Origin of the sequence: Candidatus Kinetoplastibacterium sorsogonicusi, from assembly GCF_003072465.1 — a bacterium.
Taxonomy (GTDB): domain Bacteria; phylum Pseudomonadota; class Gammaproteobacteria; order Burkholderiales; family Burkholderiaceae_B; genus Kinetoplastidibacterium; species Kinetoplastidibacterium kentomonadis.
Genome location: NZ_CP025628.1, coordinates 595,001 through 652,671, shown reverse-complemented (window position 1 = coordinate 652,671; position 57,671 = coordinate 595,001). Strand labels below are relative to the sequence as shown.

Sequence of the window (57,671 nt, the reverse complement as noted above, 5' to 3'; positions counted from 1 at the left end):
TATAATTTTATTCATACTAGGTGGAGTTATGGTTTATTACATGAATGGATTTATCATATCTGAATTTAATAAATGTTCTGCTCCATCTAATCCTTTATTGAAAACTGTAAATTTAGTCAAAGGAGCTTGGTTATTTAATTATATAAAGCATCCAGCGTTAATAATTGTTCCGTTTAGCGCAATCATTAGTAGCATATTTGTAATTATTTTCATGTATATAAAAAAATATTGTTTTTCTTTTGTATGTTCATCAATAGCGCTATCAAGTATAATTTTAACTGTAGGCATTTCAATGTTTCCTTTTTTAATGCCTTCTATTATTGATTTAAATAGCTCATTAACAGTATGGGATGCTTCTTCTAGTTACTTAACTTTATTAATTATGCTAATAGTAGTTATTGCTATAATGCCTATTGTAATTGGATATACATCATTTGTATATTATATATTAAGGGGTAAAATTACTAATAAGTCGATAAGTAAAAATCCAAATTCTTATTAATTAATAATTTTAGGTGATATTATGTGGTATTTTTCATGGATTCTAGGTATAACAATGGCTTCTATGTTTAGTATACTTAGTGCTCTTGTTTTTGAATTTAACATAAAAGAATAATGTTTAATACAAAATAATTATGAATTAAAATTTAAAAAAATAATTTATGAATATTAATGATAAAAGTATTATCAAAACTTGGACTAAGATGCTTATAAAAGTATCTAAAAAACATATATTTATATCTGCAATTAGCAATTTACTTGCTTCTATATCTATACTTTTGCAAGCATGGATTATTGCAGATATATTAAACCAATCTATTATTTTTAATATTGATAAAGGTTATTTATTTTATAAATTTTTAATTTTATTAATTATATTTTTTTTAAAATCTTTAATGTTATACATTAGCGATATTTATGGATATTTAGCTACAAAAAAAATAAAAACATATTTAAGATTTTCATTATTTAAAAATATGATGAATAGAAATTCTGCATGGTTTTCTACTCATGAATCTGGAAAATTAGTCAATTCAATCATTGATCAAGTATCAAATTTGGATAATTTTTTTTCTAGATATATTCAAGCTATGATAAATGCTATGGTTATTCCCATAGCATTTATATTTATATTATTTTTTTTAGATTATAAAATAGGTATCATTCTTCTAGTTACTGTACCACTTATTCCAATTTTTATGGTTTTTATTGGATATGGTACAGAAAAGATTAGTCAAAAACAATTAGATTCCTTATCTAAATTATCAGGAATATTTGCAGATAGGCTGCGAGGTCTGTCAACTCTAAAATTATTTGGTAGAGAACATGATGAAGTAGAAAAAATTTTTTTAGCTAGTGAAACTGTTAGAAATAATACTATGAAAGTTTTAAAAGTTGCATTTCTTTCATCAGCAACATTAGAATTTTTTTCTGCAATAGGAATTGCATTGGTAGCAATTTATATTGGATTTTCATATCTTGGAGTACTAGGTTATTATAAAAATGATTTTGATTTAAGATATGGAATTTTTTGTTTATTAATTGTACCTGAAATATATAATCCATTAAGGCAGTTTGCAATTTATTATCATGATAAAGCTATTTATAATGCCTCATTAATAGAATTAAATAAAATATTTGGACATATAAATATTACTAATTTAAATAGAATAATAGAAGATAAAAAAATTCAAATAAATAGCAATAATATTTCTAATTGTAAATTAGAAATTAAAAATTTTAGTATATTAGGAAATAATTCTAATACACTGTTAGAAAATATTAATTTAACTGTATTTAGAGGTCAACATTTAGCTATTTTAGGTAAAAGTGGTATTGGTAAATCTTCTTTTTTAGAATCTATTGCAAAAATTAAATCTTATAATGGAAATATATATATTGATAATGAAGACATAAGTAATATGCAAAATGATTATTTATATAATAAATTATATATGATAGGACAAAAACCTTTTTTATTTTCAGGTAGTTTAATTGATAACATTAAAATAGCAAATATAAATGCTAATAAAAATGAAATAATGAAAGCAGCTGAATTAGCATTCGTTACTTCATTTGCCAAAAATTTACCTAATGGTATGGATACTATTTTAGGGCAAAATGGTAAAGGTATATCTGGAGGTCAAGCGCAAAGATTAGCAATTGCTAGATTATTTATTAGAAATCCAAGCTTAGTATTATTAGATGAACCTACTTCTCATCTAGATGAAGAAACTGAATTTAATATAATAAATTCAATTTTATCTTTTTGTAAAAATAAAACTTTAATATTAGTAACACATTCAGAGAATATAGCAAAAAGATTACCATTAATATATTCTATATCAAATAAGTCAATAAAATCTATATGAAAAATTTAATTTTTTTATTATTTAATTTATATAAAAACAAATTTCTTATCATATTAATAACTTTTTTATGTTCTTTTATTGCATCATTATCAGGAATATTTCTAATTGGTATATCTGGATGGTTTATTACTGAGTCATTTCTAGTTGGTTCTTTGATATATTTAAATTTATTTGTACCTTCTTCATTAGTAAGAGCTTTTTCATTTTCAAAAGTTTTATTTAGGTATTTGGAACGTATTTATGGACATTCAGTAATATTAAAAACATTATCAGATTTGCGAGTATTAATATTTAAATCTTTAATTGAATTTAATCCTAGAGAATTGTCATATTACCGTAATGGAGATTTGATTACTAGAATGACAAATGATGTAGATAATTTGGATTCTGCTTTTTTATTTATTGTAAATCCAATTATAGTAGCTATATGTTCATCAATATTACTTTCTTATGTACTTAATATATTTATAAGCAAAATATCTTTTATATTGATTATAACTTCTTTAGTTTTTTGTATTATTACTCCCATATTTATTTTTAAATATCTATCATTATTTAACGATAATTCACAAGAACATTTAGGCAACCTAAAAAATAATTTATTAGATTCAATTGATGGATATAAAGACATTATATTAATGAATATTACTAATAATGTTTTAGAAAAATTTGATTTTTATAATAAAAAACTAGAAAGCAACAAATTTTTTAGGTTGCATTTAATAACTTTTATAAAATCAATATTAATATTTTTTTCAGGAATTATTTTATCATTGATTTTATGGATTAGTATTAATAAATTGAATATTTCAATCAATGCTTCTGAATTAGTATCTATTACATTTATTGTTTTTGTTTTATTTGAAATATTTATACCTATAATTAATGGTTCTATTAATTTACAATCTTTAATACAATCTTCTAATCGTATAAACAATATTATTAAAAATGATAAATATCTATATGATAAAAATAATAAAATAATAAATAATTTTATTAATATAGATGATAAAATTATTAAATTATCAAATATAGATTTTTCATATAAAGATAATTTATTGAATATAAAAACTCCTATTTTAAAAAAAATTAATTTAACGATAAATTCTGGTGAAATAATTACAATAGGTGGTCCTAGTGGATCAGGTAAATCAACTCTTTTAAATTTAATTTTACAATTAGAAAATCCAGATAATGGTTATATAAAATACCGAAACATCGATATTAATAATATACCCAAAGAAACTTTATATAAAAAAATATCATATTTAAGTCAAGATAATAGTATTTTTTTAGGTACTATTAAAAGTAATCTTTTAATAGGAAATAATTATGCTACTGATGATGATTTATGGTCTATTTTAAAAAAAATGGATTTAGATAATTTTGTTTACACTTTACCTAATAAACTTAATACTTGGATTGGTGAATCAGGAATAAATTTATCTATTGGTCAAGCTAGACGTCTTTGTCTTGCAAGAGTATTAATATCTAACTCTGAACTATTATTATTAGATGAACCAACATATGGTATAGACACAGAAACAGAAAAGCATATTATTTATCATATAAATAATTTTTCTAAAGAAAAAACAATATTAATTGTTACTCATTCCGATTTAATAAAAAATATTTCAGATAAATTTTATATATTAAAAGATGGGAGATTACAATTAACTATTTAATAAAATTGACAATCTATTAAATAGTTAATTGTATTTTATATTCATAAAAATATTTTATAAATTGGATTATAAGTTTCTTCCCAAAATTGATACTTTGAAATATATAAAAAATTTTTTTGAAAATCTTCTTTTTCAGATGGTGGTACTTGTATTCCTATCAATATATTACCGTAATCTGCTCCATTATTTCTATAATGGAATAAACTGATATTCCATTTATCATCCATAGTATTTAAAAAATCTATTAATGCACCAGGTTTCTCAGGAAATTCAAATCTATATAATAATTCATTTTCACTTAATTTAGATTTACCACCTACCATATATCTAATATGTGTTTTTGATAATTCATTATCTGTTAAATTAATAATATTAAAATTTTGTTCTTCAAAATTATGGATAATAGTTTTTATTTCATTACTGGATGATATCTTTATGCCTACAAAAACATGTGCTATATCTTTATTTGAAATTCTATAATTAAATTCAGTAATATCTCTACCTTTAATTAAATGACAAAATTTGCGAAAACTACCTCTTTTTTCAGGTATTGATATTGCAAATAAAGCTTCATTCATTTCACCAACATTTGCACGTTCAGCTACAAATCTTAACCTATCAAAATTAATATTTGCACCACATGCTATAGCAATAAGATTTTTATCCTTAATATTATGTTGTGATATGTATTTTTTTGCTGCTGCTATTGACATAGCACCAGAAGGCTCTAAAATTGAACGTGTATCTTGAAATACATCTTTAATAGCTGAGCAAATTTCATCAGTATTAACTAATATGAAATCATCAACATATTGTTTAATTAATTCAAAAGTATGAGAACCTACAAGTTTGACGGCTGTACCATCTGCAAATAAACCTACTTCATTTAAAGCTAATCTCTTATTTGCTTTTATGCTAGAATACATAGCATGAGAGTCTTGAGTTTGCACACCAATAATTTTTATTTCAGGTCTTAATTGTTTAATATATGTAGCAACTCCTGCGCATAATCCACCACCACCTATAGCTATAAAAATAGCTTCTATATCTCCTGGGTGCTGATATAAAATCTCCATTCCTATTGTACCCTGTCCAGCAATTACGTCTGGGTCATCAAAAGGATGAATAAAAGTTAAATTTTGCTCTTTTTCTATATTTTTTGCATATTCATAAGAATCGCTATAACTTTCACCTATTAAAATTACTTCACCACCAAGTCTTTTAACAGCATCAATTTTGACAGTTGGAGTAGTAGTAGGCATAACTATTACAGATCTACAACCTAATTTGCTAGCTGATAAAGCAACGCCTTGTGCATGATTTCCTGCAGAAGCAGCAATTACTCCATTTTTTAAAATTGATGGATCTAAATTTGCCATTTTGTTATAGGCACCACGTAATTTAAAACTAAATACTTGTTGCATATCTTCTCTTTTTATCATTAAATTATTAGATAATTTATGACTTAATATTTTAGTTTTTTCTAATGGAGATTCAATAGCAACATCATATACTTTTGAAGTTAAAATTTTTTTTAGATAATCATTTGACATAATTTTAATGATCAATATAGTTAGAAATAATAAATTTATAATATATAAAAACATATTACAAATAGTTCATATTATAAGATTAACACAAATTTATTTTATAAATAAATAATTTAAAATAATCATAGTATTATTGTAGTTTTAATTTCATTTTTAATTAAATATTAAAGAACCTAACCTTATTTCAGTTGATCCTTCTTCTATAGCAATTTCAAAGTCATTACTCATACCCATTGATAATTTATTTAAATTTAAATTAGGTATATTTTTGTTTGCTAAATCCTTTAGTTCGCGTAATTGCTTAAAACAAGATCGTATCACTGACTTATTATTAGTATTTTCAGCAATTGTCATTAATCCAATAATTTTTATATTAGGAAAATTATGATAAACTTCATTGATAAAATTTAAAGTATCTTTTGGATCTATACCATATTTGCTGATTTCTTTTGAAGTTTTGACTTGTACTGTAGCATTAATATATTTCCCATATATTAATAAATGTTTATTTAGTTCTTTTGCTAATTTAATACTATCTAATGATTGTATTTCACTGCAATATTTTACTATTTGCTTAACCTTGTTTGTTTGTATATGCCCAATCATGATCCAATTATTTTTGCATATTTTTGATTTTTGTATAATTTCTTGTATATGGTTTTCTCCAAAGCTATTAAAATGTAAATTTTTTAAATGTGAAATTTCTTCTACAGATCTTTTTTTAGTCACAGGTAAAATCTTGATATCAGAAATATTTCTATTTACACGACTGCATGCTTGACTAATTTTTAAATATATATGTTTTAATCTTATAGATAAAAATTCTTGATTATTAATATTTGTCATTATTTTTGATAATAAATATGTATATTTTTAAATGTAAGTTTATATTTATGATAAAAAATTCTATGAAATCAATTATCATTTAAATATAATAAATATATAATACTATATTAATAAATTAAAAAAATGTGTGTTTTATGCCTTTAATGAATATTTTAAATTATCCAGATCCATATTTACGAAATATTGTTTCTCCTGTGACTAATATAAATAGTGATATAAAAAGTATAGCTGATAATATGTTAAAAACTATGTATCAATTTTCTGGTATAGGTTTGGCAGCTAATCAAGTAGGATTAGACTTACGTTTAATAGTATTAGACGTAAATAATCATCCTATGATTTTAATTAATCCTGAGATTATTTGGCATAGTGAAGAATATATAATTTCAAAAGAAGGATGTCTTTCTATTCCTGGCATATATGAAAATGTAAAAAGACATTCTAAGATTAGATGTATTGCTCTAGATCATAATGATAAAAAAGTAGATTTTATAGCTGATGACATATTATCAATATGTATTCAACATGAAATAGATCACTTAAATGGTAAATTGTTTATAGATTATTTATCTAATTTAAAAAAAGATTTTATTAAACGCAAAATTAAAAAAAATACTCTTAAGTAATTAATATATTGTAGAGAAAATTATGAAAATAGTTTTTGCTGGTACTCCATTTTTTGCATCTTATATATTGGAAGGACTGATTAAAAAAGGCTATAAAATATCTTTAACATTAACAAAACCTGATAGTTATTCAGGTCGTGGATTACATCTTAAAGAGAGTGAAGTAAAATCTATTACTAATAAATATAATATAAAATGTTTATCACCAAATCATGAAGAGTTACGTTCTTGTGATAATATTGTTTATGATAGTTTATTAGCTATAAATCCTGATATTATTATAGTAGTAGCTTATGGGTTAATATTACCTCAATGGTTACTTGAATTACCAAAATTTGGTTGTATTAATATACATGCTAGTTTATTACCTAGATGGAGAGGATCTGCACCTATAAATAGAGCTATAGAACATGGAGATAAAAAAACTGGTATTTCAATAATACAGATGGATAATGGTATAGATACTGGCAATATTATTATGCAAGAGTCTATAGATATTTTACCTAAATATAACTCAGGAGATCTATATAATATATTATCAAAAATTGGTTTATCGACTATACATAAGTTTTTGATCAACTTAGAAGAAAATAAAAAAATAGTTTCATATAAACAACCAGAATTTGGAATTACATATGCAAAAAAAATTTCTAAAAAAGAGTTATTAATTGATATTTCTACAGATGCAATGTCAATTTTCAATAAAATAAGAGCGTTTAGTCCATATCCTTGTGCAAAAATTTTGTTACCTTGGTTAAAAGAACCTGTAAAAATAATTGCAGCTGAAATATTAAATAATAATAAAAATTTAAACATAAATAATATTTCTATTAATATGGATGGTATAGATGTATGTACTATGGATGGTATATTAAGAATTACAAAAATTCAAAGACCAGGCAGCAAAGTACAAGATATAAAACAATTTATAAATTATTTATATAATACAAAAAGTGATATTTTTTAAATTTTAATAAAATGATTTATAAAGACAAAACTAATAAAGATCTATATATAGTTATACAATTAACTGCAAAATTATTGCATGATATACTATATAAAAAAAAAACATTAACATTATCGCAAGTTTTAGATAACTCTTTACCAGATATTCGCCCTGTATTACATTCAATTAGTTATTATGTCATGCGAAATTTAGGATGGGCACGTACAATTAGTAAAATTTTAATAAAAAAATTTCCTAATTCAGAATTTGAATCATTATTTTTAGTATCTTTATGTTTAATAAAAAGTATTTTTAAAAATGAAAATTCTAGCAATAAAGATCCAATTTATAACGATTATACAATTGTAGATCAATCTATTTTAGCAGCAAAATCATATTATAAAACTTTTCCATATGCTGGTTTGTTAAATGCTGCTTTAAGAAATTTTTTAAGAAATATGCATAAATTTAACGCATTAGTAAAAAATTCTCTCGAAGCAAAATTTAATTATCCTGAATGGTGGATCAAAAAAATTATGTATTATTATCCAAATAATTGGCAAAAAATACTTTCATCTGCTAACTGTATATCTCCATTACATTTAAGAATTAATAGAAGAAAAACTAACATAAATTTTATTGTAAAATTATTTAATGAAAATAATATTGATATTAAAGTAATAAATGATTTTAGTGTTTTAATAAAAAACTCTATTCCTATATACAATTTGCCAGGATTTAATGAAGGATTATGGATAGTACAAGATATTAAAGCACAAATGGCTGCTAAATTATTAGATATTGATGATGGAATGAATATATTAGATGCATGTGCTGCACCTGGTGGTAAAACTACTCATTTATTAGAAATAGCTAATATACAACTTACTGCATTAGATATTAGCAAAAAAAGATTAATAAAATTGAAAGAAAATTTAGAAAGATTAAATTTATATAATAAAAAGAACGTTCATATTATTTGTGCTGATGCTTGTGATTTATCGAATTGGTGGGATGGTAAATATTACGATATTATATTGTCTGATGTACCATGTTCTGGTTCAGGTGTAGTTAGAAATCATCCAGATATTCGATGGATGAAAAAAATAGATGACATTAATATAATTATTGAAACACAAAGAAATATAATTAATACATTATGGAAAACATTAAAGCCAGGTGGGAAAATGCTATATTCAACATGTTCAATATTTCCAGAAGAAGGAGAGTTACAGATTTTAGAATTTTTAAGAAGCCATTTAGATGCAAAATTATTACCTTCTCCAGGACAAATTTTGCCTATTGAAAATTTAGAAGGTGGCAATGGTTTTTTTTATGCAATTTTATTAAAAAATAAATAAGCTGTGAAAAAATTTTTATATATTTTATTATTTATTTTAATCATATCTGGTTTTGCTGCTTTAAGTTTATTAGCATGGTCTACTTATAATATTGCATTATTTGCACAATATTACGATATATTATTTCTAATTAATTTAATTGTAGCTTTTTTTTTATTTATATGGATATTAGTATTAGTTATAAATTTAATAAATAATATACGTAAAAACGTATTTGGATCTAGATTGACATCTAGGTTTGCATTTTCATTCATAATTATTAGTGTAATGCCTGGATTATTTATTTACATATTATCAATACATTTCATGTCTCGTTCTCTTGAATCTTGGTTCAATGTTAGAGTAAATAATGCATTAAATGCTGGCTTAAATTTAGGCAAAACTGCTTTAGATTACTTATTAGATGATTTATTAGCAAGAGGTAAAGTAATGGCTGATAGGTTAAGTTTAGTTGAAAAAAATAACCTTATATTATCATTAGATGCGTTACGTGAATCGAATCGTATTAAAGAATCTATGATATTTACAAATAATGGTCGTATTATTGCATTTTCTACAGAAAATCATATGATATTAGATTTATTACCTTCCATGCCATCTAATGATATAATGAATCAATTGAGGTTTATTTCATCTTATTCAGCAGTTGAAGAAAAAGATGATGAATTATTTTTAAGAGTAATAGTAGCTATTAACCATGATGATATAGATAATATAGTTGGTAGTAATGTTAATATTGAGCACAAATGGTTACAATTAATACAGCCAGTTTCTGTACAAATTTTATATAACGCTAGACAAGTACAACAAGGTTTCAGAGATTATCAAGATTTATATTTATCACGTGTTGGTTTATCTAGATTATACTTTCTTACATTAACTATATCTATTATATTAACAATATTTTCTGCTATTTTATTTGCATTATTAATATCAAGAAGGTTAGTAAAACCACTACTTACATTAGCAGAGGGTACACAAGCTGTAGGTCTAGGGGATTATCGCCAGTTACCTGAAATAAAATCTAAAGATGAACTAGGAGTTTTGACTAAATCTTTTAATGATATGATAAAACAGTTAGAAGAAGCAAGAATAATGGTCGAAGTTAATAAGCAACAATTAGAACGTTCTAATATATATTTAGAAAGAATCCTTTCTAATTTATCATCAGGCGTTTTAGTAGTTGATAAAAGTTTTTGTATTACTATGGTTAATCAAGGAGCTAGAAATATATTAAAAATTGATATTGATCAAAATATCATTGGTGTTTATTTAGGAGATATAAAAGGTTTTGATAATTTTTGTTATATAATACGTCATGCTTTTAACTCTCACGATGCTGTGGGTTCTGAACATCAATTTTGGCAACAGCAATGCGAAATTACATTATCTCATGCAAATCAAGTTATTACTATTCTTGCAAGAGGTACTCGTTTTTTGATGGATAGCAACATTGGAAATTATTTAGTAGTATTTGATGATATTACTTCAGTAATATCATCAAATAGGTCCGTAGTATGGGAAGAAGTTGCACAAAGATTAGCACATGAAATTAAAAACCCTTTAACTCCTATACAATTATCTGCAGAACGTATGTTAATGTGTTTTTCTCAAAAATTAAATACAATAGATGTAAAAATATTAGAAAGATCCGTTAATACTATAGTAAATCAAGTTACTTCATTAAAAAAAATGGTTGATGATTTTAGAGAATATGCAAAAATTTCATCTAAAGTTATGAAGATTGTAGATATCAATTCTTTAATTAATGAAGTTTTGTCTCTATATGGATGGAATCCAGATGAAATAAATAATAATATAGATTCAAATTTTTCTATTGATTTAGATTTAGATGAAAATATTCCTTATTTAAAAGGAAATGATGTTCAATTACGTCAAGTGCTTCATAATTTATTATCTAATGCTCGTGATGCAATTATAGAAGCAAACAAGCCTGGAAAATTAAAAATTTCCACAAAACTAATTAAATTGTATAATGATAAAAATATGGAGATTAAAAATGTACGTTTTATCTTAGAGGATAATGGTTTAGGATTTGATAAACAAATTATTCAAAGAGTTTTTGAACCATATATAACAACTAAAGCGCATGGTACTGGTCTTGGTTTAGCAATTGTACGCAAAATTATAGAAGAACATGATGGAAATATCGATTTAATTAATTGTAAAGATGGTGGTGCTCGTGTTTCAATTTTATTTACAAAAATTTATGATAAAATCGAGTTGTAATATAAGGTATTTAATAAATAATTAATGTGGCTAAATAATAGGTGAAATTTTTATGGCCAGAATTCTAGTAGTTGATGATGAAATAGGTATTAGAGAGTTGTTGTCTGAAATTTTATATGATGAAGGATATACTGTTGAAAAAGCAGAAAATGCAGCTCAAGCTAGAGAAATACGTTCTAGATTCCGTCCTAATTTAGTATTATTAGATATTTGGATGCCTGATACTGATGGTGTAAGTTTGTTAAAAGAATGGAAATCACAGGGATTATTAGATATGCCTGTAATAATGATGAGTGGACATGCAACAATAGATACAGCTGTAGAAGCTACACGTATTGGAGCAGTGGATTTTTTAGAAAAACCAATTACATTACAAAAGTTATTAAGTACAGTAAGTAATTGTTTAAAAAAACTTCCTATAATGCGTTCTGGATCAAATATCTTGAGATCAATGAATAATAATAATTCTACAATAAATGATAAAGAATTGAATAATATTCAATCAGAATTAAAAATTACAATGAATGGCTCTATAGGTTCTATATCATTAGAACAACCTTTACGTGAAGCTAGAGATGCATTTGAACGTATTTATTTTGAATATCATCTATTACGTGATAAAAATAGTATGACAAAAGTATCAGAAAGAACAGGATTAGAAAGAACACATTTATATAGAAAATTAAAACAGTTAGGAATAGAATCAAGTAGAAAACGTGGATCATAGAGATTCATGTGTATTAATTTATTATAAAAACAATGTATTGTAAATGAATTAACTAATAAAGTTTATTTTATGAGTAACACTATTATTAATTGTTTTAGATTTACATGCATAACCATATATAATATTTATCGTTAATGGGATTAGATTGCTTTGATTTTTTTGATTATTTAATGACTCATATATTAAGCGTAATTTTTCTTTTCCTAATAGACCATTATGTCTATTATACATAGGATTACCTCCGATCCCCTGAACATCTTTTAAAAGGCGTTCAGGATTTTCATAAGTGAATGTTAATGTTTCTTGTGACATGACTATATTAGCAAATCCACTTTTATTTAAAGTATCACCAATTGTATGTATATCATTAAAAATCATATATGAAGTTTTTATATTAGCTTCTTTTATTGCTTTATGTAGTTCTTTAATAGTATTTGTGCCGAAGCATGAAAAATTTATTATTCCTTCTGTTTTTAATATTCTATACCATTCTTCAAATACTTCTTGTATATTATCATGCCAATGTAATGCCATGTTAGACCAAATTAAATCTATATATTCATTTTCTATATTAGTAGAAGCCATATCTGATAATATCAACTTATGTTGAATTTTAGGTATGTTTTTAAAAAAATTAAAAATAAAATATCTTTTATCTATATTATTTATGATTTTATGAGCTCTTTCTATAGATTTTTTACAAAAATCTAATCCTATATATGAGCTTTTTGAAAACATAGTGTTTAATAAACTAAAATTATTTGCTGCATTACATCCAACATCTAAAATATATTTAGGATTAATTTTTACATATTTTAATCGCATTGCTAATCTATTAGCTATTTCTTCATATAAAAATTTAGAATTTGATAAATTTCTTCTTTCAAATTGCAAAATAACATGTTTTTTATTAATATTGCATATATTCATATATTTATGTAAAAATATAAATATATTACATTATTTTATTTAAATTGATAAATCATTTATGAATTAACAATTATTATGTTTCATGTTATTTTAGTTAATCCAGAAATACCACCTAATACTGGTAATGCTATAAGGCTATGTGCTAATACTGGCTCTCATTTGCATATTATTCGTCCTTTTTCCTTTTCACTTGATGATCGTCGTTTAAAAAGAGCTGGTTTGGACTATCATGAATGGCAAGAAATAAAAATTCATAATACCTTACAAGAAGCTATTGATAAGATAAATGTTAATTATGACCGTTGCTTTGTAATGACTACAAAAGGAAATAAATTTTTGTCTAATATTCACTTATATAAAAATGATGTTTTTATTTTTGGTAATGAAACTAAAGGATTATCGACACATTATATGAATTTATTTCCTGAAACAAATAAAATAAGATTACCAATGTTAAAAACACAAAGAAGTTTAAATCTTTCTAATGCTATTGCTATAACTATTTATGAAGCTTGGAGACAAAATAATTATATAAATGGCATATAAATATTATTTATTATGAATCTGTTTTAGAGTCTTTAGATAGTAATTTTTTAACTATAAAAGTAGGATTTATACCTTTAAAAAGTATATCACATACTGCTTCTATTATAGGTACTTCTATATTAAGTTGCTTAGCTCTTGTTAAAACTGCTTGAGCACATTTAACACCTTCAGCATTTAATTGATATGTTGATATTTCTTTTAAGCACTTACCTTTGCCTATTTCTAAACCAATATTTCTATTTCTAGACATGTTACCAGTAGCGGTTAAAACAAGATCTCCTATCCCTGTTAAACCAAAAAAAGTTTTAGGACATGCACCTATTTTAACTCCAAAATTTTGAATTTCTTTTAATCCTCTAGTAATTATTGCTGCTCTTGCATTGAATCCAAGTTGTAAGCCATCAGATATTCCACATGCTATTGCAATAATATTTTTTAATGCACCTCCAACTTCTACACCTATAATGTCACTGCTAGTATATATACGAATATTATCTCTATGTAATATCTTAATAATATCATTTTTTAAATTTTCATGATTACTAGCAATAGTTAAAGCCGTAGGTAATTTTATAGCTACTTCTTGTGCAAATGAAGGTCCAGATAAAACACCATATTTTATAAAATCTACAGGAATAACTTCATCAATTACTTCATGTGGTAATAAACAACTATTTGATTCTAAACCTTTACATGTATATATTATAGAAATATTAAATAGTTGAAATTTAATAATGTAATTATATAATTCGGAAACTATTTTTCTTAAGTTAGAAATTGGAATACATAGTATTATTATAATTTTACTATTAATCAATAATTTTATAATTTTTTGTAAATCAGTAATAATATGAATAGATGATGGTATTCTAATATTATTAAGATATTTTTTATTTTCCTTATCTTTAATAATTATTTGGGCTTGTTTATGGTCACGAACAAAAAGATATGTTGTAAATTTATAGCTTGTAGAAATAGCTAAAGATGTACCCCAACTACCAGATCCTATCACTATTATATTAATATTCATATGTTATTTAATATATTATTTTTTAAAAAAAGTGGATATTAACCAATTATTTATTGTACAAGTGGTAAACCATTTTTTACCCATAAATTTATACCTCCATCAATTATAAATATTTTAATTCCTTGTCTTTGTAATAAAATTGCTAATTTTTTTGAAATATTACCATTTTTACATACAAAAATAATAGGTTTTTTGGTTATAAAAATTTTATTATTCGACGAAATTTTTTCTGCTGGAATATTAATAGATCCAGAAATATGACTAATTTTATATTCATCAGTACTTCTAATATCTATTAGTAAACTATTTTTACGATTTATAAATAATAATGAATCTTGCATATTTAAGATAAAATTATTTTTTTGAAAGTAAGAAATAAATATTAAAATTCCAGTAATAAATATTATAAATAGCAAAGTTATATTATATAAATCTGCAAAAAAATAAATATTATTCATATAATAAATCCTATAGTCATTGTATAATGAGATATTATAAAGTATTTTGATTTATATTGTTATTCAAGTTTCTTTATTAAAAATAATTTCTATAATTTAGGTGAATAAATTATGTATAAATTGGTATTAATGCGGCATGGTCAAAGTTTATGGAATTTAGAAAATCGATTTACTGGTTGGGCTGATATTGATTTAACAGAAGTTGGAAAAAATCAAGCTAAACAAGCTGGTGAAATATTAAAAGATCATAATTATATATTTGACATTGCATATTCATCTTATTTAAAAAGATCTATAAGAACTTTGTGGATAGTATTAGATATTATGAATTGTATGCATATACCTATATATTCTGACTGGCATCTTAATGAAAGACATTATGGTAATTTACAAGGACTCAATAAACATGATATTGCAAATATTTATGGAGAAAAACAAGTAAGTATTTGGCGTAGATCTTATGATATTGCACCTCCTAGTTTATCTATTAATGATAAAAGACATCCTAAATTTGATATTAAATATCAACAATTACCTATACAATTACCATCTACAGAATCTTTAAAAGATACTATAGATAGAGTTATTCCTTTTTGGAATAACTCTATAGTTCCTATGATTCAATCTGGTAAAAAAGTTTTAATTGTAGCCCATGGTAATAGTTTAAGAGCTCTTATAAAATATATAACTAATATGTCTAATGAGAGTATATATAATTTTGATATTCCTACAGGAAAACCTTTGGTTTGTGAATTAAATGATAAAATGGATTATATAAAACATTATTATTTATAATGTTAATATACTATTTTTATTAAAAATAAATATTTAAATAATTTTTGAAATTTTTATATGAATGATGAACAATTATTAAGATACTCTAGAAATATATTAATTGAAGAACTAGGTATAAATGGTCAAGAAAAATTATTATCTTCTAATATTGTTATATTTGGTGTAGGTGGTACAGGATCTGCTGCTGCTTTATATTTAACTTTAGCTGGTATTAAAAAAATTACTATAGTAGATTATGATATTGTGGAATTAAGTAATTTACAAAGACAAATATTACATCATAGTGCAACTTTAGGGCAACTAAAAGTTAAATCAGCTAAAAATACTTTAGCAACTTATAATGAAGATGTAGAAATTAATTGTATTTCTGAAAAAATTACAGATAGAAAAAATTTATATAAATATATTAAAAATTTTGATTTAGTTTTAGATTGTACTGATAATTTTTCATCTAGATATAAAATTAATTTAGCTTGTGTTTTAACATCAACACCTTTAATTTCAGGAGCTGCAATAGAAATGAAAGGTCAAATTAGTACTTATGATTTACGTTATATAGAATCTCCTTGTTATAATTGTGTTTTTCCTGAAAATAAAAAAACTGAAGATATTAATTGTGCAAATATGGGAGTATTATCTCCAATAGTAGGTACAATAGGTAGTTTACAAGCTATTGAAGCAATTAAAATTTTAGCAGAAATTAATAATATAAAAGAATTAAATAATCATTTATTAATATTTAATTTCTTTAATATGAGTATACGCAAAACAAAAATTATACGTGATGATAAATGTATCATTTGTAAAGATAGATGAAGATACATTTATTTTTTTATATATTTTTTAATTTCTGATATTAAATCTGGTATTCCAACGCCTAATTTTCCAGATATAAAAAATATCTTTTCGATTGGTCGTAATTCTTTTAAGAACAATCCCCTAAGATCCTGTAGTTTATCTTGAAAATCAAAAATATCTAATTTGTTAAAAATAATCCATCTAGGTTTTTTTATTAAATCTTTATTATATATTGATAATTCTGTTTCAATATTTTTAACATCAATAATAATATTTTTTATAAAATCATCCATGTTCAGATGTTTATGTGATGAAATATCAATAAAATGTAATAATAACTTAGTCCTTAATAAATGACGTAAAAATATTAAACCTAATCCAGCTCCTTCAGATGCGCCTTTAATTAATCCAGGTATATCAGCTATTACAATTTTATTAGAAAAATAATCATTTTGATTTAAAACAGCTAGATGAGGATTAATAGTAGTAAATGGATAATCAGCAACTTTAGGTCTTGAATTAGAAATGCAATGAATAAACGTAGATTTACCTGCATTAGGTAAACCTAATAATCCAATATCAGCAATTAATCTAAGTTCTAATTTAATCTTGCGCCTTTCTCCTATTTTTCCTAAAGTAAATTGTCTTGGTGCTCTATTCGTGCTAGATTTAAAATGTATATTCCCTAACCCTCCTAAGCCACCATACGCAATTATGAATTTTTGATTATGATATGTTAAATCACACATAATCTCATTAGTATCTATATCAGTAATAATTGTACCTACAGGAAGCTTTAATATAATATCTTTGCCAAAAGCACCATATTTATCAGAACCTTTGCCATGTTGACCATTTGGTGCTACATATGATCTTTTATATTTAAAATCTAATAAAGTACTAGTATTTATATCAGCAATAACTATTACGTTACCTCCACGACCACCATCACCTCCATTAGGTCCACCTTTAGGAATAAATTTTTCACGTCTAAAACTAGCTACGCCATTACCACCATTACCACCAATTACTTCTATTATTGCTTCATCAATAAATTTCATGTTTTATATCTATAAAGGGATCAATTATAACAGCTAATTTTGATCCCGTAAGATGTTTATTTTTAATATTAATTCTTAATTACAGAAACAGTCTGCTTATTAAGTTTTCCTTTGATCATAAATTTTACATTGCCAGTTACTAAAGAAAATAAAGTATGATCTTTTCCTATACCAACATTATCACCAGCATGAAATTTTGTGCCACGTTGACGTACTATTATAGCACCAGCATTAACATGTTGACCACCAAATATTTTTACACCAAGCCTTTTTGATTCTGAATCTCTACCATTGCGTGTGGAGCCGCCGCCTTTTTTATGTGCCATTATTAAATCCTATTTTTAATTATTGACTATGGAATCAATATATAGTTCTGTATAAGATTGACGATGTCCTTGATGTTTTTGGTAATGCTTACGCCTTCTCATTTTAAATATTTTAATTTTTTTATTTTTACCATGAGAAAGAACTTTTGCTTTTACAACAACATCTTTTAAAAAAGGAGAGCCAATTTCTATTTTATCTCCTTCTCCGATAGATAAAACATCTTTAAAAGAGATTTCATCTCCTATGTCAGCAAGTATCTGTTCTATTTTTAATTTTTCACCAGGAGAAACGCGATATTGTTTTCCTCCAGTTTTTATGACTGCGTACATATGGAATTTTCCTTTGATACAAACAAAATTTATTTTGATAATTGATATTTTTTATAATTATCAACAAAAAATATTATTTTCATTTATTAATATTCTATTTTTCTATAATATGAAAATATTGTTATATAATCTTATACAAGATATATTAAATAAAATTATTTGATATATTATATCAAAAATTAAATCTGAAAAATAAAATTTTTGTATTAATGTATTTCTTAAGTTAGATACACTAATTTATTAATTATATATTATGGATACATCTACTTTGAATTTAAATAAAATAATTGAACCTATATTAGATGATATAAAAAATATTGATAAAGTGATAAATCATTATTTAAACTCTAAAATTTCATTAATAAATAATGTTAGTAATTATATTATTAATTCTGGAGGAAAACGTTTAAGACCATTAATTTTATTAATGATTGCTAAATCTTTAGGATATAAAGGTTCTTTACATTATTTACTTGCTGCTATTATAGAATTTATACATACAGCTACACTATTACATGATGATGTAATTGATAACTCTAATATGAGAAGAGGCAAAAAATCAGCTAATATAGTTTTTGGAAATTCATGTAGTGTTTTAGTTGGTGATTATTTATATTCTCGTGCCTTTGAAATGATGGTGGATACTAAATCATCTAAAATTATTAAAATAATTTCAGAAGCTACTACTACTATTGCAGAAGGTGAAATATTACAATTATTAAGTATGAATAATGCTCAGTTATCTGAAAATGATTATTTTAAAGTTATAATTTCTAAAACAGCCAAATTATTTGAAGCTTCTGCGCATATTGGAGCAATTTTATCAAAAACAGATTCAAAAAACAAAAAATCAGCCATTGATTATGGTTTAAATATTGGAATTGCATTTCAACTTATAGATGATATTTTAGATTATACTGGTGACATTAGTGTTGTAGGTAAAAATTTAGGTAATGATTTAAAAGAGGGTAAAACTACATTACCACTTATTCATGCTATACAAATGAGTAATCATACTAATCAAAATATTATAAAAGAAGCTATTACTAATGGTACTACTTCTGATTTCAATAATATTATTAATATAATTCATGAAACAGATTCTCTAAATTATGCATTATTAAAGGCAGAAAAATATGCTTCTTTAGCACGTAATGCAATAGAAAAATTTCCAGAATCAATATATAAAGATTCTTTAATAAAAATTTCTCATTTGGCAGTAAAACGTGAGTTTTAAAATATTTATATAGATAAAATAGATAAAAGCTATAAAATAAAAATATATATTTAATAATCAAATAGGAAGATAAAATATATGCTATTGATCAATACAATAGATTCACTAAAAAATTATTTAAATAGTAAAAATAATATAGTATTTATTCCTACAATGGGTAGCTTACATGAAGGTCATATTGCTTTAATTGAATTAGCAAAAGAATATTCAGATAATTTAGTGGTTAGTATATTTGTTAATCCTTTGCAATTCAGTGAAAATGAAGATTTTGATTTATATCCACGTAATTTTCCTAAAGACATTCAATTATTAGAATCTTTAGATATTTCAAACATTTTATTTATTCCAAATATAGAAGACTTAAATATAGGAAAAAATAGCTTTGCTATATCTGTACCATCAAATATATCCAATATTTTAGAAGGATCCTTTAGAAAAAATTTTTTATCTGGAATGTGTACTATAATACTAAAATTTCTTTTATTAATAAAACCAAATATGATTGTTTTGGGTAAAAAAGATTATCAGCAAATGATAGTCATTGAACAAATGTGCAAAAATTTATTTTTACCAACCAAAATATTAAAATGTGATACTAAAAGAGATATTTCTGGTTTAGCTAAATCTTCACGTAATGTTTATTTAAATATTTATGAAAAACAAGAAGCTGCTATTTTATATAAATGCTTATTAGATATCAAATCTAAAATATTATCAGGTACAGATTTTAGATTTTTAGAAACACAATGGATAAATAATCTTGAAAAAAGAAATTGGACAGTTGATTACCTTTCTATTAGAAATAAGTATGATCTATCTTTAGCAGATTATTTAAAATATAAAAATAAAATCTCAGATTTAGTAATACTTATTGCAGCAAGATTAGGTAATATAAGATTGATAGATAATTTAGAAATTTCAAATTAATTTTTATTTAACAAAAAAACTGCTTAAATTTAATGCTGCTTCATATATATTATTAGTATTAAATAAACCATTAATAACAGCAATGTTATCTATAATATCATTATCAACAATAATTGATTTTACATTATTACAAGTAATACCTCCTATAGCTACTATTGAAATTGGTGAAATATTACTTTTAGCTATAATTTTTTTTATTTTTAATAAATTTTGAAATGATACATTTTCAGCATTTGGTTTAATTTTAGAATCAAAAATTGTACCAAAAGACAAATAACTTATACCAGTTATATTAATAATTTCTAATGCTCTATTAAGATCATTATAGCAAGATACTCCTAAAATTATGTTATTTTGATTTAAAATATTACTAATGTCTTTTATGCTAGCATCTTCTCTACCAATATGTAATCCATCTGCGTTTACATATTTTACTAATTCTAAATCATCATTTATAATAAATATTACATTTAATTCTTTACATAAAATACTAATTTTGGATGCTTGATATCTTTTTAAAAATTTATTTGCGATTTTATTACGATATTGAAGCACCTTCATGCCACCTAAAGCAGCTTGTTTAATGGAATCAAGTAATAATTCAGTATTATCACAATCAGGAGTAATACCATACAAACCTTTAGGCAAAATATTTTTAATCATAACTAAGAATAGAGTAATTTTAAAAGATATAATAGCATCATACTATCTACGTTTATTGTTTTTATTATAGCATTTTTTTATTATAGCATTTTATATTATTGAAAAATTATTATGATTATTTTTAGTTTTGATTTTGGATTAAAAAAAATTGGTATTGCAATAGGTAATACTTTGACTTTACACTCAAGACCTTTTGATATTATATATCCTAAAACAAAAAAAGAACGATATATATATATAGATAAATTAATTACAGAATGGCATCCAATAACTATTGTAGTAGGCATACCTAACATCTATGATGAATTTGGTAATATACAATTATCATATTTAAATTGTAAAAAATTTTCAAATCAACTAAAAGAACGTTATAAAATTCCCATCGTACTAATAAATGAACATAATTCTAGTATAGAAGCACAAGAATATTTAAATAATAAAGATGTTAAAAACGATGATGCTATAGCTGCAGCATTAATACTAAATCGTTATTTTGAGTCTAAAAAGATTAATTATTAAAATATTATTTTTTAATTTTATCACATTGTATTTGTATTAATTTACGATCAGAAAGTCGCATAGCTGTTAATTTACCACCCCACACACAGCCTGTATCTAAACAAATAATATTAGGTGTTATTAATAAACCTAAATTTGACCAATGACCAAAAATAATATTAATATTAGAAGTTTTTCTATTTGGAACTTGAAACCAAGGCATTAGCCAATTAGGATGATAACCTTTACCTGATTTATGAGTAAAATCCATATGACCATCTTTTGTACATAATCTAATGCGCGTAAATACACTAGTAATTAGTCTAATTCTATCATTACCTCTATATTTATCTCTCCAGAAATTAGGTTTATCTCCATATATTTTTTTTAATGTTTTTCTCCAGTTGTTACTTCTTAGAAGTGATTCTATTTCAGAAGCTAAAGATAAAGTTTTATTAATATCCCATTGAGGTACTACTCCTGCATGTACTAATAAATGATTATATTGAAAATGAGCTATAGGTCTGAATCTTAACCAATCTATGATATGTTTATAATCTTTAGAGTTTAAAATGTCATCAAAACTATCTTTTTTAGATAATTTTGATATGCCTGATGCTACAGACAGTAAATGAATATCATGATTACCTAATACACATAAACATTTATCATCTAAATTCATTAAAGTTAATATAGTTTTTAGTGAGTTCGGTCCACGGTTTACTATATCTCCGGCAAACCATAATTTATAATAATTATTGTTAAAAATTTCATTTTTATTAATAAGCTTTTCTAGTGAAGAGCAACATCCATGTACATCACCAATTACCCAAATATTTTCATCCATTTCCTGAAATTTATTCATATAAATATATTTATAATTTTTTGATTTTATAACAATTGTATTTAAATATAATTATTATAAAAAAAGTATTTAGTGCAACTAGCGCAATAAATATATGGTTTACATAATATTGTACAGCAATTACATTAAATATTTATTATAGAAAATAATAAACTAAATGAACATATGAAATTAACTAAATTTATATTATTTATTTAATCTTAATACAACTAATAATTATAATATTTATATTAAATAAATTAAATTTATAATATCTTATTTTGCTAAATTATAATGATTTTTTTATAAATGAAAATATTTTTCTTCAAGTAATAAAATTTTTTATATTATGAATATATTGGTACTTTTTAATAATTTATATTAGTTATTTAAATTGACATTAAAAAAATTATGTTTAATAGCTTTATAATATTCATAAAACTATTAAATTGATAATTTGATATATAAAATCTTTGCGTAATATTTTGAATTTAATTATATGTGATGATAAAAATCATATAATTAAATCTTTCAATATTAGTATTATATTTTTTAAATTAATAATTATTTGTTATCTTATTATTTTAAATCTAAATTATTTTCTAAACTTTAATAAATATTTCTATAAATAATAAATTAGTTAATAAATTTTTTGTAGAAAATATTTTCTTAAAATCTAAACAATATTAGTATTAATATTTAATTATTAAATTTATAGTATAATTAATGAAATATTTTTGTAATAATTTAATAATTTAATATATATGATCCAAGGAAGATCTTATATATGATAATGTAGAAATTGTATCAGGTTTTATACCGTGCCAAATATAAAAACTTTCAGCTGCTTGCTCTATTAACATACCTAAACCATCTACACAAATTTTAGCTCCAAGATCTTTAGCTTGTTTTAAAAACAAAGTTGGTTGATTGCTATAATATAAATCATATGCAATACTATTTGATGAAAATATGTTTTCTGGTAATGGTAATGTTTGATTTTGTAAACTAGAAGAAGTAGTATTTATTACTAATGGCCATGATTCTATATTTGCAGAATTTAATGCACCATATGATATTTCCATGTTATGAGAACTATTTATTGAAATTTTTTTTGCTATATTCATTAAAATCATAGCATTTTCAATATTTCTATTAATGATATGCAAACGACTGCAACCGTATTCTATAAGTGATATAATTATGCCTCTAGCTGCACCGCCAGCACCGATTAAAAGAATTTTAGAATTATTAATATTAAAATTTAGTCTTATCAAATCGTTTATAAATCCTTGACCATCAGTATTATAACCATATAATAAATTATTTTTTATGTGTATAGTATTAACTGCTTCGGCTAATAATGCATTTTTTGATAAATATTCTTTTTTTATAATATTAAAAGCTGTTTGTTTAAATGGTACAGTAACATTTAATCCTAATCCACCTATTTCAATAAAATTCTCTAAAGATTTTTTAAATTCGTTATCACTAGATAAAATTTTTGTATAAGCTTGATTAATATTATTTTGTTTGGCAAAGTAGTTGTGTATTTTTGGAGATTTACTATGATTTATTGGATTACCAATTACAGCAAATAATTTTATATTTTTTTTCATATATATTTAATTTATTGGTTATTTTAAATTTTATTTATTGATCTTTTGTATCTACAATCTATATCTAAAGAGATTTCATCTGTACCTAATATTTCTAATTCTATTTTTTCTCCTTTGCTTAAATTTGTTGGCAAGCTAGCTAATTTTATGATGATTGGAATATCTAAAAATCTTACTAATTTATCACGTATAATTTCTGCATTAATATAATGTAAATTATTTTGTTGTAACCATCTTATACACCAATATTTTTCTATTTTTTGTTGAAAATCAATTATCTCTGAATATTGAGATTCAAAAATACTCATTATTGAAAATAAATCACTATCACCATGTCTAAAAGTTGAAAATAATTTTGAAGAAATTCCATGTTCTATTGCAGATATTATTTGCCATTGATTTACTAAATCTATATATCTTCTTAGTGGTGAAGTACTCCATAGATATTGAGAAACACCAAGCCCATCATGTGCATTTGGATATATACTATTTTTTGCTTTACCATATTGTACGTATCTATATATTGCTGGCAAAGAATATTTTTTTAATAAATCACCCCATATAGTATTTGCTAATATCATAAATTCAGAAATAATCATACTAATTGGAGAATTGCGCGATCTTTTATTTATATGTACTTTAGTATATTTATCATTAGGTAATCCTTCTAATATAAAATCATATTCTTGTTTTGAATTATTTTCTGGTTTTCCTCTAATAATTTCTCTTTTTTTTGCAAATATTTGAGATACTTTCCATAAAGGTTTAATCCAATTTTGATAAGGTAATATCTTATCTTCATTATTTAAAGATTCTATATTAAAGATATTTTCTATGTTATGAATGCGCAAATTTTCTTTAACTATTATTTTTTCTATGCATGAAAATGTGTCTTGTATTTGATTAGTATCAGTATTGATTATTACATATAAAGAAATAGCTGGTTTTAATTTATTTTGATCTAATGAAAATATATTTATTACATTTTCAGGTTGCATAGTAATTTTTTCTCCTGGTAAATATATTGTAGAACTCCTTATTCGTGCAAATCTGTCATATTCACTATTACGTGTTACACCCAATCCAGGAGCCGCAATATGTATACCAATTTTTATATTATTATTATCTAAAATATTTACTGATAATGCATCATCTATTTCTATAGTATTTTGATCATCTACAGAATAGATATATTCATGTATTACAGTAGGATATTGAAAATTATCATTAATATTAGAAAAATCATTTTTTTGTTGTATATAACATGGATTTTTTGCAAAAAATATTTGCTTATGCATTGATAAAGTATCATTCCATGCACCTAATGACATTAGAAGTTTTTCTGGACTGCATTTTAAAATAAAACAAGATTTTTCTATTGCTTTATACTCTATAGAATTTTTATCTGTTAAAGAAATTATTTTTCCTAAAGATTTTTTAATTTCCTCTGGTAAAATACCTTTAATAAGAAGTTTTGATAATCTCTCTATTTGTTCTAAAATTTCTTTTTTTTTATTAATAGCTATAATAGCTTTTTTAAGAACGTTCTCATTTGCAGGTTTATAATCACCATTTTTTATCTTATAAAAATATGCTGGATTTTTATTCAAAAATATTAACATGCTTAATATTTCTATTATGTTAGTATTATCACCATAATATTCTTTTGCAAATTTTATAGCATTAAATTCATTACACCCTACATATTCCCATATAAAATCAGGATCCAATGTTTCAGATAAATTATTAGCTTCTAAGATCAAATGATCTAAATTCTTAGTATCATTATTAAATCTTAACAAAATATTATTTTTTTTTAATTTTAATCTATTACCTTTTGCATATTCTATATTTACATAATTTTCTGTTTCAGAGAGAATTTTTCCTATTAAAAAATTATTTTTATTTTCAAAAATAATAAACATTATATTAATCACCTAATTAAATTATCTTAATATTACTATAGCATAGCAAAATGTTTTATTGATAATGAAAGTATGCTTAATGTTTTATTTATTAAATAAAACATTAAGCATGTATATATATTTAATTTTTGCTTATAAAATAATAATTATATCTTTGTTGATTATTAAGTATGTTATATTTATAAAGTAAAAATTAGTTACAATTTAGTATTTTAAGGAATTCGTTTTTATTATGGCTAAAAATATTTTAGTTTTAAATGGACCAAACTTAAATTTATTGGGTGTAAGAGAACCAAAAATTTATGGATCAAATGATATTTTTCAAATTAATCAAAATCTTGAAGATATTGCTAATAGAAATGGTAGCAAAATATTTTTTTATCAAAGTAATCATGAAGGAGATTTAATAGACAAAATACATGATTCTAAAAATAATGGCGTAGATTTTATAATCATAAATGCAGCAGCATATACACATACTAGTATTGCTTTAAGAGATGCAATGTCTGCAACTGAGATTCCTTTTATAGAAGTACATATATCTAATGTTTTTAAAAGAGAAAAATTCAGACATATTTCTTATATATCTGATATTGCAATAGGAGTAATTTCAGGTTTAGGTATTTATGGATATGAAGCAGCTTTAATATACGCATTAAATCATGAAATTAAAAATTTTTAAAAGTAATAACATATAAAAAATTTTTATTAATTATGAAATTTTTTATATCTGAAATAACTTTAGAAATTATATTAATAATATCGTTTTGCTTAAAGATTTTTTATAAAACTATGAAATAATACATATGTTGTAATATATGTATTATATAAGTCAATGATAATAACAAATAGATAATATAAAATCATGTACGAATTAATTATATATTGTAAATTTTTGAATGCAGATATTTTTTCTGATACTTTGTTAGATTATAGTTCTAATGTATTATCTGTTTCTATAGAAAATGCTAATTTAGAAGATAGCAAAAACAGTATCTTTGGTGAACCAAGTAATAGTGCTTTACTAGATCTTATAAATTGGAAAAATATTATTTTTTATATATCAGTTAATGATGAAATAGATCCATATGATCTGATTAAGTATGCTACTGATAAGACTAATTTAAATACAAACATAATAGAAAAATTTTTTTTAAAAAAAATAGATCAAAATATAGATTGGGTTTTAAAATATCAATCTAATAATCATCCAATTAATATTAATAATAAATTATTGATTATTTCTAGCTGGCATAATAAAAAAGAGTTATTAAAAAATATAAAAGAAATTATTAATAATAATATCATAGAATTAGATCCTGGTTTGGCTTTTGGTACTGGTAGTCATCCAACAACGTATCTATGTTTATCATGGATAATAGACAATGAAATTAAAGATAAAAATATTTTAGATTATGGTTGTGGTTCTGGTATTTTAGCTATTGCTGCTAAAAAATTTGGAGCAAAAAATGTTACAGCTTTAGATATAGATAAACAAGCAATAGAAGCAACTAATAATAATGCTTTGAAAAATAATGTAGACATTAGTGTAGTTGAAAATTATCAAAAAATAAATATTAAATACGACATTATCATATCTAATATTTTATCTAACCCACTTAAAGATTTATCAATAATTTTAGATTCTTTATTAAAATATCAAGGTACATTATTATTATCAGGTATATTATCAAATCAAAAAGAAGAAATATTAAAAGTATATTCCAAATGGATTGATTTATCTGTTTGGAATACACTTGATGGATGGGTATGTTTATATGGAAAAAAATATTAATTTTTTATTCCCAATTCAATGTTCCACCAGTTTGATAGTCAATAACTCTAGTTTCAAAAAAATTTCTTTCTTTTTTAAGATCTACCATCTCTGCCATCCATGGAAATGGATTTTCCTGATTAGCAAATATTGGTTCTAAACCTATTTGTTGACATCTTCTATTACATATAAATCTTAAATATGCTTTAAACATAGAAGAATTTAGCCCAAGAATACCTCTTGGCATAGTATCTTCAGCATAAGCATATTCTAACTCTACTGCTTTTTCAAATAGATAAATTAATTCTTCTTTAAGTTCTTTAGTCCAAAGATGAGGGTTTTCTAATTTGATAGTATTAATCATATCTACACCAAAATTGCAATGCATAGACTCATCTCTCAATATATACATGTACTGTTCTGCTGCACCAGTCATTTTATTTTGTCTACCCAAAGATAATATTTGTGTAAAACCTACATAAAAAAACATACCTTCCATTAAACATGCAAATACTATTAAAGATTTTAATAAAATTTGATCATTTTTAGTAGATCCTGTTTTAAAATTTGGATCTGCAATTACATTAATAAATGGTATTAAAAATTCATCTTTTAGTTTTATAGATTCAATTTCATTATATGCATTAAATATTTCTAATTCGTCTAAATCTAAACTTTCCACTATATATTGATACGCATGGGTGTGTATTGCTTCTTCAAATGCTTGTCGTAATAAAAATTGTCTACATTCTGGTGCAGTAATATGCCTATAAGTGCCTAAAACTATATTATTAGCAGCTAATGAATCAGCAGTAACAAAAAAACCTAAATTGCGTTTTACAATTCTTCTTTCATCTTCTGATAATCCTATAGGATTTTTCCATAAATTAATATCTCTTGACATGCTTACCTCTTGTGGCATCCAGTGATTTGCACAAGATGCCAAATATTTTTCCCATGCCCATTTATATTTAAATGGTACTAATTGATTAACATCAGTTTTTCCATTTATGATTTTCTTATCTTCGATATTGATACGGTTTTTTAAATTATTATGCATTTTTTACCTTTAAAAACTTATAAAAACTTATTTTACTGACATACTTCACATTCCTCTATATCATTATGTCCAATTTTCATCTTACATGATTGTAGTAGATTTATATTTTTCGAGCTAAAAGAAACTGAATTAAGTTCTCCACCGTTACCAGTAGATTTTTCAGCATATGTAGCACTCATAGTTCTTAAATAATAAGTAGTTTTAAGACCTTTAATCCATGCTAATTTATAAGTTTCATCTAATTTTTTACCAGATACTCCTGATATATATATATTTAAAGATTGAGATTGATCTATCCATTTTTGACGTCTAGAAGCACATTCTACAAGCCATTTGCTATCTATTTCAAATGCTGTAGCATATAAAATTTTTAATTCATTTGGAATTCTATCTATATTTGCAAGACTACCATTAAAATATTTGATATCAGATATCATTACTTCATCCCAAATATTTAGCTTTTTTAAATCATATACTAAATATTCATTTATAATAGTAAATTCTCCAGATAAATTAGATTTTACATATAAATTTTGAAATGTTGGTTCAATACTAGCTGATACTCCAATAATATTTGATATGGTAGCAGTAGGAGCTATAGCTAAACAATTAGAATTACGCATACCATATTGTTTAATATGATCCCTTAAAGAACTCCAATCAATTTGACTACTATTATCTATGTCTATGTAGTTTTCTCTTTCATTTTTTAATAATTCAATAGTATCTTGAGGAAGCATATTTTTTGACCATAAAGATCCATTAAATGTTTCATAAGATCCTCTTTCCTTAGCTAATTCACTTGATGCAAAATAAGTATAGTAAGCTATAATTTCCATAGAGTAATCTGCAAATTTTATAGCTTCTGTAGAAGCATAAGGAATTCTCATAATATGTAAAGCATCTTGAAATCCCATAATTCCTAAACCTATAGGACGGTGTTTTTTATTAGCTTTCTTAGCTTTTTCTACAGCATAAAAATTTATATCTATTACATTATCTAAAATCCTCATACCTATTTTTATAGTTTTTTTTAATTTTTCTATATCTAAGCTAAATAAACCATCATCATTAACTTTAATATGAGAAGCTAGATTAATAGATCCTAAATTACAAACAGCTATTTCTTCTTCGTTAGTATTTAGAGTAATTTCTGTACATAAATTAGAGCTATGTACAACACCATTATGTTGTTGAGGAGAGCGTATATTACAAGGATCTTTAAATGTAATCCAAGGATGTCCTGTTTCAAATAACATTGATAACATTTTGCGCCATAAAGATACTGCTGGTATTTTTTTAAATAGCTTAATTTCACCATTATTAACTTTTTCTTCATATTTTAAATATGAGATTTCAAATGATTTTCCATATTTTTCATGCAAATCAGGACAATCTGAAGGTGAAAATAATGTCCATTCTTTATTTTCCATTACACGCTTCATAAAAAGATCTGGAATCCAATTTGCAGTATTCATATCATGTGTTCTTCTGCGTTCATCACCAGTATTTTTACGTAATTCTAAAAATTCTTCAATGTCTAAATGCCAAGTTTCTAAATAAGTACAAACTGCACCTTTTCTTTTCCCACCTTGATTAACTGCTAGTGCAGTGTCATTTACTACTTTTAAAAAAGGTACTATACCTTGACTTTCACCATTTGTACCTTTTATATGACTATGTAATGCACGTACAGGAGTCCAATCATTTCCAAGTCCACCAGCATATTTAGCAAGCAAAGCATTATCTTTAATAGAATCATATATTCCTATTAAATTATCTGGTACTGTAGTTAAATAACATGAAGATAATTGTGAATAAATAGTACCAGAATTAAATAATGTTGGTGTAGAACACATAAAATCGAAAGAAGATAACAAATTATAAAATTCTATAGCTTTATTATCTTTATCTTCTTCTTTGATAGCTAAACCCATAGCTACTCTCATAAAAAATATTTGTGGTAACTCTATTCTTTTACCTTTTATATGTAAAAAATATCTATCATACAATGTTTGTAACCCTAGATATTTGAATTGAAGATCTCTTTTAGCAATTATATTTTTACTTAATTTTTCTATATTAAATGTTTCCATATCTTTAGATAACAATCCTGAATTTATTCCTATTTTAATAAATTCAGGTAAATATTTTTCATATTTTTCTTGCATCTGTGATTGTAAATATTCTTGATTCAATACTTCTTTTCTAATTTTATACATTAATAATCTAGCAGTTACTTGATTATATGCAGGATCTTTTTCTATTTTAGATCTTGAAGATAATATAATAGACTTTAGCACTTCATCTATTGATACACCATCATATAAATTTTTTATGGTTTCTTGTAAGATCGATGATTTATCAATGGAACAATTTAAATCAGTTGTAGCTTCATTAATAATAGATTGAAGTGCATATATATCTAATAGTTTTTTATTACCATTATCATTAATATATATTTTTATATCATTAAATTCTTTATTATTTTTAATTTTTCTTTCTTGATTTCTTTTTTCACGATATATCACATAAGCTCTTGCTACATCATGTTCACCTGATTTCATAAGAGATAATTCTACTTGATCTTGAATTTCTTCTATATGAAAATTACCACCGGATGGTTTATTTTTTAATAAAGAATTTATAGTTTGATATGTCAAATTTTCTATTAATTTTCTAATACTAGAAGAATTTTCCACAGAATTTCCATGTATAGCAATAAATGATTTTTTAATGGCTATAGAAATTTTGTTAACAGCAAAATTGACTAAAGATCCATCTCGACGAATCACATTATATTTTATTGATGAAAAATTTTTTTCTAAATTATTTAAATATTCTTCTTGAAAATAAAAATTTTCCAAATTATGTTGTAAAGTATTATTTTTCATAAAAATCCATTTTATTAATTAATAAAACAATTAAATTCATTTAACTATTATTTTTAATAAATTTTTCTAATCTAGATAATACTTTTTGCTTACCTAAAATAGCTAATAATGAATCAATTGATGGTGTTTTTTCTCTGCCTGTAATTGCTAATCTTATTGGATAACATAGCTCAAACATATTAATATGGTGTTTATTTACTAAAAATTTAATTACATTAGATATTTGATTTTTATTCCATTCTATATTATGTAATTGATGATAAAAATCTTGAATGTAATTCATTGTATTTTTATTAAAATTTAAATTTTTAATATTCACTTCTTCATAAAAAATAGATGCTTGATTAGCCATATCGAGAATAGTATCTGATCTATTTTTTAGTAATTCTATAATTTCATCTAAATTACAAATTGTTATATTAAAACCTTTTTCTATAAGATATGGTAAGATTAATTCTTTTAATCTATTATTATTAGAATGTTTTATATAATGTGCATTTATCCATTTTAATTTTTTCAAATCCCATTTAGCTGATGATTTAGATATTTTTGATATATCAAACCATTTTATCAATTCTGTTCTGCTAAAGATTTCGCTATCTCCATGACTCCATCCTAATCTAGCTAAATAGTTAATAATAGCCTCAGGTAGATATCCGTTTTTTTTGTATTCAAGAAGACTAATATCTCCATGTCTTTTAGATAATTTTTTATTATCTGATCCTAAAATCATAGGAATATGACCGTATTTAGGTGGTATTTTTTTTAACGCTTTAATAAGATTTAATTGTTTAGGTGTATTATTTATATGATCTTCACCACGTAAAATATGTGTAATATTCATATCCAAATCATCTACAACTACACAAAAGTTATAAGTTGGAATCCCATTTGATCTTACTAAAACAAAATCATCTAATTCATCATTATTAAAAGAAATATGACCCTTAATAATATCTTCCCATTCTGTAATTCCAATTTTATTATTTTTAAATCTAACTACAGGTTTTTTATCTTTCGGAATCGTTGGTAAATTTTTGCCTATTTCTGGACGCCATGTATAATCATATTTTGGTTTTAATCCTTTATCTTTTGCTATATTACGCATAAATTCTATATCTTCCTGGGAAGAATAACAATAATATGCAGTACCTTCATTTAGCATTTGATTTATAACCTCATTGTATCTTTCTATACGTTGCATTTGATAATATGGTCCTTCATCTGGATTTATATCCAGCCATTTAAGACTATCAAGTATTGCTTCAACTGCTGCTTGGGTAGATCTTTCTGTATCAGTATCTTCTATTCTTAATATAAATTTACCATTATAATGTTTGGCTAAGGCCCAGCAAAAAATAGCAGTTCTAACTCCACCAAGATGTAAATAACCTGTTGGTGAAGGAGCAAAACGTACACGCATTGATTGTGAATTATTATTTATCATATCTATATTATAAATGTATGGAATATATTTATATAATCATAATAAATATTTGAAAAATAAATTATTACTTGAATAAATATATGATTAATGATGTTTTATATATTATAAATTTTAGTTTAAAATTAAGTATATAAATAAATTTAAATTAGATATTTTTATTTTAAATTTTTATTTATAAATTCTGATATATCATTTATTTCAGAATTACATATTGTATGATTCATATTGTATTCTCTATATATGATATTTGGAAAAAAATTTTTCATATAATTAAAAGATTGCTTAGCATTTATAATTGGAATGATATTATCATATTTTCCATGTGCAAACATAATAGGTGTATTTACATATCTAAGATTGATTTTTTCATATAAAATATCAGGTATATAACCAGATAATGAAATAATTCCTGCCATAGGATTAATAATATCAATACTAATTAATGTTGATAATGCAATTATTGCACCTTGTGAAAAACCTATTATGATTATGTTAGAATTCGGAATGCCTTTTTTATTTTCTAACATAATAACTTTGCTAATTTCATTAATTGTTTGATAAATATCGTTTATATTTAGATCTAATGTTTCTAAATTATATATATCAAACCATGCTCTCATATGAGATTTATTGAATGTAATATACTGGTATGCAGCTTCTAAAAATAAAAATTTTATATGCTGTTTTTTATTTAAATTACACATATTATATATTGTTAATAAATCATATCTGTTAGCACCTAAACCATGAATGCATATTACCGTATAAAGAGATTTATTATTTATTTGCAATATATTTGTTATTTTATTGTTTAATATATCCATATTTTGTGATAATTTTTTACATTTATGCTTAATAAAGTTATATTTAAATCAAATAGCACTTTATTAATTAAATATAAATTATAAAATATATTTTATAATTTAATTATTTTTATTAATTATGTTTATATTGGATAGCGATGATTAATGTTGAATCATTTTTGCCATTAGAAGAAAAAAATTTATTTTTTGCAGAAATTAAAGATAAAGCAATAAAATATGCTCTACAATTGGGAGCTACTGATGCTTATGTAATTATTTCTGAAACAAATGGCCTGTCAGTGTCATCTAGAAAAAATGACATAGAAAATGTTGAAAAATATAATGAAAGGGGTATTGATTTAACTGTATATATTGGTAAAGCTAGTGGTAGTGCATCTAGTTCAGATTTCTCTAATGATGCAATTTATCGTACTGTAAAATCTGCTATACATATAGCAAAAAATATTGCTATAGATGAATACTCTGGATTACCTGATAAAGATATGTTAGCTACAGAATTTCCAGACTTTAAGGTATGCCATGCATTAAATTTATCATTAAATGATATGATAAATTTTACTTTATTAGCAGAACAAACTGCTTTGTCTGTAGATCCTAAAATAGTTAATACAGAAGGATCAAGTTTTGATGCTCAAAATGTTCAATTTTTAATCGGTAATACTTTAGGATTTTCAGGATATAAAGCTTATTCTAATTATACTATTTCTTCTGTACCAATAGCTGCTCTGAATAATAATATGCAAAGAGATTATTGGTATGAATCTAATTGTAATCCTAATAAATTAATGAGCGCTGATAAATTAGGTGAAATAGCTGCAAAACGTTCATTAAGTAGATTATCAGCAAAACGTATTCCTACAAATTTTTATCCTGTTATATTTGAAGCTCCTGTAGCTTTAAGTCTATTAAGTGCTTTATCACATGCTATAAATGGATCTAATTTATATAGAAAAGCTAGTTTTTTACAAAATCATTTAGGAAAAAAAATTTTTTCAGACTTTATAGATATAGTTGATGATCCATATATTATAGGACAAATTGGTAGCTCGTCTTTTGATGTTGAAGGAGTAAGAACAAAAACTAGAAACATAGTAAAATCTGGTACTTTAGAGGGTTATTTTTTATCAAATTATTCTGCAAAAAAGTTAGGAATGATTTCAACTGGTAATGCAGGTGGTTTTCATAATCTTTTGATTAAATCTAATAAAGATGAATTAACATATAGTTTTTCTGATCTATTAAAAAAAATGAATAGAGGTTTATTAGTTACAGAATTAATCGGTCATGGAACAAATTATGTGACTGGTGATTATTCTAGAGGTGCTTTTGGATATTGGGTAGAAAATGGAGAAATATTATATCCAGTAGAAGAAATTACTATAGCTGGTAATCTTATAAGCATGTTTAAAGATATTATTGCAATAGGTTCTGATATTATTATTAGAGATAATAAGATGTCTGGTTCAATTTTATTAGAAAAAATGTCTGTCGCTGGATCTTAACAATTTATAAAACTATCTTGCTGTATTGAAAATACAAATGTACAATCTTAAAATCTAATAATACATTAGATACACTGTCTAGTTAATAATGATCAGGTATTTAATAAGTATATTATTAGAATCATTTAATCAACTTAGTAAGGACAAAGATGAAAAAGACGTTTGTGTCTAAACCACATGAAGTCGAACGTAATTGGTTTGTTGTTGATGCTAAAAATAAAATACTTGGACGTGTAGCCAGCGAAGTTGCACATCGATTAAGAGGAAAGCATAAACCAGAGTTCACTCCACATGTTGATGTTGGTGATTTCATAGTTATAATTAATGCATCTGAAATTGCTGTTTCTGGAAGAAAATTATATAATAAAAAATATTATCATCACACAACATATCCAGGTGGTATTAAAGAAACTAGTTTTGAAAAATTACAACAAAAATTTCCTGGTAGAGCAGTTCTAAAAGCTGTGAAAGGTATGTTACCTAAAGGACCATTAGGATATGCAATGATCAAAAAATTAAAAATATATGCTGGTTCTGAACATCCACATTCAGCTCAACAACCTAAGCTTTTAGAAATCTAAGGAATATATTTATGATAGATAACTGGAACTATGGAACAGGTCGTAGAAAAACTTCAGTAGCTCGTGTTTTTTTAAAAAAAGGATCTGGTAATATTATTGTGAATGGTAAGCCTGTCGATGATTTTTTTGCAAGAGAAACTGGTCGTATGATTGTAAGGCAACCATTACATTTAACTAATTATTTAGATTTTTTTGATATTAAAGCAAATGTGCATGGTGGAGGAGAAACAGGTCAAGCTGGAGCCATTAGGTTAGGAATAGCTAGAGCCTTGGTAGAATATGAAAATAGTTTAAAATCTACTTTATCAGGAGCAGGCTTAATGACTCGTGATGCTAGAGAAGTAGAAAGAAAAAAACCTGGTCTGCGTAAAGCTCGTCGTCGTAAACAATTTAGTAAAAGATAATTTACTATTTATTGATTTATATAGTAATAATTCTTTAGGTCGCTTTATTAGCGACCTTTTATGTTATTTAATAAATACTATATTTTTGGAGTAATTAATAATGGTAGAAAAAAATAAACTAATTAAAGTTGGAATTGTTGGTGGTACTGGTTATACAGGTATAGAATTAATAAGAATTCTTTCACAACATCCATATGTTACAATATCTGTAATTACTTCAAGAAAAGAAATTGGAGAACCAGTTTCTAATTTATACACTAATTTACGTGGTCATACGTCATTATTATTTTCGTCTTTAGATATTAATAAATTGCTTGCATGTGATGTAGTTTTTTTCGCAACTCCACATGGTATAGCAATGAATTTTGCTAAAAAACTTATAGAACATAATGTAAAGGTAATAGATTTATCTGCGGATTTTAGATTTAAAGATCCATTAATATTCCAAGAATATTATAATATAGAACACTCTTGTCCAGAACTATTACAAATATCTGAATATGGTATTGTTGAATTAAATAGAAAATCCATAAAATCAGCTAACATTATAGGAAATCCTGGCTGTTATCCAACTACTATATTATTAGGGTTAGCTCCTTTATTTAAGAATCCGAATATTAATTTAGTAGATTTAAACATAATAGCAGATTGTAAATCTGGAATATCTGGTTCTGGACGTAAACTTGAAATTAATTCTCTTTTTTCTGAAAAATCAGAAAATTTTCAAGCATATGGATTACCAAAACATAGACATAAGCCTGAAATAATAGCTAATTTTAATCATCTTTATAAAAAAGATATTGATTTAATATTTGTTCCGCATTTGGTACCTATGATTAGAGGTATGTTTTCAACTATTTATGTTAAATTAAATAAAGATTATATAGATTATAATTTTCAAAATTTATATGAGAAATTTTATAAAGATGAACATTTTATAGATATAATGCCATATTCATCTTTACCAGATACTAAATCAGTTAAAGCATCAAATAAGATTCGTATATCATTACACAAAGTTACTAATAATTTGTTAGTAATTTTAGTAGTACAAGATAATTTGGTAAAAGGAGCTGCTGGTCAAGCAGTACAAAATATGAATTTATTATTTAATTTACCAGAGATATCAGGATTAGAAACTGTTCCTATATTTCCTTAAATTTTTATAAAAAAGGTCAATATAATGAATGAAAATAAAATAATATTTACTGAAAATGCAGCTAATAAGGTATTAAAATTATTAAAAGAAGAAAATAATCCTAAATTAAATTTACGACTTTTTGTACAGGGTGGTGGTTGTTCTGGTTTTCAATACGGTTTTACTTTTGATGAGATTATTAATACGGATGATACAGTAATTATAAAAAATGGTGTAAATTTATTGATAGACTCTATTAGTATACAATATCTATATGGATCTGAAATAGATTATAAAGAAGATATAGAAGGATCTCAATTTTTAATAAATAATCCTAATGCTACTACTACATGTGGATGTGGTTCATCTTTTTCAGTATAATATTATTTATTAAATATCAAATCTGGTACAGTTTTTTGTAAATCAGATAAATATTTTATTTGATTCATATATTTTTCTGATATCTTTTTAAATTCTATTAATTCAGATGAAATTAATTTATTTCCAGTAGGTAATTTAGCTGTAAGTGGATTAACAGGTTTATTACCTATTCTTAGTTCATAATGTAAATGAGGTCCTGTTGCTGTGCCTGTTGAGCCAACATATCCTATTAACTTGCCTTGATTGATTTTAATACCTTTTTTAATGCCTTTTTCAATATGACTTTGATGAGCATATACAGTTGAATAATTTCTTGGATGTTTAATAATTACTACATTTCCATATCCATTTTGCCAACCAGAAAATTCTACTATACCATTAGCAGTAGCATATATTGGAGTTCCATATGGAGCTGCATAATCTACACCTCTATGACCAGTCCATGTTTTATGTACAGGGTGTATTCTCATACCAAATGGAGAACTAATTCGACTAAATTTTGTTGCTGATTTTAAAAAAGAATCTCGTAAATTAATACCTTCTATATCATAATAAGATCCATTATTATTTTTTGAATTAAACCATATTGCATTATAAGTTTTGTTATTATTTTTTATTTCTAATGCTAAAACTTTACCTGATCCAACATATTTACCTTCATGAGAATAAATCTCATATATAACTCTAAATTGATCACCTTGTCTTACATCTCTTATAAAATCTATTCTAGAATTTAAGATATCTAACATTTGCATAGTAACAGCATCAGGTACATCAGAGTAATCAGTAGCTCTAAAAAAAGAAGATTTTATTGTTCCAATTGCTATTTTTTCTTGAAGGTCTGTTGGTACTGTTTTTTCTTCTGCTTTATAAATACCTTTTTTTATGTTAGAAATATATAAAAATTTAGTAAAAATTTTACCATTTATATCTATAATTGGAGTATGTATATACTTTAACCATTTAATACTGCCATCAGAATATTGTGCTAATTGGATAGATCGACCTGGTAATAACTTATGAAAACTTTTCGAATTATGATTATTTCTAATAAATTGTTTAATATCTGAAGAAGAAATATCTAATCTTTCAAATATTTTACTAAGATTATCACCTTTTTTAATAGTAGTTTCATTTACAAAGTATGAAGAATTAGAGATTTTTTCACAAACAACATTGTTTGGCATAGGTAAAATATTCCTAATCATAGTTTGATCAGGTATATTTTTATTTATATTTTCTTTTAACACTATTATAGTAATTAATGTTAATATAGATATAGATAATATCAAAAAAACAAAACTAAAAGACTTTATTAAAAAATAAATCTTTGATGTTCGTTTTTTTCTTATGTTATTTAATGATTTGAAACTTAGATTCATGAGCTCGTACAATATAATTTATTATATTGTTTTTATATAAGTCTAATATTTATTATTTTTACTATTTATGCAATTACACTATATTAATATAATTTAAAAATTATAAATATTAAATATTTTAATTTTTAAATTATCAATTTAAATAAAAAATAACTATACCATGATTATTAATATATAGTTACTTGCATAAATATATTAAGCAATTTTATTACTAAATATTTAATTATGATTTAGTATTCTATATTTTTTTTATTTTATATGTCAAACATGAATAGCAAAATTATTGATGATGTCACAACTGATATTATTGACATTAAGCAAGGTTCAGATGAATTTTTAATTGAAGAAGAATTTACAAAAAAAATGATCAATAGTAAATTTTCTAATATACCTTTAAGAATTAAATTAGGATTAGATCCTACTTCACCAGATATACATATTGGTCATACAATAGTATTTAATAAATTACGACAGCTACAAAATCTTGGACACAATGTTATTTTTTTAATTGGTGATTTTACTTCTATGATAGGAGATCCAAGTGGTCGTAATAGTACTAGGCCTTCCTTAACAAAAGAAGAAATAGAAAAAAATGCAAATACATATTATGAACAAGCAAGTAAATTAATTGATCCTAGTAAAACTGAAATTAGATATAATTCTGAATGGTATAAAAATTTAGGAGCTAGTGGTATTATAGAGCTTACTTCTAAATACACTATTGCTCGTATTTTAGAAAGAGATGATTTTACAAAAAGGTTTAAAAATAAACTGCCAATATCATTACATGAGTTAATTTATCCTATTATACAAGGGTATGATTCAGTAGCATTAAAATCAGATCTAGAAATAGGAGGTACTGATCAAAAATTTAACTTATTAGTAGGTAGAGATCTACAGAAAGAATTTGGACAAGAACCTCAATGTATAATTACAATGCCATTATTATTAGGTTTAGATGGAATTGAAAAAATGTCTAAATCTAAAAATAACTATATAGGTATATCAGAATTACCAGATAGTATGTTTGGAAAAATAATGTCTATTTCTGATGATTTAATGTGGAAATATTTTGATATGCTCTCTTCAATTTCTAGTGATGAAATATTAAAATTAAAAAATCAAGTTTTAAACGGATTAAATCCTAAAAATGCAAAAATACAACTTGCTCATGAAATTGTATGTAAATTTCATAGTAAAATATTAGCTGATAGAGCTTTAGAAAATTTTGAAAACAGATTTAAGTATGGCATATTACCTAATGATATTTCTGAAATTCATGTAGGAAAAGCTCCAATTAATATTATTAAAATATTAAAAGCATCTGGATTAACTGTTTCACATACAGAAGCGAATAGAAATATAGAACAAGGTGGAGTAAAAATAGACGGTAACAAAATATCAGATAAATCTATTATTTTATTTAAGGGAGAATATATCATTCAAGTAGGAAAAAGAAAAATAAAAAAAATTATTTTAGATTAGAATAATTTATTAAATCAATTATATAGTTTCTCTTAATATTTAATTAATCGAAGCATATAAACTTTATTATTAATTTAGGAAATAATATGTTTGACTATAATTTAACTATTGATAAAGTTGATCCAGATATATGGGCAGCTATAAAAAAAGAAAATATTCGTCAAGAAGAACATATAGAACTTATAGCATCTGAAAATTATGCTAGTCCTGCTGTGATGCAAGCTCAAGGATCTATATTAACAAATAAGTATGCTGAAGGTTATGTAGGTAAAAGATATTATGGTGGATGTGAATTTGTAGATATAGTAGAACAATTAGCTATAGATAGATTAAAAGAAATTTTTGGAGCGGAATCAGCAAACGTTCAGCCTAATTCAGGATCACAAGCTAATCAAAGCGTATACATTGCTACACTAAATCCAGGTGATACAGTGTTAGGTATGAGTTTAGAAGCAGGTGGTCATTTAACTCATGGTGCAAAGGTAAATGCATCTGGTAAATTATACAATTTTATTTCTTATGGTTTAGATGAAAATGAAGTTATAGACTATGATTATATAGAAACATTGGCTAAATTACACAAACCAAAATTAATAGTAGCAGGTGCTTCTGCATATTCTTTACATATTAATTTCGCTCGTTTATCAGAAATAGCTATTAAAAATAATGCTTTATTAATGGTTGATATAGCACATTATGCTGGATTAGTAGCTGCTGGTTGTTATCCTAATCCAATACCTTTTGCAGATTTTGTAACATCTACTACTCATAAATCTTTGCGTGGTCCTAGAGGTGGTATAGTAATGATGAAAAAAAAATATGAAAAAATCATCAATTCTGCTATATTTCCTGGAATTCAGGGTGGGCCTTTAATGCATGTAATTGCTGCAAAAGCTGTTACATTTAAAGAAGTTTTGTCTGAAGAATTTAAAAAAAATGCTTTACAAACATTAGCAAATGCAAAAATTTTATCTGAGGTATTACAGCAAAGAGGTTTACGTATAGTTTCAGGAAAAACAGAAAGTCACGTTATGTTAGTTGATTTAAGAAATAAAAATATTACAGGTAAAGAAGCTGAAATTATTCTAGGTTCGGCTAATATTACTGTAAATAAAAATTCTATTCCTAAAGATACTCAAAGTCCTTTTATTACTAGTGGTATTAGACTAGGTACACCAGCTGTTACTACAAGAGGATTTAAAGAGAAAGAAATTATTATGACTGCTAATTTAATTGCTGATGTTCTAGAAAATCCATATAATGAAGATAATATTATCAATGTACGTTCTAAAGTGAAGCAATTAACATCATCATTTCCTGTTTATAATTTTTCCTTATAGTTATAATAAATATTTTGTTTAAATATCAATATAATAAGAAGAAATATTATGAAGAATTTTATATATAATATTTCTTCTTTTAATATTAAAAATTAAATTTTTAAAATGGATAATCAAATTAAAAATTATGATTTATATTGGATGGAACAAGCTATTGAATTAGCTAAGAATTCTATATTTATAACAAAACCAAATCCTAGCGTTGGTTGTATTATTGTGAACAATTTAGGTATTTGTATAGGAAAAGGTTCTACTCAACAAGTTGGTGGATTACATGCAGAGGTGCTTGCTATTAATGATGCTATACAAAATAAATATTCTATTGAAGGATCTACTATATTTGTAACATTAGAACCTTGTTGTCATTATGGTCGTACTCCACCATGTATTGATCAAATAATTAAGCATAAGCCTAAAAGAATAGTAATTGCCTTATTAGATCCTAATCCCAAAATAAATGGTAAAAGTATAGAATTATTAAAACAATCTGGTATACATGTTGAATTAGGTTTATGTTTCAGAGAAGCTTTAGAATTAAATTTAGGTTTTGTATCAAGAATGGTACGAAATAAGCCATGGATATGGTCTAAAATAGCTATTTCTATGGATGGTTTCTGTTCTTTAAATAACGGTACATCAAAGTGGATAACTGGTATAGAAGCACGTCAAGATAGTCATTATTGGAGAGCAAAAAGTTCTGCAATAATGACTGGTATAGGTACTATTATAAAAGATGATCCATTACTAAATGTTAGAATTAATAAAAATGTTAAACAACCCATAAAAATAATTTTAGATTCGAATTTATCCATATCAGAAAAAGCACGTGTATTTGATGGTAATTTAGTAATAATTTTTACTGCTAAATATAATAAAGAAAAAATTAAACAATTATCTGATTTAAATGCATCTATTTTATATATGCCTAATATTTACGGTAATGGCATAGACTTCAGCGAAATGTTTAGTTGGCTAAATAAAAATCAAATTAATGATATTCATGTTGAGTCTGGTCCTAAATTAAATTCATTTTTGTTGTCTAATCAAATGTTAGATGAAATTATTTTATATATAGCTCCTAAATTTTTTGGTAAAGGTATAAATTTATTTCAATATTTCAAATCAAATTCTCTGAATAATGAATATTTTAATTTTATTGAAAATGTTCAAATAGGTTCAGATATTAGATTAAGAATGAGATCTAAAAAAAGTTATGATAATGTTTTTAAATATTTTAATTAATTAAATCTATAAGTTATATTATGTTTACTGGAATTATAACATTAATTGGTACTATTGATGGTATTAAACATATATTAGATGATAGTAATTCTGGGCTACTAATAACCATTAAAGCCACTCAAGATTATGTATCTGATATTATCATAGGAGATTCTATTTCTGTACAAGGTGCTTGTATGACAGTAGTAGATAAAGATTATGATAAATTTTATATCAATGTATCAAAAGAAAGTTTAAATTGTACATATGGACTAGATATTATAGGTAATCAAGTTAATTTAGAAAAATCTATGAAATTAGGAGAAAAAATTGGTGGTCATATACTATATGGGCATATAGATTGTATAGGTAAAGTAAAAGATATTTTTTCTATTAATGAATCATTAAATCTTATTATAAATATTCCAATATCATATTTATCTTATTTTATATATAAAGGATCAGTTGCTATTGATGGTGTCAGCTTGACTGTAAATAAAATTGATATAGAACAAAATTATAATTCTTTTAATATTAATTTAAATATTATTCCTCATACATTAAAAAATACCACTCTAAAATTTTTGAAAAAATTATCTTTAGTTAATATTGAAATAGATATTGTAGCACGTTATATAATTCAATTTATTAATAATAATCATTAAATTTATAAAATATTAATAGAAATATTTATGAATTCTGGTAAAATGATAGTGTGTTGAAGTAAAAGGATGGATGGCCGAGTGGTTTAAGGCGCACGCCTGGAAAGCGTGTATACGCTAAAACGTATCGGGGGTTCGAATCCCCCTCCATCCGCCAAAGTATTATTTATATTTTTTTGATGAAATGATATTTTGTATATTCCATAATTTTGCATAATGAGAATTTTTATTACTTAATAATTCTTTATGTGTACCAGATTCTATGATTGTTCCTTTTTCTAAAACTAAAATTTTATCCATCATAGACAATGTAGATAATCTATGTGCTATTGCAATTACTGTTTTACCTATCATTATTTCTTTTAATTTTTCTTGTATCAAAAATTCTGTTTCTGAATCTAATGCTGATGTTGCCTCATCGAGGAGCAAAATTGGAGTGTTTTTTATTAAAACTCTAGCAATTGCAATTAACTGTCTTTGCCCACCAGATAATTGAGATCCTCCTTCTCCTACTCTAATATTTGTACTTTTATTCTCAGAATTAATAATATTCATTATTAAATTATTTACATCATAAGATTTTATAATATCCTTAATTTTATCAAAATCTTCATTATTAATAGTTAAATTTTCAATAATTTTTCTATTTAATAATGAAGTATTTTGTGTAACTATTCCTATATTATTTCTTAAACTTTCTTGTGTAACATGGGCAATATTTTGACCATCAATTAATATCTCTCCATTTTGTACATCATATAAACGTAATAATAAATTAAATATTGTAGATTTTCCCGAACCAGATACTCCAACTAAACCTATTTTCTCGTGAGGATTTATTGTTAAATTAAAATTAGATATTATAGGTTCATTTTTTAAATAATGAAAATTTATATTACGAAATTCTATTTTTCCATTAGAAATTTCTATAGGTATTGCATTTTTTATATCATTAATCTCATATTCTTGTGAAATAGAATTTATACCATCTTGTACTGTTCCAATATCTTCAAAAATATTATTAACAGTCCACATTATCCAGCCAGACATATTATTTATACGCATTACAAGACTGATAATTAAAGTAATTTCGCCAATAGAAATATTTTGATTATTCCATAAATAAATAGCTAACATAGAGCTACTGATAATTAATAAACCATTAATACTAGTAAGAACTATATCCATAATAGAAACTAATCTATTCATATCTTGCTGTTTTTCTTTATGTAGTAGTAAAGATTGATACGTTAATTTTTCTTCATAATATAAATTTGAAAATAATTTTATAGTCCTTATGTTGTTATAAACATCTACTATATGACCTATTAATTTTGATTTAGTTTGAGAAGATAACATTGATCTATTTTTTATTTTTGGTACAAAATAATATATCATATATGAATATATAATTAACCATACAATTAAAGGTATTATTAATTTCAAATCTACATTTACAAAAATAAATATAGTACTAATAATATAAATTATTACATGCCAAATTGATTCTATAGCTTGTACTGTTGAGTCCCTTAATGCAGCTCCGGTTTGTATGACTCTATTTGCTATTTTTCCAGATACATCATTAGAAAAAAATCTCATACTTTGGTTTAGAAGATATCTATGATTTTGCCATCTTATTAAATTTGCTAAATTAGGAATGATTGTTTGTTGTACTAATAAATCATGTAATCCAAATAAAATAGGACGTATAAATAATATAACAATTACCATTACTAATAGAAGTTTTTTATTTTTTGCATAAAAATTTTCTATATTTTCACTATTTTGTATTAAATCAATAATTTGACTAGCATATTTTAATAAAAGTATTTCTACTATTGCAACTCCTAATCCTATTATTAATAAAGATAATAATATTTTCCATGTTTGCATAAGATAGTACATATAAAATTTAATTATGCTATTAGGTGGTTTTTGATCATATTTTATATTTTTTTTAAAAGGATTAATTAAATTTTCAAAAAAATTAAAAATTGAATTTAGTTTAAATTTTGACATTTTGAATTATATTTTATAGAAAGAATATTTATGGATAAATATGAGTTAATTTTCATTACCATTTTTCAATAATATATGCAGAATTCCAAAATAAATATTCCAAATAAAATGCAGTTTTATAATATTTATGCATTTCTATACTAATTTCATATGTAGAATTTTTTTCTATATTATTTATTAATTCTTCTATTTTTTGTACTTGTTCATCAAATTTATCACTAGAATAACTTATTATCCATTGATAATAAGGATTTGTTTTATTAACTTTATCATAAAAATATTTAGAAATTTCAGAATATATTTTGAAACATGGTAATATTGCAGATATAGCAATATTATAATTAAAATTTGAAGCTAAATTCATTAAAAAATGTCCATAATGATGACAAGTAGGAGATATAGGTATCTCTAAAATATTTTTTTCTTCTAAATTAAAAAATTTAAAAAAATTTTTGTGTAAAATTTTTTCTTCTTCTATTACATATTTTGCTGCATTTAGTAAAACTATATTTGCTTCAATTGAATGAGATTTAGATGATAATAAAGATAATGTTTTACAAAAAAAATTTAAATAATGTGCATCTTGTATAATATAGTTTTTGAATTTATTTATACATAATGTACCTTTCATTAATTCTTGATTAAAAGGTAAATTTATAATCTTTGAATATGTATCAAGATTTTTATTCCATGCTTTTTCAGAAAATAACATTTACATCCTCCATAAAATAAAAATTAAATAATTTATAATAATAAAAATTCAGAAATTGTATCCATATAAATAATTTTTTCAATAATTAAGATAAAACTGATAGTATATAAACATTTTCAATATCTTTTATAGTAACATTTTTTTTCATATGGATTTCTATACTATTTAATATTTTAGAAAATTTGTTTTATTCTATATTATGCTAAATTTTTTTCTAAATCATCAAATATACAATTAAATCTAAAGCTTTTATATATTATTTAACAAGCCATATCATTTAATTTATTACATTTTTTGATAATTTTATTTTGAAATTATTATCATTAGATATATTATAATATTTGTTTCTTTGTCTAATTTACATGTGAGTTTATAAATAAGATTTATATAAGTAATTGCTATTTTTTCATCATTGTATTTTTTACATTTTAGCTGCCACAAAATAATTGACATAATACATTTTCATTATCAAAAAAGAACAATAATTATTTGTAATTATCTTTCCATTTTCTTAATTCAATAAATATTGACATTGGTGAATTAATTGATTTATTAATATATTTTTTAACAGAATTAATAATAGAAATATTATTAATTCTAAAAAACGGATTTATTAACATCTCTAATTTTAAAGAAGATGGTATAGTAGTCATATTAGGATCATTAAAATTTAAAATATAATTATAATATTGGATTAATAATTGATTATGTTTATCAACCTCAATAGCCCATTTAAGATTTTTTAAAGTATACTCATGAGCACAAAAAATTTTTGTATTTAAAGGCATTAAACTGAAAATTTTTAAAGAATTAAACAGTTGTTCCATAGTACCAGTAAAAACTTTACCACATCCAGCAGAAAATAAAGTATCTCCGCAAAATAATAAATAATCATTATTATTAGAAATCAAATATGAAACATGTTCAATGGTATGCCCTGGTGTATGTATAACTTTTACATGTATATTTATTTGTTCTATATAAATAATTTCATTATTTTTTACAAAATTATATTTTACTAATATATTGTTGATTCTTGGTCCATATATTATTGGATTATATTGATATTGTAATTCATATATCCCATTTATATGATCATAATGCTGATGTGTGATTAAAATAGCGATTAGTTTTAGTTTTTTTGCTTTTAAAAATTTTATTACAGGTTCTGCAATTCCTGGATCTATTATAATAGCCATATTGTTTTTAATTATAGCCCATATATAATTATCTTTCATAGCTTTTATGGGTATTATATTAATATTTTGATTATTCATAATAATATTTATTCTTGTATTATAATTAAATAATAATTAAATTTATTTCATTTTGAAATAAATTTAATTATTATAAACACATTTATTAAATTTACCTTTTTTATATAGTGATAAGAATTGAAAAAAATAGAAATTTGGACTGATGGAGCATGTAAAGGCAATCCAGGCATTGGTGGTTGGGGTGTATTTATAAAATATGAATTAGAAGAAAAATTTTTATATGGAAATGAAAATTTCTCTACTAATAATAGAATGGAATTAATTGCCGTAATAAAAGCTTTAGAATTCATAAATTCTAAAAAAAGCATAATTTTACATACTGATTCACAGTATGTAATGAATGGTATTACTAAATGGATTCATAATTGGCAAAGAAATGGTTGGAAAACATCTGCTAATAAATTAGTAAAAAATATTGAATTATGGAAAATTTTATATCAACAAAACAATGATTATAATATTCAATGGAATTGGATTAAAGGACATTCTGGAAATAAAGGCAATGAAATAGCTGATAAATTAGCTAATATGGGAATATTAGAATATAAAAATCATTATAATAATTATATTTAGTTTAAAATTTTATGTTAAGACAAATTGTATTAGACACAGAAACAACAGGTTTAGATCCTAAAAAAGGACATAGAATCATAGAAATAGGCTGTGTAGAAATAATAGATAGAATTATTACAGGTAAATCATTACATTTATATATAAATCCAGATAGAGAGATTGATCCTGGTGCTTTATCAATACATGGTTTAACTAACCAGTTTTTATCAGATAAACCTTTATTTCATGAAATTGCAAACGATTTATTAAATTTCTTAAAAGATGCTGAATTGATAGCTCATAATGCTGCATTTGATATAAAATTTCTTAATTATGAATTAAATAAAATTAATTTAAATAATATAAATTCATATTGTAGCAAAATTACAGATTCATTATTAATAGCTAGAAGAAAATTTCCAGGAAAAAGAAATTCTCTTGATGCTCTTTGTGATAGATATAATATAAATAATTCACATAGAAAATTTCACGGAGCATTATTGGATTCCGAATTATTAGCAGAAGTATGGCTATATATGACAAGAGGTCAAAATTCGCTAATAATAGAAGATAATATACCAAATGAAAATATATTTCATAATTTACAAAATAATCAAGAATATAATCTTCCTGTAATATTAGCAAATGATCAAGAAGTCAATGCACACAAAAAATATATAGATGAATTAAATAATATTTCTGGTAATGCAGTGTGGAATTTTTTTAAAAATTAAAAAATGTTAATTATGTATGAGAAACATTAATGACTTATTCTAAATTAATAGAGTCTAATAATTGTTCCCAATAACCATTTTTTTTGCTAAAAATAGCACTACCATGTATTTTAATTAAATCTCCAATATGGTTGCCATCAGGCTTCATACCTATAATACCTCTAGATCCAGATCCATTAATATACATTAAATCATTTAAATAATTATTACTTGTTGATGGTTGTATATCATGATGTATTTTTAATATTACATCATAATATACAATCCTTCTTGTTTTATCAAAAGTGTTATTGCTATCTATTGCTGTACCTCTTCTTATAAGTTTTTCTACAGTAAATAACCCATTCTCAAATTTATTTTGTAAATTATAGTTTAATGAATTTTTAATAATGTTTTCATTGGGTTGCTTATCACATGCAGTAATAAATATACATAAAAAAATAAGTATTATTTTTTTTATCATTTTTATTATTCCTAAATAGCATAAAACGATATAAATGATGTTAAAACTACTACATTCATTATATCAACTAAAAAAGCACCAGTAATTGGAACTACAATAAAGGATTGTGGTGCATTGCCATGCCTTTTAGTGATAGATTGCATGTTAGCAATTGCAGTTGCTGTTGTACCCAACCCAATACCACAAAATGCCCCAGAAATCACTGCTGCTTCATAGTCACGTCTTAGAACTCTAAATACTATTAAGCAACAATATGATACGCAAAATATTGCTTGTACTATTAAAATTATTGCTAATGGTCCTGCTAGTCTCACTACACTTGCTAAATCTAATGTCATCATAGTCATTGCTAAAAAAATTGATAACATTATTGCTCCTACGATACCAGTTACCCTGTCATCAAGTTTTAAACCTAAATAAGGTCCTATATTTCTTATAATAATACCTATGGCTAAACACCATAAGAAATTTGGCAAATTTAAGTCACAATGCTCTACTAATTTTGTGAAATAACTACCAACTACTAATGTAACTAAAGCAGCACATAAAGAAGTAATAAAAGCAGAAGCACTACTAGTTTCATCATATTGAAAAATATTATTTTCAATATTTTCGTTTTCTTCAATTATTTCTTTATTTGTTTCACCATTTTTATAAGGGGTAGTAATATTGTAATGATTTATTAACCATTCAGCGACAGGACCTCCAAGTACTCCTCCAAAAATTAAACCCATAGTTGCTGATGTCATTGCTAATGCCATAATATCTTGCAAACTATTTACATCAGCAAAACGTACAGCATAAGCAGCTCCAGTACCATGTCCTCCTACTAGTGTAATAGTACCCCCTAATAATCCCATTAAAGGATGCATATCTAAAATATTGGCTAGTAATAATCCTACAATGTTCTGAAAAATTAAAAAGGGTAATAATACTATAACTAATCCTATAAGTTTAGTACCACCTTTATTTAATAATTTAAGGTTAGCTGTGAGTCCTATACATCCAAAAAACATTAATAATAAATTTGGCTTAATTGTTATCTCAAGATTTACTTGTGTATTAAAAAAACTAATCAATAATTGATTTAATATAGCGAAACTTAAACCACCTATTATGGATTCAGGAATACTATAACGAGATAAAAATTGAATTTTATTAGTCATAAATCGTCCAGTCATTAAAACTAGACAACAAGCTAGCAACGATTGCGCAGATGAGAGAGATATCATGCTGACCTTTTAAAGAGATAAACTTAAATATATTAGATACCTTTAATAGCATATAGTTATTGATACAACTATGTACTCGAGTATCTAACTCTTTCTTAATTAATAACTTTTTTTAATTACTATTTATCAACGATCTTAAAACTGCAATTGTAATTTATTACCTTATTGATTAAATATTTTATTCATTAATTCAATAATATTATTACACTTTATAGTAGCAAATAATTTTGCTTAAATATTCTTCAAATTATATCTTAATTTAATAAAACAGCATATTATAAAAAATATAATGTAAAATTACTAATATGAAAATTTTTAGCATAGTTTGTTTTATTACTTCAGTCAATATTGAAGTGAAAAAATATTATAAAATAATATTATTTTATTTAAATTTATTTATTCATATTAATAACAACAGTTTAAGAGAAAAATATAAATAAGATCTAAATAATATTTTTCATGCAACAAAAATTGTAAACAATTTTATTAAATTCTTTTGCATTATCTATATTCATTCCATGAGATGAACCATGTATTGTTATTGAATTACTGTTGAATAAAGTATTATTTAAATATTGTATTGTTTTAAAATAAATATTTGGACTAAGTTCTCCATTTATTAAAAGAATAGGTATTTTTATTTTTAATAAATCTATATGATCAATATAATATTTTTGTTCCTTATTTTGTTTAATTATTGTATTTGCATTATCTATAGCCATTGATTTAAACCAAGATGACATTTTATGCCATATTTTACAACCGCTTACATGGTCTATAAAATAAGATAATCCTGCATTTATATTTCCATTTTGTATTAAACGAGAAGCTATACTAATTACATTATCATTTTGATCAAAATTATAAAATTTATTAACTAATTTTGGTTCAGCAATTATTAATTTATTTAATAAATCTGGTCTATTAATAGCTATTTTTAATGCAATAGATCCTCCTCTAGAATGGCCTACTAAAAAAATTTTTTGCGCTATTACATCTTCTATAAAATTAATTAAATCTAGTGCATGTTGATTTATTGAAAAATTATCTAAATCATGATAATAGTTATTAGGCCAGTAATCTCTTAAACTTATAGTATATACACTAAAAAAATTACTTAACTCCTTAATTTGTAATTTCCAATATCTTAAGTCGCATAATGATCCATGTATAAATAATATTGGAGGACCTGATCCTATTTTTTCATAATGAAAAATGTAATTTTTTATTAAAATTTTTGATATAGTCATATAATATTAATATTTTAATAATTTATAAAATTTTTAAGCGATTATTAGCAGCAAGTGCTGCCTTAGATTCAGGATATTTTTTAATTATTGTTTTTAATGTATTTTTAGCTGCCATTTTTAAATCTAATTCTAGTTGACTATTAGCAATTATCAGCATTGCATCTGCTGTTAATGAATGGTTTGGATACAATTTTATTAAATTATTTAATTCTTCTATAACTCCTTTAAAATTTTTTAATGCATCTAGTACTACCAAGAAAGAATATTATTTGTGGTTCTAATTTGCTATTATAGTATATAGCTTTAAAAGCCATAAAAGACTCTTCAGCTTCTTTGTATTTAGCTTTGTTAAATAACGACATTGCATACTCATACATATAATATTCTTGATCGTCTGATTGTTGCTTATATAGTTTCTCAAAATGTAGATTATTATCAATATTTTTTGAGTTATAAATTAATTCTATTTGATTTCTTAATTGTGATAATTCTTGTTGTATATCTTGAATTTGTGTAGCTAATTGTAGTTTTGATATTTGATCTTTATCTAATCTTTTTTTTATTTCTATTATTGCTATACGTGATTCATTATCAGATATTGCAAAGGCATTGTTATAAAATAAGAAGCAAGGAAATATAATATTTATTATATTAAATAAAATTTTTTTATACATAAAAATAAGCCACCCGTATACATCATTTTATATAAATTATTTCTACTTTATCAAATGTATTTTTGTTATTATTTTGATATTTTCTTTCTTTGCCAAAACTATTAATATATATTTGATTTTTGGATACACCTAATAGTTGTAACATATTGCTAACTGAATTTGCTCTACATTTTCCTAATGCTAAATTATATTCTGCACTACCTTTATCATCAGTATATCCTTCAATCTTAATTTTTATATCTGGATTTGATATTAGCAAATTAGCATGCTTATTTATCAATTGTATATAATTTTTTGATATAGAATAGCTATTTTTTTCAAAATAGATAGTAAAATTTTTTATATCGACATTTTCATCATAAAATAATTTGTTACTAGTAATATGATGGCCTAAATAATTAGGTGCACATGAAGATAAAGTTATTAGACAAATAATATATATAATTTTTTGCACAAATTTCATTTTTTATTTGGTCCCCATATTCCCTCTAATATTTTACATCCAGGAATTTCTAATTCTTGTAATTTAGATCCATTTCTTGATATAAAATTTAAAACATATTTATTGTCTTTAACACTAGAATATAATATGCACATATCATTTGGAGAAAAATTTGGATAACTATCGTTTGGTCCATTTGATAATATGGTCTCTCTTTGAGTTAATAAATTAATATTTTTAATACAAAAATTATTATTTTCTTTAGAAACAAATACTAAGCTTGTATTATCATGAGATATATTTGGCGAAACATTATATTCACCATTAAAAGTTATACGTTTTGCAAAATCATTATTTGATATTGATGTTTTATAAATTTGAGGATTACCACTTCTATCACTTGTAAATATTATAGAGTTAGAATTATTAAAAAAAATTGGTTCTGTATTTATGCTATAAGAATTAGTTATTTGCTTTATATATAAATTTTCAATATTAATTATACATATTTGAGGATTATTATTTTTCATGATAGATAAAATAAGGTTTTTGCCATCATGTGACCATACTGGAGAACTGATTGCATCATCAAATTTAGCTATTTCAATTCTTTTACCTGTAAGTAATGTGTGTATGAAGACAGAAGCTTTATTTTTTTCAAAACTGATATATGAAATTTTTTTACCATCATGAGACCATTTCGGTGATGAAATGGGATCTTTAGAACGTAATGCAACATATCTGTTTTCTCCATCATAGTCAGAAATTTGTAATTCATATGTATTATTTTTTTTTAAAATATATGCAATTTTGGATGAAAAAATTCCATTTATGCCAGTAATTTTTTCATAAACTCTATTTGAAATACTATGAGCAGCTGATCTTATTTCTTGTTCATCTGATATAAAGGTAGCATTATCAATTAATTTTTTATTAGAACTTTCAGTTAAATAAAAATCGATATTATATTTATTATCTATAGGATTTAATGATAATGAATATTCTAAAAAGTATATTTTTTCAGAATTTTTATAATCTTTTTCTTGAAAATTGTTAATTATTTTAAATTGATTTGTTTTATATAAATCTGAATATATTGTTTCAAAAAAAATTTTATTAATTATTGTTTGGTTATTATCTTTTAATAAAAAAATATTAAATTGTTTTTGTATATCTACAGAATTTATTTCTTTCGCCAATACATTGTTATCTATTATAAAAATAGATAACAAATATATTATAGGAAAAATATATTTTTTATACATGTTTAAATTAACCCGAAAATATCAACTAACATTTTACAATTTATAAATAATAATTAAAATCTAAAAATAGTCTGAAATATATAAATGTTATTTATATGATTTTATCTTAAAGATTCTAATATATTGCTTACTTTCATTATGGTCTCATCTTTATTTATATTTAATATACTATTTGTTTGGCGATTTCTTATTTCAACTTGATTATTTCAATTAATTTTTTGCTTATAATTATCATAATCGGAATACCAATTAATTCCCATTCTGTAAGCATATGACCAAATCTTATATTTCTATCATCTAATATTATATCGAAATTTAAATCAGTAAATTTTTTATATATGTCGTTTGATTCATTTGCAATATTTATATCTTCATTAAATCCAATAGGACATATTACAATTTGAAAAGGTGCAATATTTTTAGGCCATAAAATCCCTTTTTCATCATGGTATTGTTCTATAGCAGCTCCCATAATACGACTAATGCCTATTCCATAGCATCCCATTTCTAAAAAATGATTTTTTCCGTTACGGTCTAAATAACTAGCTTTCATTTGTTTAGAGTATTTAGTTCCTAAATAAAATATATGACCTATTTCAATACCAGGTTTGACTGATATAACTCCATTACCATAAGGATTAGGGTCTCCATCTTCTATATTTCTTAAATCTGCAACAAAATCTGGTTCTGGTAGATCTATTGACCAATTAACCCCAACAAAATGCATATCATTTTTATTAGCTCCACAAATAAAATCTGACATATTATTTACAGTTTTATCTGCTATTATAATAATATCTTTAGATACATTAACCGGACCAATAAATCCAGGATTACAATTAAAGTATTTATTTATTTCTTCTTTAGTCGAAAATCTGAAACCTGACAAAATTGATATTTTGTTTGCTTTAATTTCATTAAGTGTATGATCACCTCGAAGCAGCAGTAAAAATATTTTTATATTTTCATTATTTGAAACTGTTAAAACAATGGATTTGATAGTTTTTTCTATAAATACATTTAATTTTTTTGCTATTTGAGAACATTTTGTTAAATTAGGAGTATATATTTCTTTTAAACTTTGAGTAGGCATAGCTCGTTGTTTTATTAAATTAGGAGCTTCAGCCAATTCAACATTATAAGCAAATTTAGAAGAATCATTATAAGCTATTTTATCTTCACCATTTTTTGCCATAATGTGGAATTCATGACTTTTAGATCCACCTATAGATCCAGTATCTGCTGATACTGCTTTAAATTTTAAACCTAATTTATTAAAAATTTTTTCATATGTATTAAACATTATTTGATAACTTAAAATAGCAGATTCTTCATTGATATCAAAAGAATAAGCATCTTTCATTATGAATTCTCTACCTCTAATTAAACCAAATCTTGGCCTTATTTCATCTCTAAATTTTGTTTGAATATGGTATAATATCAACGGTAATTGTTTATAGCTATGAATTTCATTGCGAGCTATATCTGTCATAACTTCTTCAGAAGTTGGTTGTAAAACAAATTCCCTTTTATGTCTATCTTGTAATTTTAATAGTTCTGGTCCATATTGTTTAAATCTAGATGATTCTTTCCATAATTCAGCTGGTTGCACAATAGGCATTAAAATTTCTATTGCACCAGCATTATTTAACTCTTCTCTAACAATATTTTCTATTTTTCTTAAAATTTTCATGCCTAATGGCATGTAATTATATATACCAGATGCTATTTTTTTTATTATTCCAGCTTTTATCATTAATTGATAACTAATAATATCATTAGTACTACTAGTTTCTTTTTTAGTTTGTATGTAAAATTTTTTTGCTCTCATATTTAAATTTCTTTATATTATAGTTTTTAAACATATTTATTATAAGTATAATATTATTATCTATTATATTAATTTTTGAGGTTATCCATGTTGGATTATGAAGGATATCGTCCCAATGTTGGAATTATTTTAGTTAATAGCAAAAATAAAGTATTTTGGGGCAAACGTATTGGTGAACAATCATGGCAATTCCCACAAGGTGGCATCAATAATGGTGAAAGCCCAATTCAAGCTATGTATCGTGAATTATATGAGGAAATTGGTTTAAAGTCCAAGCATATTAAGATTCTTGGACGTACTAAAAATTGGTTACGTTATGAAGTACCTAAGTGTTTTATAAAAAAAGAATGGCAAGGTTATTATAAAGGACAAAAACAAATATGGTTTTTGTTAAGATTTTTAGGAAAAGAAGAGGATTTTTGTTTAAATAAAACCCGTCATCCAGAATTTGATTCTTGGATTTGGAATAATTATTGGATTAAATTAGATTCTGTTATAGAATTTAAAAGAAAGATATATTTTGAGGTTTTGACAGAATTATCTTTTATTTTAATAAAATCTAAATCTATTAATAAATAGAATTAAAAAATATTTTAGGAATAATTTTTAATGTCAATGGAAGTAATTAATGTATCTATTTGTGATACTACTTATAATTTAAGATGTCAAAAAGAAGAGAAAAATAATTTAATAAATTCAGTAAATTATTTAAATAACTTAATAAATCAAATAAAAATTTCAAATAAAAATCAATCTAACGAAAGGATAGTTG

The 57,671-nt window shown here is 23.8% G+C and carries 57 protein-coding genes, 1 tRNA gene and 1 pseudogene (2 of these 59 running past the window's edge); 31 read left to right on the top strand and 28 right to left on the bottom strand.

Translation table 11 applies throughout. From position 1 onward, the window contains the following. The 4 genes in view from cydB to CKSOR_RS03100 are tightly spaced (at most 46 nt apart) and all read left to right on the top strand, a layout consistent with a single transcriptional unit that may run on beyond the window. Positions 1–502, top strand: partial view of a cytochrome d ubiquinol oxidase subunit II gene (gene cydB, locus CKSOR_RS03115; protein WP_108674118.1) — the 3' portion only. 638 nt of this gene lie to the left of the window's left edge; the window shows 502 of its 1,140 coding nt (coding positions 639–1,140); its start codon lies off the left edge, out of view; the stop codon is at positions 500–502. Positions 503–523: 21 nt separating this feature from the next. Further along, complete coding sequence (gene cydX, locus CKSOR_RS03645; RefSeq protein WP_108674117.1) at positions 524–616, top strand: cytochrome bd-I oxidase subunit CydX; 93 nt, start codon at positions 524–526, stop codon at positions 614–616. Between the two features lie 46 nt (positions 617–662). Next, positions 663–2,372 (top strand): thiol reductant ABC exporter subunit CydD, encoded by a 1,710-nt coding sequence (cydD, locus tag CKSOR_RS03105; protein WP_108674116.1) that lies wholly within the window; start codon positions 663–665, stop codon positions 2,370–2,372. Next, positions 2,369–4,057 (top strand): amino acid ABC transporter ATP-binding/permease protein, encoded by a 1,689-nt coding sequence (locus tag CKSOR_RS03100; protein ID WP_108674115.1) that lies wholly within the window; start codon positions 2,369–2,371, stop codon positions 4,055–4,057. Before cydD ends, CKSOR_RS03100 begins: the two co-directional genes overlap by 4 nt. Positions 4,058–4,098: 41 nt before the next feature. Here CKSOR_RS03100 and ilvA read toward each other — a convergent pair whose 3' ends face one another. Both ilvA and CKSOR_RS03090 read right to left on the bottom strand, forming a co-directional pair. Beyond that, positions 4,099–5,610 (bottom strand): threonine ammonia-lyase, biosynthetic, encoded by a 1,512-nt coding sequence (gene ilvA, locus CKSOR_RS03095; protein WP_108674233.1) that lies wholly within the window; start codon positions 5,608–5,610, stop codon positions 4,099–4,101. Between the two features lie 150 nt (positions 5,611–5,760). After that, positions 5,761–6,453 (bottom strand): YggS family pyridoxal phosphate-dependent enzyme, encoded by a 693-nt coding sequence (locus CKSOR_RS03090; protein WP_234411222.1) that lies wholly within the window; start codon positions 6,451–6,453, stop codon positions 5,761–5,763. Positions 6,454–6,587: 134 nt separating this feature from the next. Here CKSOR_RS03090 and def point away from each other — a divergent pair, with 134 nt between their 5' ends. From def to CKSOR_RS03065, 5 genes are read left to right on the top strand one after another with little or no spacing between them, the layout of a single operon-like run. Continuing rightward, positions 6,588–7,079 carry a peptide deformylase gene (gene def / locus CKSOR_RS03085; protein ID WP_108674114.1) on the top strand — a complete coding sequence of 164 codons (492 nt, stop codon included), beginning with the start codon at positions 6,588–6,590 and terminating at the stop codon, positions 7,077–7,079. A gap of 22 nt (positions 7,080–7,101) precedes the next feature. Next, on the top strand, positions 7,102–8,046 hold the full coding sequence (gene fmt / locus CKSOR_RS03080) for a methionyl-tRNA formyltransferase (RefSeq protein ID WP_108674113.1): 945 nt from the start codon (positions 7,102–7,104) through the stop codon (positions 8,044–8,046). 11 nt (positions 8,047–8,057) lie between these two features. Continuing rightward, the gene (rsmB, locus tag CKSOR_RS03075) at positions 8,058–9,386 is read left to right on the top strand and encodes a 16S rRNA (cytosine(967)-C(5))-methyltransferase RsmB (RefSeq protein ID WP_108674112.1); all 1,329 of its coding nucleotides are present in this window, start codon (positions 8,058–8,060) and stop codon (positions 9,384–9,386) included. A 3-nt stretch (positions 9,387–9,389) separates the two neighbouring features. Beyond that, on the top strand, positions 9,390–11,636 hold the full coding sequence (locus CKSOR_RS03070) for a sensor histidine kinase (RefSeq protein ID WP_108674111.1): 2,247 nt from the start codon (positions 9,390–9,392) through the stop codon (positions 11,634–11,636). 52 nt (positions 11,637–11,688) lie between these two features. Further along, positions 11,689–12,363, top strand: coding sequence for a response regulator (locus CKSOR_RS03065; protein ID WP_108674110.1), 675 nt, complete (start codon positions 11,689–11,691; stop codon positions 12,361–12,363). Positions 12,364–12,411: 48 nt separating this feature from the next. On the opposite strand, the gene CKSOR_RS03060 is transcribed toward CKSOR_RS03065, so the two are convergent. Continuing rightward, a complete protein-coding gene (locus CKSOR_RS03060) occupies positions 12,412–13,293 on the bottom strand; it encodes a methyltransferase domain-containing protein (protein ID WP_108674109.1) in 882 nt (293 codons plus the stop codon). Positions 13,294–13,368: 75 nt separating this feature from the next. Here CKSOR_RS03060 and CKSOR_RS03055 point away from each other — a divergent pair, with 75 nt between their 5' ends. Further along, positions 13,369–13,839: a tRNA (cytidine(34)-2'-O)-methyltransferase gene (locus tag CKSOR_RS03055; protein ID WP_108674108.1), complete on the top strand. Its 471-nt coding sequence runs from the start codon at positions 13,369–13,371 to the stop codon at positions 13,837–13,839. Between the two features lie 10 nt (positions 13,840–13,849). On the opposite strand, the gene CKSOR_RS03050 is transcribed toward CKSOR_RS03055, so the two are convergent. Further along, entirely contained in the window at positions 13,850–14,869 is a 1,020-nt protein-coding gene (locus tag CKSOR_RS03050; RefSeq protein WP_108674107.1) for an NAD(P)H-dependent glycerol-3-phosphate dehydrogenase, read from the bottom strand. A 50-nt stretch (positions 14,870–14,919) separates the two neighbouring features. Then, entirely contained in the window at positions 14,920–15,327 is a 408-nt protein-coding gene (locus CKSOR_RS03045) for a rhodanese-like domain-containing protein (protein ID WP_108674106.1), read from the bottom strand. Positions 15,328–15,438: 111 nt separating this feature from the next. Between CKSOR_RS03045 and gpmA the strand changes: the two genes are divergently transcribed. After that, positions 15,439–16,122: a 2,3-diphosphoglycerate-dependent phosphoglycerate mutase gene (gpmA, locus tag CKSOR_RS03040; RefSeq protein WP_108674105.1), complete on the top strand. Its 684-nt coding sequence runs from the start codon at positions 15,439–15,441 to the stop codon at positions 16,120–16,122. Between the two features lie 57 nt (positions 16,123–16,179). Beyond that, positions 16,180–16,938 (top strand): HesA/MoeB/ThiF family protein, encoded by a 759-nt coding sequence (locus CKSOR_RS03035; protein WP_108674104.1) that lies wholly within the window; start codon positions 16,180–16,182, stop codon positions 16,936–16,938. An 8-nt stretch (positions 16,939–16,946) separates the two neighbouring features. Here the strand turns inward: CKSOR_RS03035 and obgE are convergent, their stop codons facing one another. The 3 genes from obgE to rplU form a co-directional block, all read right to left on the bottom strand. Next, a complete protein-coding gene (obgE, locus tag CKSOR_RS03030; protein ID WP_108674103.1) occupies positions 16,947–17,981 on the bottom strand; it encodes a GTPase ObgE in 1,035 nt (344 codons plus the stop codon). A 68-nt stretch (positions 17,982–18,049) separates the two neighbouring features. Then, positions 18,050–18,307: a 50S ribosomal protein L27 gene (gene rpmA / locus CKSOR_RS03025; protein ID WP_108674102.1), complete on the bottom strand. Its 258-nt coding sequence runs from the start codon at positions 18,305–18,307 to the stop codon at positions 18,050–18,052. Between the two features lie 15 nt (positions 18,308–18,322). Beyond that, positions 18,323–18,637 carry a 50S ribosomal protein L21 gene (gene rplU / locus CKSOR_RS03020; protein ID WP_108674101.1) on the bottom strand — a complete coding sequence of 105 codons (315 nt, stop codon included), beginning with the start codon at positions 18,635–18,637 and terminating at the stop codon, positions 18,323–18,325. A 268-nt stretch (positions 18,638–18,905) separates the two neighbouring features. On the opposite strand from rplU, the gene CKSOR_RS03015 reads away from it, so the two are divergent. Together CKSOR_RS03015 and panC are read left to right on the top strand one after the other, a co-directional pair. Next, complete coding sequence (locus CKSOR_RS03015; RefSeq protein ID WP_108674231.1) at positions 18,906–19,874, top strand: polyprenyl synthetase family protein; 969 nt, start codon at positions 18,906–18,908, stop codon at positions 19,872–19,874. 78 nt (positions 19,875–19,952) lie between these two features. After that, positions 19,953–20,801: a pantoate--beta-alanine ligase gene (gene panC / locus CKSOR_RS03010; protein WP_108674100.1), complete on the top strand. Its 849-nt coding sequence runs from the start codon at positions 19,953–19,955 to the stop codon at positions 20,799–20,801. Between the two features lie 3 nt (positions 20,802–20,804). Here the strand turns inward: panC and CKSOR_RS03005 are convergent, their stop codons facing one another. Next, positions 20,805–21,464 (bottom strand): thiamine phosphate synthase, encoded by a 660-nt coding sequence (locus CKSOR_RS03005; RefSeq protein WP_108674099.1) that lies wholly within the window; start codon positions 21,462–21,464, stop codon positions 20,805–20,807. A 111-nt stretch (positions 21,465–21,575) separates the two neighbouring features. Between CKSOR_RS03005 and ruvX the strand changes: the two genes are divergently transcribed. Next, positions 21,576–21,983: a Holliday junction resolvase RuvX gene (ruvX, locus tag CKSOR_RS03000; RefSeq protein WP_108674098.1), complete on the top strand. Its 408-nt coding sequence runs from the start codon at positions 21,576–21,578 to the stop codon at positions 21,981–21,983. Between the two features lie 4 nt (positions 21,984–21,987). On the opposite strand, the gene CKSOR_RS02995 is transcribed toward ruvX, so the two are convergent. From CKSOR_RS02995 to CKSOR_RS02985, 3 genes are all read right to left on the bottom strand, one after another. Further along, positions 21,988–22,809 carry a symmetrical bis(5'-nucleosyl)-tetraphosphatase gene (locus CKSOR_RS02995; protein WP_108674230.1) on the bottom strand — a complete coding sequence of 274 codons (822 nt, stop codon included), beginning with the start codon at positions 22,807–22,809 and terminating at the stop codon, positions 21,988–21,990. Positions 22,810–23,561: 752 nt separating this feature from the next. After that, positions 23,562–24,425 carry a shikimate dehydrogenase gene (gene aroE / locus CKSOR_RS02990; protein ID WP_199919608.1) on the bottom strand — a complete coding sequence of 288 codons (864 nt, stop codon included), beginning with the start codon at positions 24,423–24,425 and terminating at the stop codon, positions 23,562–23,564. A 23-nt stretch (positions 24,426–24,448) separates the two neighbouring features. Further along, positions 24,449–26,350, bottom strand: coding sequence for a ribonuclease catalytic domain-containing protein (locus CKSOR_RS02985; protein ID WP_108674096.1), 1,902 nt, complete (start codon positions 26,348–26,350; stop codon positions 24,449–24,451). 232 nt (positions 26,351–26,582) lie between these two features. On the opposite strand from CKSOR_RS02985, the gene aroQ reads away from it, so the two are divergent. After that, positions 26,583–27,032 carry a type II 3-dehydroquinate dehydratase gene (gene aroQ / locus CKSOR_RS02980; protein ID WP_108674095.1) on the top strand — a complete coding sequence of 150 codons (450 nt, stop codon included), beginning with the start codon at positions 26,583–26,585 and terminating at the stop codon, positions 27,030–27,032. A 183-nt stretch (positions 27,033–27,215) separates the two neighbouring features. Then, positions 27,216–28,145: a 50S ribosomal protein L11 methyltransferase gene (gene prmA / locus CKSOR_RS02975; protein WP_108674094.1), complete on the top strand. Its 930-nt coding sequence runs from the start codon at positions 27,216–27,218 to the stop codon at positions 28,143–28,145. A 4-nt stretch (positions 28,146–28,149) separates the two neighbouring features. On the opposite strand, the gene CKSOR_RS02970 is transcribed toward prmA, so the two are convergent. From CKSOR_RS02970 to CKSOR_RS02955, 4 genes are all read right to left on the bottom strand, one after another. Then, positions 28,150–29,184: a ribonucleotide-diphosphate reductase subunit beta gene (locus CKSOR_RS02970; RefSeq protein ID WP_108674093.1), complete on the bottom strand. Its 1,035-nt coding sequence runs from the start codon at positions 29,182–29,184 to the stop codon at positions 28,150–28,152. A gap of 32 nt (positions 29,185–29,216) precedes the next feature. Further along, entirely contained in the window at positions 29,217–32,078 is a 2,862-nt protein-coding gene (locus CKSOR_RS02965; RefSeq protein WP_108674092.1) for a ribonucleoside-diphosphate reductase subunit alpha, read from the bottom strand. Positions 32,079–32,118: 40 nt separating this feature from the next. Further along, on the bottom strand, positions 32,119–33,525 hold the full coding sequence (gene gltX, locus CKSOR_RS02960) for a glutamate--tRNA ligase (protein WP_108674091.1): 1,407 nt from the start codon (positions 33,523–33,525) through the stop codon (positions 32,119–32,121). Positions 33,526–33,680: 155 nt separating this feature from the next. Then, entirely contained in the window at positions 33,681–34,349 is a 669-nt protein-coding gene (locus tag CKSOR_RS02955) for an alpha/beta hydrolase (protein WP_108674090.1), read from the bottom strand. Between the two features lie 137 nt (positions 34,350–34,486). On the opposite strand from CKSOR_RS02955, the gene pmbA reads away from it, so the two are divergent. The 5 genes from pmbA to erpA all read left to right on the top strand — a co-directional run bounded on the left by pmbA (position 34,487) and on the right by erpA (position 38,355). Further along, complete coding sequence (pmbA, locus tag CKSOR_RS02950; protein WP_108674089.1) at positions 34,487–35,851, top strand: metalloprotease PmbA; 1,365 nt, start codon at positions 34,487–34,489, stop codon at positions 35,849–35,851. A gap of 149 nt (positions 35,852–36,000) precedes the next feature. Next, on the top strand, positions 36,001–36,432 hold the full coding sequence (gene rplM / locus CKSOR_RS02945) for a 50S ribosomal protein L13 (RefSeq protein WP_108674088.1): 432 nt from the start codon (positions 36,001–36,003) through the stop codon (positions 36,430–36,432). Between the two features lie 11 nt (positions 36,433–36,443). Beyond that, entirely contained in the window at positions 36,444–36,836 is a 393-nt protein-coding gene (rpsI, locus tag CKSOR_RS02940) for a 30S ribosomal protein S9 (protein ID WP_108674087.1), read from the top strand. Between the two features lie 97 nt (positions 36,837–36,933). Further along, on the top strand, positions 36,934–37,995 hold the full coding sequence (gene argC / locus CKSOR_RS02935; protein WP_422666646.1) for an N-acetyl-gamma-glutamyl-phosphate reductase: 1,062 nt from the start codon (positions 36,934–36,936) through the stop codon (positions 37,993–37,995). A 24-nt stretch (positions 37,996–38,019) separates the two neighbouring features. After that, entirely contained in the window at positions 38,020–38,355 is a 336-nt protein-coding gene (erpA, locus tag CKSOR_RS02930) for an iron-sulfur cluster insertion protein ErpA (RefSeq protein ID WP_108674085.1), read from the top strand. A gap of 2 nt (positions 38,356–38,357) precedes the next feature. Here erpA and CKSOR_RS02925 read toward each other — a convergent pair whose 3' ends face one another. Next, positions 38,358–39,737: a M23 family metallopeptidase gene (locus tag CKSOR_RS02925; RefSeq protein WP_234411221.1), complete on the bottom strand. Its 1,380-nt coding sequence runs from the start codon at positions 39,735–39,737 to the stop codon at positions 38,358–38,360. 258 nt (positions 39,738–39,995) lie between these two features. Here CKSOR_RS02925 and tyrS point away from each other — a divergent pair, with 258 nt between their 5' ends. The 5 genes from tyrS (at position 39,996) to CKSOR_RS02900 (ending at position 44,602) form a co-directional block, all read left to right on the top strand. After that, a complete protein-coding gene (gene tyrS, locus CKSOR_RS02920; protein WP_108674084.1) occupies positions 39,996–41,222 on the top strand; it encodes a tyrosine--tRNA ligase in 1,227 nt (408 codons plus the stop codon). Positions 41,223–41,308: 86 nt separating this feature from the next. Next, positions 41,309–42,562 (top strand): serine hydroxymethyltransferase, encoded by a 1,254-nt coding sequence (glyA, locus tag CKSOR_RS02915; RefSeq protein ID WP_108674083.1) that lies wholly within the window; start codon positions 41,309–41,311, stop codon positions 42,560–42,562. Between the two features lie 105 nt (positions 42,563–42,667). Then, positions 42,668–43,804 (top strand): bifunctional diaminohydroxyphosphoribosylaminopyrimidine deaminase/5-amino-6-(5-phosphoribosylamino)uracil reductase RibD, encoded by a 1,137-nt coding sequence (ribD, locus tag CKSOR_RS02910; RefSeq protein WP_108674082.1) that lies wholly within the window; start codon positions 42,668–42,670, stop codon positions 43,802–43,804. Between the two features lie 20 nt (positions 43,805–43,824). Further along, on the top strand, positions 43,825–44,448 hold the full coding sequence (locus tag CKSOR_RS02905; RefSeq protein ID WP_108674081.1) for a riboflavin synthase: 624 nt from the start codon (positions 43,825–43,827) through the stop codon (positions 44,446–44,448). Positions 44,449–44,512: 64 nt separating this feature from the next. Next, positions 44,513–44,602 (top strand) — tRNA-Ser (locus CKSOR_RS02900). A 5-nt stretch (positions 44,603–44,607) separates the two neighbouring features. Here the strand turns inward: CKSOR_RS02900 and CKSOR_RS02895 are convergent. The 3 genes from CKSOR_RS02895 to gloB all read right to left on the bottom strand — a co-directional run bounded on the left by CKSOR_RS02895 (position 44,608) and on the right by gloB (position 48,456). Next, on the bottom strand, positions 44,608–46,467 hold the full coding sequence (locus tag CKSOR_RS02895) for an ABC transporter ATP-binding protein (protein WP_108674080.1): 1,860 nt from the start codon (positions 46,465–46,467) through the stop codon (positions 44,608–44,610). 55 nt (positions 46,468–46,522) lie between these two features. Then, positions 46,523–47,179, bottom strand: coding sequence for a TenA family protein (locus CKSOR_RS02890; RefSeq protein ID WP_108674079.1), 657 nt, complete (start codon positions 47,177–47,179; stop codon positions 46,523–46,525). Positions 47,180–47,664: 485 nt separating this feature from the next. Next, complete coding sequence (gene gloB, locus CKSOR_RS02885; protein WP_108674078.1) at positions 47,665–48,456, bottom strand: hydroxyacylglutathione hydrolase; 792 nt, start codon at positions 48,454–48,456, stop codon at positions 47,665–47,667. 117 nt (positions 48,457–48,573) lie between these two features. On the opposite strand from gloB, the gene rnhA reads away from it, so the two are divergent. Next, positions 48,574–49,029, top strand: coding sequence for a ribonuclease HI (gene rnhA / locus CKSOR_RS02880; RefSeq protein ID WP_108674077.1), 456 nt, complete (start codon positions 48,574–48,576; stop codon positions 49,027–49,029). Between the two features lie 11 nt (positions 49,030–49,040). Then, positions 49,041–49,742 carry a DNA polymerase III subunit epsilon gene (gene dnaQ / locus CKSOR_RS02875; RefSeq protein ID WP_108674076.1) on the top strand — a complete coding sequence of 234 codons (702 nt, stop codon included), beginning with the start codon at positions 49,041–49,043 and terminating at the stop codon, positions 49,740–49,742. Positions 49,743–49,776: 34 nt separating this feature from the next. Here the strand turns inward: dnaQ and CKSOR_RS02870 are convergent, their stop codons facing one another. From CKSOR_RS02870 to CKSOR_RS02835, 8 genes and pseudogenes are all read right to left on the bottom strand, one after another. Next, positions 49,777–50,205 (bottom strand): hypothetical protein, encoded by a 429-nt coding sequence (locus CKSOR_RS02870; protein ID WP_108674075.1) that lies wholly within the window; start codon positions 50,203–50,205, stop codon positions 49,777–49,779. An 11-nt stretch (positions 50,206–50,216) separates the two neighbouring features. Further along, positions 50,217–51,437 (bottom strand): sodium/glutamate symporter, encoded by a 1,221-nt coding sequence (gltS, locus tag CKSOR_RS02865; protein WP_108674074.1) that lies wholly within the window; start codon positions 51,435–51,437, stop codon positions 50,217–50,219. 443 nt (positions 51,438–51,880) lie between these two features. After that, entirely contained in the window at positions 51,881–52,687 is an 807-nt protein-coding gene (locus CKSOR_RS02860; protein WP_108674073.1) for an alpha/beta fold hydrolase, read from the bottom strand. A 22-nt stretch (positions 52,688–52,709) separates the two neighbouring features. Continuing rightward, the gene (locus CKSOR_RS02855) at positions 52,710–52,943 is read right to left on the bottom strand and encodes a tetratricopeptide repeat protein (protein ID WP_108674072.1); all 234 of its coding nucleotides are present in this window, start codon (positions 52,941–52,943) and stop codon (positions 52,710–52,712) included. Beyond that, on the bottom strand, positions 52,912–53,361 hold the full coding sequence (locus tag CKSOR_RS02850) for a hypothetical protein (protein ID WP_108674071.1): 450 nt from the start codon (positions 53,359–53,361) through the stop codon (positions 52,912–52,914). The genes CKSOR_RS02855 and CKSOR_RS02850 overlap by 32 nt, the downstream gene beginning before the upstream one ends. 22 nt (positions 53,362–53,383) lie before the next feature. Then, positions 53,384–53,824: an OmpA family protein gene (locus tag CKSOR_RS02845; RefSeq protein ID WP_108674070.1), complete on the bottom strand. Its 441-nt coding sequence runs from the start codon at positions 53,822–53,824 to the stop codon at positions 53,384–53,386. Beyond that, positions 53,821–55,068, bottom strand: coding sequence for a PD40 domain-containing protein (locus CKSOR_RS02840; protein WP_108674069.1), 1,248 nt, complete (start codon positions 55,066–55,068; stop codon positions 53,821–53,823). The genes CKSOR_RS02845 and CKSOR_RS02840 overlap by 4 nt, the downstream gene beginning before the upstream one ends. Before the next feature lie 101 nt (positions 55,069–55,169). Beyond that, a pseudogene (locus tag CKSOR_RS02835) lies at positions 55,170–56,899 on the bottom strand (proline--tRNA ligase). A gap of 87 nt (positions 56,900–56,986) precedes the next feature. Between CKSOR_RS02835 and CKSOR_RS02830 the strand changes: the two are divergent. Both CKSOR_RS02830 and CKSOR_RS02825 read left to right on the top strand, forming a co-directional pair. Beyond that, positions 56,987–57,478, top strand: a complete 492-nt coding sequence (locus tag CKSOR_RS02830; RefSeq protein WP_108674068.1) for an RNA pyrophosphohydrolase — start codon at positions 56,987–56,989, stop codon at positions 57,476–57,478. Between the two features lie 36 nt (positions 57,479–57,514). After that, positions 57,515–57,671, top strand: the 5' portion of a protein-coding gene (locus tag CKSOR_RS02825) for a cell division protein ZapA (RefSeq protein WP_161539540.1). 143 nt of this gene lie beyond the right edge of the window; 157 of the gene's 300 nt are visible here — the first part of the coding sequence; its start codon is at positions 57,515–57,517; the stop codon falls past the right edge of the window.

Bases quoted from the DNA above. Each gene is read 5' to 3' on its own strand.
- rpsI (WP_108674087.1), top strand. From the start codon at position 36,444: ATGATAGATAACTGGAACTATGGAACAGGTCGTAGAAAAACTTCAGTA.
- rplM (WP_108674088.1), top strand. From the start codon at position 36,001: ATGAAAAAGACGTTTGTGTCTAAACCACATGAAGTCGAACGTAATTGG.
- CKSOR_RS02905 (WP_108674081.1), top strand. From the start codon at position 43,825: ATGTTTACTGGAATTATAACATTAATTGGTACTATTGATGGTATTAAA.
- ribD (WP_108674082.1), top strand. From the start codon at position 42,668: ATGGATAATCAAATTAAAAATTATGATTTATATTGGATGGAACAAGCT.
- fmt (WP_108674113.1), top strand. From the start codon at position 7,102: ATGAAAATAGTTTTTGCTGGTACTCCATTTTTTGCATCTTATATATTG.
- cydX (WP_108674117.1), top strand. From the start codon at position 524: ATGTGGTATTTTTCATGGATTCTAGGTATAACAATGGCTTCTATGTTT.
- CKSOR_RS02955 (WP_108674090.1), bottom strand. From the start codon at position 34,349: ATGGATATATTAAACAATAAAATAACAAATATATTGCAAATAAATAAT.
- dnaQ (WP_108674076.1), top strand. From the start codon at position 49,041: ATGTTAAGACAAATTGTATTAGACACAGAAACAACAGGTTTAGATCCT.
- CKSOR_RS02850 (WP_108674071.1), bottom strand. From the start codon at position 53,361: ATGTATAAAAAAATTTTATTTAATATAATAAATATTATATTTCCTTGC.
- rplU (WP_108674101.1), bottom strand. From the start codon at position 18,637: ATGTACGCAGTCATAAAAACTGGAGGAAAACAATATCGCGTTTCTCCT.
- CKSOR_RS03055 (WP_108674108.1), top strand. From the start codon at position 13,369: ATGTTTCATGTTATTTTAGTTAATCCAGAAATACCACCTAATACTGGT.
- rsmB (WP_108674112.1), top strand. From the start codon at position 8,058: ATGATTTATAAAGACAAAACTAATAAAGATCTATATATAGTTATACAA.
- CKSOR_RS02845 (WP_108674070.1), bottom strand. From the start codon at position 53,824: ATGAAATTTGTGCAAAAAATTATATATATTATTTGTCTAATAACTTTA.
- CKSOR_RS02830 (WP_108674068.1), top strand. From the start codon at position 56,987: ATGTTGGATTATGAAGGATATCGTCCCAATGTTGGAATTATTTTAGTT.
- CKSOR_RS02870 (WP_108674075.1), bottom strand. From the start codon at position 50,205: ATGATAAAAAAAATAATACTTATTTTTTTATGTATATTTATTACTGCA.
- gltX (WP_108674091.1), bottom strand. From the start codon at position 33,525: ATGATAAATAATAATTCACAATCAATGCGTGTACGTTTTGCTCCTTCA.
- prmA (WP_108674094.1), top strand. From the start codon at position 27,216: ATGTACGAATTAATTATATATTGTAAATTTTTGAATGCAGATATTTTT.
- CKSOR_RS03100 (WP_108674115.1), top strand. From the start codon at position 2,369: ATGAAAAATTTAATTTTTTTATTATTTAATTTATATAAAAACAAATTT.
- CKSOR_RS02925 (WP_234411221.1), bottom strand. From the start codon at position 39,737: ATGAATCTAAGTTTCAAATCATTAAATAACATAAGAAAAAAACGAACA.
- obgE (WP_108674103.1), bottom strand. From the start codon at position 17,981: ATGAAATTTATTGATGAAGCAATAATAGAAGTAATTGGTGGTAATGGT.
- pmbA (WP_108674089.1), top strand. From the start codon at position 34,487: ATGATTAATGTTGAATCATTTTTGCCATTAGAAGAAAAAAATTTATTT.
- tyrS (WP_108674084.1), top strand. From the start codon at position 39,996: ATGTCAAACATGAATAGCAAAATTATTGATGATGTCACAACTGATATT.
- def (WP_108674114.1), top strand. From the start codon at position 6,588: ATGCCTTTAATGAATATTTTAAATTATCCAGATCCATATTTACGAAAT.
- aroE (WP_199919608.1), bottom strand. From the start codon at position 24,425: ATGAAAAAAAATATAAAATTATTTGCTGTAATTGGTAATCCAATAAAT.
- aroQ (WP_108674095.1), top strand. From the start codon at position 26,583: ATGGCTAAAAATATTTTAGTTTTAAATGGACCAAACTTAAATTTATTG.
- erpA (WP_108674085.1), top strand. From the start codon at position 38,020: ATGAATGAAAATAAAATAATATTTACTGAAAATGCAGCTAATAAGGTA.
- gltS (WP_108674074.1), bottom strand. From the start codon at position 51,437: ATGATATCTCTCTCATCTGCGCAATCGTTGCTAGCTTGTTGTCTAGTT.
- CKSOR_RS02895 (WP_108674080.1), bottom strand. From the start codon at position 46,467: ATGTCAAAATTTAAACTAAATTCAATTTTTAATTTTTTTGAAAATTTA.
- CKSOR_RS03035 (WP_108674104.1), top strand. From the start codon at position 16,180: ATGAATGATGAACAATTATTAAGATACTCTAGAAATATATTAATTGAA.
- CKSOR_RS02970 (WP_108674093.1), bottom strand. From the start codon at position 29,184: ATGCATAATAATTTAAAAAACCGTATCAATATCGAAGATAAGAAAATC.
- CKSOR_RS02860 (WP_108674073.1), bottom strand. From the start codon at position 52,687: ATGACTATATCAAAAATTTTAATAAAAAATTACATTTTTCATTATGAA.
- ilvA (WP_108674233.1), bottom strand. From the start codon at position 5,610: ATGTCAAATGATTATCTAAAAAAAATTTTAACTTCAAAAGTATATGAT.
- CKSOR_RS03045 (WP_108674106.1), bottom strand. From the start codon at position 15,327: ATGAATAATATTTATTTTTTTGCAGATTTATATAATATAACTTTGCTA.
- CKSOR_RS02965 (WP_108674092.1), bottom strand. From the start codon at position 32,078: ATGAAAAATAATACTTTACAACATAATTTGGAAAATTTTTATTTTCAA.
- CKSOR_RS02995 (WP_108674230.1), bottom strand. From the start codon at position 22,809: ATGGATGAAAATATTTGGGTAATTGGTGATGTACATGGATGTTGCTCT.
- gloB (WP_108674078.1), bottom strand. From the start codon at position 48,456: ATGAATAATCAAAATATTAATATAATACCCATAAAAGCTATGAAAGAT.
- ruvX (WP_108674098.1), top strand. From the start codon at position 21,576: ATGATTATTTTTAGTTTTGATTTTGGATTAAAAAAAATTGGTATTGCA.
- CKSOR_RS03065 (WP_108674110.1), top strand. From the start codon at position 11,689: ATGGCCAGAATTCTAGTAGTTGATGATGAAATAGGTATTAGAGAGTTG.
- CKSOR_RS03005 (WP_108674099.1), bottom strand. From the start codon at position 21,464: ATGATTAAAAATATTTTGCCTAAAGGTTTGTATGGTATTACTCCTGAT.
- CKSOR_RS03090 (WP_234411222.1), bottom strand. From the start codon at position 6,453: ATGACAAATATTAATAATCAAGAATTTTTATCTATAAGATTAAAACAT.
- CKSOR_RS03060 (WP_108674109.1), bottom strand. From the start codon at position 13,293: ATGAATATATGCAATATTAATAAAAAACATGTTATTTTGCAATTTGAA.
- gpmA (WP_108674105.1), top strand. From the start codon at position 15,439: ATGTATAAATTGGTATTAATGCGGCATGGTCAAAGTTTATGGAATTTA.
- panC (WP_108674100.1), top strand. From the start codon at position 19,953: ATGCTATTGATCAATACAATAGATTCACTAAAAAATTATTTAAATAGT.
- CKSOR_RS03050 (WP_108674107.1), bottom strand. From the start codon at position 14,869: ATGAATATTAATATAATAGTGATAGGATCTGGTAGTTGGGGTACATCT.
- CKSOR_RS02985 (WP_108674096.1), bottom strand. From the start codon at position 26,350: ATGTTTATTATTTTTGAAAATAAAAATAATTTTTTAATAGGAAAAATT.
- glyA (WP_108674083.1), top strand. From the start codon at position 41,309: ATGTTTGACTATAATTTAACTATTGATAAAGTTGATCCAGATATATGG.
- CKSOR_RS02890 (WP_108674079.1), bottom strand. From the start codon at position 47,179: ATGTTATTTTCTGAAAAAGCATGGAATAAAAATCTTGATACATATTCA.
- CKSOR_RS02840 (WP_108674069.1), bottom strand. From the start codon at position 55,068: ATGTATAAAAAATATATTTTTCCTATAATATATTTGTTATCTATTTTT.
- rpmA (WP_108674102.1), bottom strand. From the start codon at position 18,307: ATGGCACATAAAAAAGGCGGCGGCTCCACACGCAATGGTAGAGATTCA.
- cydD (WP_108674116.1), top strand. From the start codon at position 663: ATGAATATTAATGATAAAAGTATTATCAAAACTTGGACTAAGATGCTT.